The organism is Nocardia arizonensis (genome assembly GCF_001310275.1).
GTDB classification, from domain to species: Bacteria; Actinomycetota; Actinomycetes; order Mycobacteriales; family Mycobacteriaceae; genus Nocardia; species Nocardia arizonensis.
In genome coordinates this window covers 1-57,112 of the sequence record NZ_LGYZ01000036.1, presented here as the reverse complement: position 1 = coordinate 57,112, position 57,112 = coordinate 1, and the positions used below count along the sequence as shown (strand labels likewise).

Here is a 57,112-nt window from a genome sequence, read left to right as displayed (position 1 = left end):
ACGCCGAGGGCTATCGGTCCGCGATCGACCCCCACGGCATCGTCATCGAGATCGATGACCGGATGCGTCCGCGCTACCAGGTCGACGGGCACATCGACCCCCGCGCCATGGTCACCAGGATCACCGGCCAAACCATCGGTGATTGACCAACCCCGATGAACGTGAGGTTCGACACCGCCCGGTCTTTTGCGAGGTACCGAATCTCACGTTTGGGACTACGTTGGCCGATATGTGGGGGGAATGGCTGTTGATCGAATGCATGCGCGCCGAGCCGACCGTGATGGCCGTCGGCCGCAAACCCGCGAAACTACAACCACTGCGGCGAGCGCTGCGCGGTCCCGCGCTGCGGGTCGCGCGACGGCTCACCGCCCAGGTCCGCGCCAGCGGGCACGCCTGGGAACAACGCTGTCGCGACCGCGACGAGCACATGATCGCCGAACCCGTCCACAACCTCGCAGGACGAGTGCACGGGGTGCGGGTCTGGACCGGCGCCCACGACCAGGACCCACCGCCCGCCCCGCGCTCGGGTGCCTTCGACTGGAACCTCGACAAGACCACGGTGCTGCTGACCGAGGAGTCCTACGACATCCACGCCGTCGCCCCCGAACAGCGGCGTCCCGAGATCACCCGCATGCAGGCCATGCGGTGGCTGGTCCACGCCGAGGAGGAAGGCACCGCACTCGCGCTGGCGGCCGAATCCGACCAGAACACACTGCATCACGACACCTGGCAGATCATGCGCGACGACGGCATACCACGCGATCTGCACTTCTGTGCCCGCGGCGGGCAGGTGGACGGGCAGCGGTTCATCCACGGACTCATGCTCGACATCAGCGAAGGCCGCGACATCCCCGCCCCACCACCACCGTTGACGTTCTCCCGAGCCGTGCTGCACGCCGAACTGTCGGTACCCGGCATCTACCACGCCCTGGTCGACCCGGCCACACTCACCGCTCATCGCTGGCTCGGTGACCCGATGCCGGGTATCGCGTGGGAACTCGGCGACGACCCCGACCGCGCTCCGGGCCTGCACCCCGACGACATCCCCGCCGCGCGCGAGCTGATACGCCGTCTCGACAAAGGACCGGTCACCGGGTCGCTGCGGCTGCGGAACACCGACGGCGGGTGGACATCCATCCATGTCGAAGCCAAACGTATGCTGCTCACCCGTCACCCGGAGTCGGCGGCGGCGCTGGTGAGCGTGTCTCATGCCACAGCAAACGAATAACCGGACAGGGTACCGGGACAGTCGATCTCACGTTTAAGATCGTCTGTTCGGGGTCAGGCCCCCTTGCCTCACTGGCCGACCCCGCCTCCTCAGAACCGACCACCGAACCGGTGCCGCACGCAGCCACGAGTTGCCGACCACGCGCGCCGCGCGAACCCTGGCCGGCCACACCACCGGCCGGACACGGGTTCGCTGTGTCACCCAGGAGATACCGGTGTCACCAGTACTGAACCTCCCGCTAGCCCACGCCGTCCTACGCGCCCTCCATACCAAGCCGCACCTGCACCACGCATGGCTGTGGCGGCGCGAATGCCTCGACGACACCGCCTACAACATCGCAGGATGGACGGTCACCCTCGCGGGAGCGGAATGGACCGGACACGGCGAACTGGTCCGCTACAAGGGCCGAGTCCGCGCGGTGCCGATGCTCGCCCAAGAACTGCTCGGCCTGCCCCACACCCAGGCGCGGCGACTGTTCTACCACAGCGACGAGGACCAGGCCGTGCGCCTGCTCTCCGACCTCATCGCCCACGCCACCCGCACCCAACGCGACCGGCTCCGCACACTCGAGACGCTACCGGCCGCCGTCATCGGCTCGACGCCCCGACCGTAATCTCTACTGCTGCGCGCTACAGTAGAGATATGGTTTGCGTCGATCCGCCCACCGCGACCTCACAGCCATGACCGGCACCGTCGCACCACGCTCGGTATCGATCGAACTCGAAGACGCCGTGCACGCCCTCATCGGACACCGCCTGGCCTCCCACACCGACCGCGACGGGGAAACCCGTTCCGGTTACCGGGAATCGGTCTACGCCGAGATCCGCGCCGAGCTGGCGGCGCGCACCGGTGAGGGCGGCACCCTGCGGCCCCGCAGTCTGCCCCCGGCCTGGGTCGAGGGCCTGGACTGGATCACCACCGTGGACACCGCCGTCGCGCAATGGTGGCCCGACCCCGGCCCCGACAACGGCGAACCGGAAACGGTGCGCCGCCTCAATCTCCTCGCCGCCCACACCTGGGCACCCGAGGACCACGAAGCCATCACCTGGTGCATCGACGACCTCGAGCACTGGGCGATGGCCGGCAAAGCACTCCTCGAACCGGTACGACGGTGGGAACTGGTCGCGCCGTGCCCGGCGTGCGGGGAATCCACCGTGCACCGGCCCGACGCGAGCGGGGAGATCGTGCGCCAGGCCGCACTCCAGATCACCGCGGCGGGCTGCGTGTGCCTGTCCTGTCACACCGAATGGGCACCCACCCACTACCGGCTGCTCGCAGCCTCCCTCGGCTGCAAAATACCGGCCGGACTATTGGAATAGCGGAGGCGACCTCGTGTCGCTTCAGTTCCTGTTGCCGACAGCGCGGATCGATCGAGGAAAGCCGTATTGACAACGCTCCGAAGGGCTTATCGAGGACACCGATCTTCTCTACGATCGGGGAATGAGTGAGATCGAGCGCCAGATGGCTGCGCTTCGGGCCGCCGAGCAACAGGCCGCTTCCGAACTCTCGCAGGAAGAACAGCAACTCGCTGGTCTCATAGACGACTTCGTTCAAACCATGACGCGGCACGGCATCGAGTCACAGCCGTACTTCACCTTCGCCGCGACGGCGCGTGAGCGATTGAAATGGACCAAAACCGTTAGGGTGCATGAGCATCGATGGGGACCACCCAGAGGGCGGTATTGGCTCCTGCAACGTGGTGGAAAGGATCGGATGGGACTCGGGGTTACCTCCGACAGGCGACTGATTCCCATCACCTTTGAGTGCGTTCGACCGGCTGGATCCCGGCGAGGCTCATACGAGCACCGCTACGACATCCACATCTCACCCGAAGCCGCCCCGTACCTCAGGAACGTCGAGTACGCGGCCACCTCTACCGGCGAGTCAGTCACCGGGATGTTTGTCGACCTTCACCTGTTCGCTGCCGCTGCCAAGTCAGCGATAGACGGTTCGAGCGGACGGTCTCGAGGTTTCACCGCCTGACCGGGCTGCCGACGAACGCGGTGGCCCGAATACTGCAGGCACTGTTCGGGCCACCGACTGCACAGCGTCGCTACCTGTCTCGTTCCTCGACGGCGGCCAGCCACTGCCGGACCAGCTCGGCGAGCTGGTTGTCGATCGCGTCGAAGACCCGCCTCGGCGCGGGCGCGTTCGCGGCGCGCGGCGCGCGGTACTCGTCGGCGAGCACGGCCAGCGCCGCCGCCAGAGGGCGGCAATGCGGTGCACAGGTTTGATGCGCACCCAGGACCAGGACCGCGTCCTGGGCAGTGAGGTCGCCGGGATCGTCACCGCAGTCGATCTCGGCCACGGTCGGAGTCTCCACCACGACCAGGATCGGTCGACCCGTGATCCGGACGGGCTCGGCTCCTCGCCGGGTGCCGCGTCCGGGTAGGCCCTGCGGGTTCATCGGATACCTCCCCACGTGCCGACCGCCGCCCAGCAGCAACGCGGCCCGCTCACGGCCGGGACCGTGTCGTGGCCGGGCAGCCAGTCCCCGGCCACGACGAGGCCGGGCGCCAGAAGTTCGACCCCGGCCAGCAACGTGCCGATCTCGCCGCCCGTGCGCGGGCGCAGTGTCAGCCCGTGCTGGGTGTAGACAGTGGCCGCGGCCTTGCCCGTGGCGGCCTCCACATCGGCACGGATGTGAGACGCCACCATGTACCCGCTCGGGAGCGCGTCGACCAGCTCCGCGATCACCCGGCCCGGCTCGTCGAGTCGTTCGAGGACCAGTGACCCGAACACCAGTGCGATCGGTTCGGCGGTGTCGAGTCCGGTGTATCCGGTACGGCGGTGGTCGATCCCGGCCAGGATCGCGGCCGGGTCGTTCGGGTCGACCTCGATGAATCGTGCGTCGCCGTCGAGCAGGGCGCGCCCGTACGCGGCCACAAGCGCGCCGCTGTCGAGATATACCGTGCGTGCCTGCGGTGCGACCGCGCGAGTGACGTTGTGCACGTTGATCTCACGCGGATATCCACAACCGATGACCACGAACTGCGCGGCCCCGAGGGCGGAGAGTTCCCTCGCAGCCCGTAACAGGAAGGCGTGGCCCGCGCGGACCCCGGCCTTGAACATCGGTGCGCGCGTCTCGAGTTGGGCGGTCACTACCCGATCGACGGCGTAGCTGTCCTTGCCTTCCGGATACTCGTGCAGCAGGGCATCGAGCACGCGGGGATGAGTCGGTCCTGACAACTCCTGTCCGACGGCCGCCGAGCGCGCATCGGTCCCGGTCTCGGCATCGGCATCGGAATTGGGTGGTGTTCCGCCGCAGGCCGGGCACAGCCTCACCACGTCAGCGCCTCGTGGGTTGTGGTCGGCATCAGGGGTAGTCCTTCATCGAGGCGGGACGTGACATGCAGGATGGGGTGGGGGTGTGGGTTGCAGGGGGTGGTGAGGGTGACGGTCAGCGCCGATGTGCCGGAAACGTGGTAACGGATCACCGTGGCCCGTCCTCGGCAGAGATCGGGTGCGACGGCTGGATCGGTGGCAGGCCGTGGGAGCGTCGCCGCGGCTGGCGCCGATCACCGGCGAGCAATGCGGCGCGCAGCTGGTCGTAGCCTCGGCTGGTCTGCACGAACGCCAGAGCCTGTGGGCATTCACCGGAGTTGTCTTGGGTCCAGCGATCGAGCAGGATCGCCAGCACCGTGATCGCGATGATCAGCTCACCAACCGTGTGCTCGTCGGCGTCGTCGGCGATCATGTTCACCGACTCCGGTCGGTTGCCCAGCGCCCGAGTGAGTTCGTCATCGATAACTCGCGAGAGCCTCGCGGAGGTCGTGTCGGTATTGCGGAGGCGGTCGAAGGCGATGAACTCGGCTGCTGTCGTGGTCGCCATCTCGGCGATGTAGTCGTGCCAGAGAACGCGAAGGTCGAGCGCGGTCTGCTCGATCAGGGTGGCCGGGGTGTCGCGGTCCTCCCACAGCGCGAGCAGGCGTTCCATGTCCGGCAGCGAGATTCGGTCTTGCGGCGGGGCGGTATAAGGCATGGGTAGTGCTCCTTTCATCAGGGGTTTGCGGAGAATCGGTCCCGCTCGAGCGGGCCGAGATCGGGGTGTTCTGGCCGTGTCGTCGCCCGAGCGGCGGTTGGTCAGGGCTCGGTCGTGGTCACCGGTAACCGGCGCACCCCGGCCACCAGTTCCTCGGCCAGTTCCTCATAGCCGTGGGCCAGTTCCTCGACGTTGGCGGCGGCGTCGGCGAACACTTCGTCCGAGCTGCCCGCGAGCACGGTGTAGGTGTAGGAGGTCAACTGCGCGATCCGGTCGATGACCTGGCCCATCGTCTGGGTGTGCACACGCGCCGAGGACATCGGTTCAGGCAGGCTTACCAGCACCCAGGCGTCGATGGACTCCATCAACCGCACCCGGTGCGCGTCGATCACCGCCAGCGCGTAGTGCGGTGTGCGTTCACGTGTCTGGTGCAGGACCGCGAGTTCGGCCGCTGCGGTGAGTACCGGGTGGTCGACCTGTTGGGGAAAGCCTCGGCATGCGGCCAGCAGCGTGTCCTTGCTGGGCAACACCGGCCCCGTCACCAGCGGTCTCCCAGGGCAGGTAGCCGCAGCGCCCGCTGGGACAGGCCGATGTTGAGGTCGGTGTAGCTGTCGACGAGTTCGGCCAGCCGGTGCCAGGCCGCGTGCACCTGGGGGTCGGCGACGTTGTCCACAGTCATCAACAGGGTCCAGGCATGAACCTGGAGACGGGCCAGGCGGTCGATCACCGCGCCCACGGTCTCGGTATGTGCCCGAGCGTCGGGCCGGGGCACTGGGAGATGCGACGCCGCCCACGTATCGACAGCGAACACCATTTCGTCCCTGTCGCAACGCCTTGCACAGTCCAGATCCGGCGCGGTCCGCCGGTACAGCCGCCCGAAGTCGGCGGCAATGCGGGTCAGCGGGTGCGCGACCGTCGGGTCGCCGCGGATCGCCGCGCACAGTTCCTCAGCTGCCGGTAGGACCAGATCGACAAACCGCTGCGAGACCGCGCCCATTTTCAGACTCCCGCTGACTGTGAGCGCGTCTGTTCAAGATGATCACGAAACGCGGAGATCACCGTCGTTCGTGATGGCACCAACCTGGCGTTTTCCGGTTCGGTGATCCAGTACCAGGCCAGACGGTTGTCCGACATCGGAAGCCAAATACGCTCGCCAGCGGACAACACCCGCAGCCCGCGCGCCGCCAAGCTCGCCAAGGTGGTCGTCCCGTAGGCGCCGCCCCACTGCGGGCCGACGAGGAAAACCCAGTCTCGACCACGGCGCGCATAGCTCAATACCGGCACCGGATGGACCTGTCGCCGCTTGAGCAGCCGGTCACGGATACTGCGCCCCGACACCTCTGGCATCACCACTGCTCCCAAAGCGGGAGATGTGACCAGCGAGACCCGGTTGAACGTACACGACACCTGGGAGAACCCCAACCGCTGATACAGAGCGGCGACCTCGCTGACGCTGTGACAACTCTCGAACATCATGACACCGCCAGCTGGGCGTCCGACACAGCCTGCGTGAGCGCGGCCAACTCGGCATCGAGGTCCGCGAGCTCCGCAGCGGCGACTCGGTGCCCGCGAGCGGCTCCCTCGCCAAACGCCACTACCGCCGCAGCTGCGCCAGCGACATCCTCGGCGCTCACTACTTCAACCCAAATTGCGAGAACTGGTTCGTAATCGTCTGGAGAGCGGGAAATTGCCATGACGGAGGGTCCTTCGATGTCGATGAACGATTCACGTTCCAGAACACCGTTCCCGGTAGTTGGGAAGTACCCGCCATAACACCGCCGACGACCAGCCAGGACCCGGATGGTCTGGTGTCGCAGCCATACAACTGGCAGTGTCGTTTTCGGTGCTGATCCGATCGCATTCCGAGGGTGTGGGGCTTATGAGCACGGTTGGCAACAGGCGCTATCCGCCGAATAAGCGGTTGGCTTGGCAGCGGCTACAGAAGGGGTGGAGCAGAGAGGAGCTGGTTCGTCAGATTTCGTTGAGCATGAAGGCACACGGCGAAACTGACACCGGACTGACGGCGGATACCGCACGGCGATGGGAGTCAGGGGACCGTTGGCCGGAGCCGCGATTCCGTAAGCATCTCGTGTTGGTGTTCGGATTTCCGGCTGCCGATCTCGGGCTACTCACTCCGGACGAGCTAGCCATGCGCCCGGACGAAACCGACCGTCCAGGATCTGAGATGCTCGTTGAATTGAGGAGGTTGATGATGGCTGACAAAGGAGCAGGCTTCGGCCGACAGCAGTTCTTGACTGCGCTTCTGGCAGCGGGCATGTCGCCGGTCGCCGCGTCTGCGATGGTGGGCGAGGCGGACGCGGCCTGGCATCAGCCGGGTAGGCAACGCGATCCCCAAGCCGTCGCCGCATACCGAAAGATCACCGCTACTCAGCGCGAAATGTATTGGGCCAGCGAACCGGCCGTCTTGCTAGATGCGGTTCTCAGTCACCTCCGGCTCGGTACTCAATTGCTCGCTGCGTCACCGGAGTCGCTCAAGGATGGCAACGAGCTCGCAGCCGCGGTCGCGGAGTCGGCGCTCCTGTCTGCACGACTGGCCTTCTTCGATCTGGGCCATGCCTCGCTCGCTGAGCGGTGTATCACCTACGCCGAATCGGCCGTCGCGCAGTGCGGCGACCATTCCTTGGCGGCCATGATCGCTGCTCACCATGCATTCCTTCCGGGATTCGCGGGGAATGCTGTCGCCGCGAGGCAGCTTCTGGACGTGTCACAAGCGCATGCCCGATATGACAGCGGACCCCTCATGCGAGCATGGCTGCATTGCGTTTCGGCCGAGATTCACGCCAGAACTGGTGCGGCGACTTCGGCGAGCGAGCGGATTCGGCAAGCCGAGGACGCCTTGGGTACCGGTGGTGTGGACACTGAACGCCTGGACTTTTTCAACGAAACCCGTCTGGCTGGGTTCGCGGGGAACGTCGCGCTTCTTGCCGGACAGCATGACTCGGCCGTTCGTTGGCTCGACAAGGCGCTGCGTCAGCTCGATCGTCAGGCCGACAAGCAGCGCAGCGTCTTGCTGTTCGATCTGGCTGCGGCTCACGCGATCTCCGATGCTGACCACGCTGGGACTATCGCGCAGCAAGCTTGCGCTGAGCTGGAGTCCAACTTCTATCGGACTGCTTACGAGCGCATCCCGGCGGTTCAGCGCGCTCTCAACGGCACACGCGGTGGTGCCGAACTCGCCCAACGGGCGAACGAACTCGATCCGCCTGTCACCGGCTCCTGATCAGCCCTGGTGCTCGTTGTGTTTGCGCACCAATTCGGGCAGCTCGGCGAGGCTGTCCAGGTGGAACAGGCTGAGGTGATCGATGTCCACCCCCAATATGCTGTGCGCGGTCTCACCACGAAGAATGTGCCCCCACGGTCCTCGCCGGATCACCGCGGCGCTGATGCCGAGTTCGATCGCCGGTCGTAGATCGTTGTCGACACGATCTCCGACGTAGAGGATTTTCTCGGCCGGGACTGCCGCCTCGGTGATCAGTCGCTCGAAGAACGACAACGAGGGCTTGCTCGCACCCCAACTGTCCGAGGTGCCGAGTACATCGGTCGGCAGGTTCAGGTCCCGGAGGATGCCTTCTGCTCGAGTGGTCTGATTCCCCGCGATGCCGACCTTCAGGCCCTGGGCGCGAAGTTCGGACAGACACGGGCGAACATCTGGATACAGGTCCTCCTCGCCAAACCACTCGGGCTGGCCTGCCTCGGCGCGACGCTCCCTCTCGGTAGCAAGATCGAAGCCCGGTCGGAATAGCTGGAAGGTCTCGCGGTAGTCCTTACCTTGGGCAATGACGGCACCGAAGGCGGCTGAGAACGTGTGCCGGGGAACTCCTAGCCAGTCCGCCCACGTGCCATACTCTCTGGTTTCGTCAACCAGAACCTCGCCGACATCGAAAAACACAGCCTCAATCGTCATGCCGCCAGAATATGCGCGAGGTGTCTGCGGGCCGTCGCTGACGTGGCCTGGCTGTGCAGTGGCCGCTATGTCCCGAGGGGACCCGTTGCTGAAATCGATCCAGAAGCCCGACGCTCCAGACTGATTCGGACCGCAGCGACCAGCCGCGGAGGCCCGAGGACTGGCAGCGCCGGTCGTCCACCCCCGGTCTCGGCTGCCGACCAAGCGGCCATTGCATCGCCGCAACAGGTCGAAGCGCAGTCGATCTCGCCTCACATGAAGGACGCTGAGATGAGCAATCCCCGAGAGCCGATGAGCGCCGAGTCCGACGCTCGAGCATCCACACGACGGCCACTGCCAATCCTGTCGCCTGCCCAACTCATGGCGCTCGACCCGCGCCTGCAACGGGTGATCGACTACCGGAAGAGCGGTCTGAGCCTCAACTGGATCGTCGGTTGTCCACTCGATTGCACATACTGCGTGCGCCATACATTCGGCAACTACGAAATGAAGGTGCCCCGACGTATTATGGACGAGCCCACTGCGGCGCGAATGCTATTGCGCAACAAACATTTTCGACCGCACGTAACGCCGATTCAACTCCTCAATCGGGCGACGGACCCGATGCTGCCCGCCGTGAAGCCGCATACGCTCGATATGTTGCGGCTGCTCGATGACCAGGGAATCACCAACCATGTCCTGGTGATCACGCGCTGGCGGATCGAGCCGGAGGACTGCGCTGTCCTGAACAGCTTCAGCAATATTCGCTTGACCATCCTGGTCACCCACTCCGGAATAGACGATTCGCGGATCGAACCGGTCGACTCCGACATCGCGGCGACGTCCCTTCGGACCGCGTTCGAGTACGCCGAGAACTACCGAGTCATCCTGTACTGGCGGCCCATCGTTCCGGGACTCAACGACTCCGATAGCCACCTCGAGCGGGCTCGCGATCTGTCCCACCACGCTCACGCCACGGTATTCACCGGTCTGTTCTTCAAAGACCAGATCCGGGAGTACTACATCACCAATGGTCTACCGGAACTCTACGATGAGGGGCCTTCTCGCAAGATATTCCCTGAACGGCTTGAGCAACGGATTCTCGTGCACAGCAGCGGATTCGGGTCGCCGCTGTTCCGCAAGACCTCATGCGGCGTGACCTACGCGCACGGGGTCGCTGACTACAACGGTCACTACGGTGTCCGCGAGCTGTGTGATATCTGCCCGCTCGCGCAGGTTCAACGATGCGCCGTAGATTGGCGTCGCCCGGATCTGGAGCCGACCACGGCATGGGTCGAGCGTCTGGGTGGCCGCATGCTGGAGATCACCGACAGGGCGGTGATCGTGGAGGGGCTGCCCGAAGGGAGGCGCAACTTCCTCCAGCACAATCTCGGATATCAGGTCAACGACCGTCATCGCCCACACCATATCGGCCGTCACGGACGGGCCGATATCGGATGGACCGACCAGGAGGCAGCACGATGATTGTTCCGAATGTACTGCACGGCAGGGACTTCGCCGTTGTCGATGTCGAAGGCAACGGGCAGACTCCTCCCGAGATCATCGAGATCGCGGTCCTCGCGATCTCCGGCCAGACGGTCGATGTCGCAGATATCCGGTCCTGGTTGATACGACCTGAGCGACCGATCACCCCCATCGTGACCCGCAAGGTCCACGGCATCACCAACGCCGACGTCGCCGACTGCCCTAGGTGGGCGGAAGTCGCCGAACAAATCGCAGGTGCGCTGGAGGACCGAGTTCTCGTCGCGCACAACGCGAACCTCGAGCGACGCGTCGTTTCGGAACATCTTCCGGAGTGGACCCCACCACTCGTGCTCGACACGCTGCGGTTCGCCAAGGCGGTATGGCCCGGCCTGCCCGGCTACAGCCTGGACAAACTCGTCACACACGCGAGCCTGGACACCACAGCGGTCAACGAACAGGGACACCACCGCGCCGGATGGGATACCTGGGCGGCCTGGCAGCTCTTCGCCCGGCTCGTCACCGACAGCGGATACGAGTGGGACGAGATCGTGCAGGCAGCGGCCCCGGCCGAGTTCGTGGCACCGAGAGAAGCTCAGGAACGGCTGTGGTGAGCACCGACTTCGTGCGGCCGGTCACGATCGCGGTGACCGGCACGCACTCGACGGGCAAGAGCACCTTCCTTCAGCGCCTTGCCGATCGTCTGCACCGCGACCGGATCGACGTCGCCGTCGTCGCTGACCTCGGGGCAGAAGCGGCGGCGCAAGGACTGCCCATCCTCGACAGACACACCTGGGTGTCCACCCTGTGGATCATCTCCCGCGGCATGTCACTGGAAGCGCAAACCTGGACACAAGCCGACGTGGTCTTGGTCGACCGGCCGGTCTCCGATGCGCTGGGGTACTACGAAGCCGCGCTCGAATATCGTGGTGAGCAGCCGAATCCAGCCAACATCGGCCAGCTCGAAGCGATGGTCACGGGGCACATCCGCAACTACGACCTGGTGCTCCGTACGGTGCTCGACCCGACGATCCCGCTGGATCTCAGCAAGCCGCGCGGCACCGACCTGGCGTTTCGCGCGCTCGTTGACCGGCATATCGCCAAGGTCGGTGAACGACTCGGAATCACCCATGACACCTTGTCCGCCGACGATCACGATCGGGCGCTCGTGGAAGTGTCCGCTGTCATCGAAGGGCGCCTCGATGGAATCACCGAAGACCACGGCGCCTGAGTCGCAGGCCACCGAACCAACTGCCACGTCGATTCCCACCGAGGAAAGCGGACAGACCGCCGTCGTGGGTACCGCGCCCGCCACGACGAGTAGTCGCTTCACGATCGGTAGCGATATATCAGTCAACCGAATTGGCTACGGCACCATGCAACTCACTGGCCCCGGCCACTGGGGCGATCCCGGCGACATCGGTGGTGCGGTGCGAATCCTCCGGCGCGCTGTCGACCTCGGAATAAACCACCTCGATACGGCCGACGCCTACGGTCCGTACATCGCCGAGAACTTGATCCACACGGCGTTACATCCCTATCCGGACCACCTTCTGATCGCAACCAAGGGCGGTATGACGAGGCAGGGACCAAACCAGTGGAGCCCCGTCGGTCGGCCTGAATACCTACGCCAATGCGTGGAAATGAGCCTACGACGCCTCGACCTCGACTGTATCGACCTCTACTACCTGCACCGCATCGACCCACACGTGCCGCTGGAAGACCAGATCGGATGCCTCGATTCCCTACGCGAACAAGGCAAGATCCGCTACATCGGCCTGTCGAAGGTGACCGTGGAACAGATCGAAGCGGCGCGCAGAATCACCCCGATCGCAGCGGTGCAGAATCGGTTCAACCGCACCGAACCCGACCACGACGTGCTCCGTCACTGCACGAAAAACCGGATCGCGTTCGTGCCCTACGCTCCGCTTGCCGCTGGTGCGCAGGTGGCTCGACTCAAGGATGGGGAAACCGTGGCCATGTATCTGCAATGGTTGCTTGAGCAGTCGCCAGTGATCCTCCCGATACCCGGCACAGCGTCGCTCTCCCATCTTGAGCACAACGCGCGTCCGCCGCAGTGACGATCGGTTCAAAACACGATGTTGATTTGCCCAACCGACCGTCATCGATATAGCTAGAAGACCGACCGATTCCCCATCACCGCTGTGGGGGAGGTAACCCGTATTGCACCTGAGGCGATGAGCGTCGATCCCGGACTCACCCGTCAGGCCCGTCAGGAACTCGCTAACGTGGCCTACGCACATCTGCTGCGACCCTTGCGGACTTGGATTGTGGACAGCACCGTCGAGGGCTACTTGTCCCAATTCGGTGCCGACCCACGCGGAGCCGGACGCATGTTGACCAAACTCCGAATGGCCGATCTGCTGCGACGGCCCCGCCTCACCGGTTCCGGGCTCGAACCCGGCACAGTGGGCGAGAACCCGCCGACACCAGCTCATTCCGACACCTGATCCAGGAGCGCCGTGGACCCCACCCTTCCCGACCGTCCCTCGATACTTCGCCGACTGACCGCACACGGTCCGGTCACCGTGATCGTCGCCGGGGGCGGCACGGGCGGGCACACCTATCCCGCCGCATCCGCTGTCCGCGCGCTACGCACCCTCGCCATCGAAGCCGACACCGATATCGAGATTCTCTGGGTCGGCACCCCCGATTCGCTGGAAGAACGAGTCGCCACCGAACACGGGATCGAATTCGCCGCGGTGCGCGCGGGCAAGCTTCGCCGGGACCGCAACCCGCTCAAGATGCTCAACACCGCGAACCTGCGCGACGCGGTCCAGGTACCGCTGTCGGTCCTCGCCGCCCGCGCGTTGGTCACCGCACGACGACCCCATGCGGTCCTCACCACCGGAGGGTACGTCTCGGCGCCGATAGGCATGGCCGCGCGACTGCGCCGCCACCGGGTACCGCTGGTCATCCACGAACAGACCACCGGCCTCGGCGCGGCCAACGCGCTGCTGGCCCGCGTCGCGGACCGGATCGCGTTGAGTTCCTATGCATCGGTGCAGGTCGTACCCGCCAGGCTGCGCGCCCGCACCGTGGTCACGGGCAATCCCATCCGTCCGGAACTCGCCAACGGCGACCCGCAAGCGGCGATCAAGGCCCTTGAATGGAGCGGCCACGACCCGAGTCTGCCCACCGTCTACGTCACCGGCGGCGCACAGGGCGCGCGCCAGATCAACGACCTCATCGCCGCCCTCCTGCCCGAACTACTGCCCGTCGCCAATGTCATCCACCAGTGCGGCCGCAACTCCCACGACGAGGTAAGCCGCCACGCGGCCACCCTGCTCGGGGCGTTGGCAGCCCGCTACCAGGTTCGCGAATTCATCGGCACCGAGCTTCCCGACGTCCTGGCCCTCGCCGATGTCGTCGTATCTCGTTCCGGGGCCGGAACACTCGCCGAACTGACAACGCTCGGCAAGCCTTCGGTTCTGATCCCCTACCCGCACTCGGTCGGTGGCGAACAGCTCCGCAACGCCACCTACCTCGCCGAGCACGGCGCTGCCCGTTCGATCGGCATCACGCCAACCGCTCAAGACCTGCGCGACAACCTGTTCCCGCTGCTGGCCGCGCCCACCGAACGAGAGGCCATGTCAGGCAGAGCCCGAGCGATGGGACATCCCGACGCGGCCCAACACCTCGCGCTGACCGTCCTCGACCTCGCCCTGCCGTAGCCAGGCCGCTCACGGCACTCTCACCGAATCGGCTCTTGCGCGCTTGGATTGTGGACAGCTAGCGTCGGTTTCGCGCCAGTAGTGTGCCTACACCACGCCGACGCATCGTGACAGAACCCCCGGACGTCCCCATCCCCTCCAGGACGCCGGGGGTTCCGTCGTTTCCTACCCCTTTCCGCTACTGCTGTTTCGGAGGTTCGTCGTGAGTTACGGTGCCACCCTTCCCATCTGGCTGGAAGTGTTGACGTTCGTGGTCGAGACCATCGCGAAGATCATCGGGGCCGCGCCCCTGTGACCGAGACCGGCAACCGCACTCGCACCCACACGAGACACGCTTGCCGGGCAGCCAGCCGGTCGGCTCGTAGGAGCCGGGGCATTCGTCGTGCCGATTCAGCACGCAGTACACGCTGTGATCGGTCGGATGTGGTTGGTCGACGATGTCCAGGGCGATACCGCTGATGTCGGTTCCTCGGTCGAGGAAGTAGGACAGCTGCCATCCCTCGCGGGTGATCTGCTTGATGCCGAGCAGGCTGTAGGTGGCCCAGATCGGTGCGGCGTCTCGTTCGAGGTAGGCATCGAGGTAGGCGTCCTCGGGATACTCCAACGGTGTCTCGCTGACTCCGAGCCCGCCGACTCCACCGAACCGCTGTGAGTTCAGTAGTTCGACCAGGCCGAGTCCCGGCCACATCGGTAACGCCGCTGGTTGCGGTGGATACCAGCGTATTCCGTCGATCGCCGTGACCAGTTGGACGCGGAACCGGTCGGGCTCGCTGTAGCGGCGCATCATCTCGGTCCAGTACCGCCAGCCGTTGGGCAACCGGTCACGCCGCCACACCCCGAGCGGCAGCGGCGTCTCGGGGCCGGTCATGACCTGCTCCAGACCGACACGACGTGCGCGGTTTCGGGGGCGCCGGGGCGGGTGTCGTACCAGTGCACGTCTCCGCCGGCGGGGTCGATGAAGTACGCCCACCCGATCAACGGATGCTCGCGCGCGTCGGCGAGGGTGTAGAGGTTGAGCCGCGGGCCGAGGGTGTAGGCGAAGCCGTAGCCTTCGATCACCCGCCCTCGGTGGAAGGGCAGACCGAGGTTGGTCTCGACGTCGCCCTCATCGAGTTCGGGCCACAGATACGTCCAGCCGTAGTGCCGGGCGGCGAGGGTGTTCAAGGTGGTCTCGACACCGTCGCGCGTCATGATCAGGCCGAGCCGTTCCAAAATGGTCTCGGGTGCTCCGTCGACGTGGACGTAGACGCCGGTGGCCGTGTGGCCGCCGAGTCTGCCCACGATGCAGGGATCGCTCATCGTGTTTGTCTCCCGTAGTGATGTGTGCGGAGAGGGCCGCGCCCGGAATGTGGCTAAGGCATGCCGGACGCGGCCCGTGGTAACCGGATCTCGGTCACCGCTCCTGCTGCGGTGCAGCAGGGTCGAGAAACCCCGCCGAACCGGCGAGGTCGTGGTGGTGCTGGTCGGTCAGCGGCGCGCGGGTATCCGCGCCCATCCGGCGAGGCTCTGGGTGACCAGTCCAGCCAGCTCGAGTGCGGACTCGGCCCGGAACGCGCCACCCTGTATGCGTTGGAACCCGGTGGTGTTGGTGCCGGGCACCCAGCCTTCGGGGCGGCGTTCCCAGATCGCGGTGACGTCGCTCTTGGTCACGTCCATGCGCCCGTCACGGTCGACGGGAGTGCCCATCAGGATCACCCGCGGGTAATCACCGACCACGAGTTGATGCAGGTCGATGTCCCAGCCGGACAGGATCAACGCCGAGAGCAGTTGCCCGAACCCGAGTTCGGTGTGTTCGAGCAGTTCACGCAGGATGTAGTCGAAGCCTTCCCGTGGGCAGGACACGACCTGCCCACAGCGAGCGCAGCTCAGCTCCACACTCACACCGCAGCTTCGGATGTCGTTGTCGTTCATCAGGTGTTCCTCCTTCTTCTGTCCCGTGACCCGGATGGCCGCGGGCAGGTCCGAGTGGGCCGACATGACGCCAGGCCCGGTCACCGGGTGAATCCGGTGACCGGGCCTGGCGGTCGGCGGGTCAGGAGTCCAGGGCTTTGCGCCCTCCACCGACGCGGGTGTGCCCGACGTCGGCGGCGTTGCCGCTGCGCGCTCCGGCATCGAAACCGGCCCCGGAGTGGCGGTGGGCGAGTCCTTTGACGGCGTTGGGGAATTTGGCCTTGAAAGCGGCATCGACCCGGTTGAGCAGGTCACGTACCGCCAGGGCCGCGCCGCCGCCGGCGTCGTTGATCGCCGCGGACGCCGCATCGCGCAGCCGTTTGTAGACGGTGGCGGCGAACCCGGTCATGAACGACTGGCGTTCGCGGACCACCGCGGCGTGATCGAACGGGTCGTCGGGGACGTATCTGCTGGTCGCCGACAGCATCTGCGGTGTGAGCAGGCTGTAGAGGAAACGGGCCCGATCGATCTGGGCGCGCACCCCCAAACAGCGCACCACACCGTCACCGCAGTCGATGACCTTGCAGTAGAACGGATGCATCACCGCGTTCAGCAGCGTGATCCGCTGTTCGCGGTAGCGCGGCGGGATGTCGAAGCGCACCACGATGATCTGATTGTCACGTGCCGAAGCGGGCGATTGCTGCCCGGAGGCGCGGACTTTCATCTCGTCGAGGTTGTGTTTGGCGAGCAGTTCGTAGGCTTTGGCCCGGAACGTCTCGGCCTCGTGTTCGTTGTCGGTGCCTTCGGCCTTGGCGAACAGGCCCCGGACCCGTCGCATCACCTTCTCGGTCGGGGTTTCGACTTCAGATTCCATCGCTGGTGTTCCCTTTCAGTGGGTGGGTTGGTGGGTGGGATGAAGCGAGGCCCGGCCCGAACCAGGCAATGAGCTGGTTCGGGTCGGGCCGGTGTGAGTCGGCCGCAGCCGGTTGTCAGGCGGCTGCGCCTTCCTCGAGCACTTCTTCCTCCACTCCCGCGGCGGCGTTGTCCTGCTCGACCGAGGAGCCGTCGTCGCCGGGTTCGGGTTCCACCGCTTCCGGTTCCGGTTCCGGCTGGGGAGCCGGTTCGGGTTCGGTGGGCGCGGGGGTGCTGCCCTGGGGCAGGCCCTTGGATTCCGGGTCGACCGTGGCCTTGGGGGCCTCCGACTCGTCGGGTGCCTGCGGCTTGGGGTCGGGTTCCGGCGCGACCGGAGCTTTCGCTGCGGCCTTGCCGCCGCCGCTGCCGGTGGTCTTGCCCTTGCCCTTCGGCTTGGGCTCGGCCGCTTCGTCGATGGGTGCGAGCACCCATTCGGCGATGTTGCGGCCGACGTATTCCACCAGCTGCTCCGCGGTCCGGTTCTGGAATCCCTGGCCGTCGGAGCGGCTGTAGCCGCACACTTCGGCCATCTGCACCCATCCGATATCGGTGCGGTGATGCCACGTCGCGGTGACGATCTTCCTGTTGGGCAATGCCTTACCGTTCGCGTCGACGGGTGTACCGACGAGCGTGACGGCGGGTCGGCCGTCGACGACCTTCTGAATGGTCTGTGACTGCCAGCCACACAGGAACAGAGCACCGGAGAGGTTCGCGAATCCCGAATCGTCGTAGAGCAGAGGCGATCCCAGGAACGGATCGTTGTCCTCCGGTGCGAGCCGGGAACCACACGAGCCGCAGAAAGGCTTCTGCGGCTTGGCTTCCGGCTCCGCGCTCGACTGCTGAGTCCGGGGCTTGGCCTTCGGCGCGGCCTTGGCGGGCTCTGCCTTGGGGGTGGCCTTCGACGTCGCGGTCTTACGCGGTCCGGTCTTGCCGTTGCGTGTGCTGGTGCGAGTGGACATGAATTCTCCCAGTGAACGACCGCAACCAATGAGAATTGGTTGCGGGAACGGACAGACAGAATGGTTCTGTCTTGGCTTGGTTCACACTGTGGAGTTCTCAAACGACATGCGGGGGCCACGCGAGCGGGTAAAACTCGGTGCGACTTCCCCCGTGAAATCGGCATGGCTCCGCTGTCACCGGAATTGCCGAAATTTCACCCAGAAGACGATATGAGTGTCGCCGTACCAATAGGCGGAATTGTTGGGGCGACCCTGCCGTAAGTCAGGGGCAGGTACCCAATGGTGAATGGGAGGCTGTAAAGCACTTCCACAACCCACAAAACCACACTGGGAAATGGTGTGCAAGTGGGAGATCCATAATCCCTGCAAAATGGGCCTGAATTGAGCCTGTGAGCCTCAGAATGGCCCTGGGGTGGATTGGGGTAGCCCTGGAGTCTTCCAGGGCTTGAGAATGGCTCTCGAGCCCTGTTTGGGGGGTGGGGGAATGGTGTGAGCCTGCCCTCTAGCCTCCCTGGTGTGCCCTATCCCAGGGCATGACAGAAATGCACAAATCGAGGACTTCACCATGAAAACTCATGAAGGCCGGCCCAGTGCCGGCGGAATGTGCAGAACAGGAGGGATGCCGTGATCCGACTACCCGGATATCCCACCTCGACCCAGCTGCTGGACGGGATCGCCGAAACCGGTAAACCGGTGATCCTGAATTTCTCCCGCGGTAAGGACTCGATCGCGGTGTGGCTCGAGCTGGCCGATCGCGGGATCGAGGTCATCCCGATCCACAAGTCCATCGTGCCGGGCCTGCGGTTCGTGCGAGAGGACCTGGACCGCTACGAACAGCACTTCCAACGGCGGATCATCGACCTTCCGGCGGATGCGTTCTGGCGGATGCTGTCCAACCTGGTATTTCAGCCGCCGCAGCGGTGCGCGATCATCGAGGCCGCCGACCTGTGGGTACCCACCCGCGAGGAATGGGACGAGTTGATGCGTGAGGCGTTCGCCGCCCCGGACACCTGGATCCTCGACGGCGTGCGTGCCGCGGATTCGGCGACGCGGATGCTGGCGATCAAACGGTGGGGGCCGGTCAAACCCCGCACCCGGCGCCAATCCCCGCTGTGGGACTGGGAAACGAAAGAAGTGTGGGCGCGGATCAAACAGGCAGGTATCGAGGTCGGCCCCGACTATCGGCTGTTCAAACGGTCGTTGGATGGTATCCGCTACGACTACCTCGGCCAGATCCGCACCCATTACCCCGACGACTACCAGACCATCCTGTCGTGGTTCCCCCTGGCCGACCTCGAAATCTTCCGCGCGGAGGTGATGAATGCCGCTCCCCGATGACGTCCTCGCCATGCTGAAAGCGGGCAAGTCCAAAGTCAAAGCGTCCCGCGAAGACATCGCGTCCGCGTTGCGACGCCAACCCCACCCCGACCCCCTCGCCGACGTGCGAGGCAATTCCACCGGCGATCTCGAAGCCGACGTGAAAGCCGAACTCGACGCCCTCGGAAAAGGACTATCGGGGGCGAGCAAACAATGGGCCGAGAAATTCGCGGCCATGAACGACTCCGAATTCTGGGTCGCGATCTGCTTCCGCTCCCGCGAACAGAAAGACGAATTCCTCCGCAAGCTGGAACTGGTCGAACTCGGAGACAAATACCTCGACGGCGAGAAGGTAGCCGACATCCTCGGTATCGACCTCGAGGAGAAATAACACCCGACCGCCGTCGCGTGAACCCCGGCAGGACACCTCCCTGCCGGGGTTTTCTCATGCCCGAACACACATCGATACCCGGAAAGGAGGAGACACCGATGAACCGATTCGCCGCCGCAGGCCGACGCCTGGGCACCGTCCTACGGGCTGCCGGGCAGCGCGCCCGCAGCCGTATCGCCGGATCACGAGGCGGAGCCTCGACCTCCGGCTCCTGACCCCCGCCCACGATGCCAGCGACACACCCACCACTCGGTGTCGCTGGCACACCAACCCCTGTGAATCGAGGTGAACTGTGACCGCCGCGGACTATCCGGTCATCCCGCTACGGCCTACCCCGCCGGTGTCGCTGCTCGCGTGGAAGGCCGAACCGCCCGAGTGGCTGACGGCCGAGGCCCGCGCCATGTGGGAGCGGCTGGCCCCGCACACCGAACTCACCCCGGCCAACCTCTTCGAGTTCGCCGCCTACTGCGAAGCACTTGCCGAATTCCAGGAGGCCACAGTGATCCTCGCCGAAACCGGGCTGCTGGTGATCGACGCCGCCTCGGGTGCCCCGGTCCCGAACCCCATCAGTGCGGTCCGGGACCGCGCGGACCGCAAGATCGCCGCGTGGGCCGCACGGTTCCGCAGCTGACCCGGTGACCGACATCGAAGGCCAGGTCCCCGATCCCGCCGAGGTTCGGCGTGCGGCGGGGCGGCGGCCGGGCAAGCTCACCGAGGCCGACCGCGACCGCATCGCCGAGCTGCACGCCCAGGGCAAGGGCCGCAACGAGATCGCCGCCATGTTGGGTGTCGATCCGTCGACCATCACCTACTGGGCTCGACGGCTCGGGATACGGTTCGACCAATCCCAGACCGCCGAGGCCAGCGCCGCCCGCCTCGAACAACTCAAACGGCGACGGCTGGATTTCGCCGAAATGCTCGAAGCCCAGATTCCCGCCCTGCACGAACGGCTGTGGAGCCCGGTCACCACTTACGAACGCGGCCTGGACACCCTCATCCCCGTCACCCTTCCGTTGCCGCCGCTGCGCGATGTCCGCGACGGCTATACCGCCCTGTCGCTCGCTCTGCGGAGCCTGTCGGAGCTGATCGCCAACCAGAGCAACGAAACCGTCGCCTCGGACCGCAGCATGTTGGGCGACTTGTTCGGCAAGCTCAAGGCCGCGGTCGAGCAGGACCAGGCCCCGCCCGAGCAACCCCTCGAGACCGACCTGTCCGACGACGACGCCGACGGTGACGGCGCAGTGTCGTGAGCGTGCTGGACGAGTTGCCGATCTCGCGTAAGCAGGCTGTCTCGATCGTGGAAGCGGTCGTGCGCTGCAATATCTGGGAAGGCGCGATCCGCTCCGGCAAGACCATCGCCTCCATCCTGTGCTGGCTGATCTTCCTCGCCGACCCGCCCTCGGGCGGGCAGTTCGTCATGGTCGGCCGCACCCGAGAGTCGCTGGCCCGCAACGTCATCGAACCCATGCGCGACCCCGCCCTGTTCGGGCATCTCGCAGGGAGGGTCTCCTACACCCTCGGCGCACCCACCGCCACGGTGCTCGGGCGGCGGGTCTACATGCTCGGCGCGTCCGACGCCAAAGCCGAAATGTCGTTGCGCGGGTTGACAGTCGCCGGGGCGTATGTGGACGAGATCACCGTCATCCGCCCCGACTTCTTCCGCCAACTCCTGGGCCGCATGTCTTTGGACGACGCGCGCCTGTTCGGTTCCACCAACCCTGACAACCCGGTGCACTGGCTCAAACGCGAATTCCTGGACCGCATCGGCAAAACCGACGCCGAGGGAGAACCGTTGCTGCCGGACTGGCGGACCTGGCATTTCGAGCTCGACGACAACCCGGCCCTGTCGCAGAAGCGGAAACTCCAGTACAAGCGCGAGTACTCCGGCCTGTGGTACCGGCGCTTCATCTTGGGCCACTGGGTCGCCGCGGACGGGTCGGTGTTCGACTCGTGGGACGACGACCACGTGATCGACTGGTCGGCGCTGCCGTTGATGTCGCAGTTGATCGCGGTCGGTATCGACTACGGCACCACCAACCCCACCCACGCCGTCCTGCTCGGCCTCGGCATCGACGGAATCCTCTACGCCGTGGACGAATACCGCTACGAACCGTCCACGATGAGCCGCCGCAAAACCGACGCCGAACTCTCGACCGAGATCCGGGCCTGGCTCGCCCAAGGCCACCTGCCCGACCTGCGCCAAGCCCGGATGCGTCCGGAGTTCGTGATCGCCGACCCGTCGGCGGCCTCGCTGCGCGTGCAGCTCGACACCGACGGCCTCGAAACCTCCGTCGCCGACAACGACGTCCTCTACGGGCTGCGGGTGATGGCGATGCTGTTCGCCCGCGGCCTCCTACGGATCTCGTCACGGTGTCCGGCGCTGCTGCTCGAGCTACCCGCCTACTCCTGGTCGACCACCGCCACCGAAGAGGGAGAGGACCAACCGATCAAGGTCAACGACCACGGCATCGACGCCCTCCGATACGCACTGATCACCACCGAACGGATCTGGCGGCCGATCATCGGCTTCGACGAGGTCCCCGATGCTGCCTGACACCGACATCCCCTGGCCTCCACCGCCGTTCGACCAGGCGCAGAAGGCGATGCGGGTGTGGGATGCCTGGTACGCGGGCGACACCGACCGCCTCGCCGAGCACTACCAGCGGTACCCGGCCTTCCGGCCGTCCCAGTTCGCGGGCGGCCTGGTGGGGCGGATCGCGCGGTTCTTCTGGGGCCGCCCGAACCCCCAGGCGACCAAACGCCTGCACGTCCCCCTCGCCGCCGACCTGGCTCGCGGGTCCTCGGCACTGTTGTTCTCCCAGGCCCCGCGGTTCGTGATCGGCGAGACCGACGCACGCGGTGACCGCAAAACCGCCCAAACCCGCCTCGAACTGTTGCTCGGCGGCGCGGACACCGCCTCCACCCTCCTGGAAGCAGGCGAACTCGCCTCGGTGCTGGGCGGGGTGTACCTGCGCGCGTGGTGGGACCATTCGATCAGCGACCGCGTGAACCTCGCCACCATGCCTGCCGACGCCGCGGTACCGGTATGGCGCTACGACCGGCTCGCGGCGGTGACGTTCTGGCAGGCCGTCACCGACGACGGCGGTGTCGTGTGGCGACACCTCGAACACCACGCGCCCGGCCGCATCCACCACGGCCTGTACCGAGGCAGCCGCGACCGGCTCGGGCAACGCCGCAACCTCCTCGAGCATCCCGCCACCGCGTGGGCCGCGCCCCTGGTCGACAGTGACGCGGCTATCGCGACCGGCGTGAACACGCTCACCGCCCGGTATGTCCCGAACGTGCGCCCGAACCGGTCCTGGCGCCACACACCAGGACTCGCCCAACTCGGGCGCTCCGACCTCGAAGGCCAGGAACCGCTGCTGGATGCCCTGGATGAGACGTGGTCGGCGTGGCTACGCGATATCGACCTCGGCCGCGCGCGACTGTTCGTCGACAAAACGGTCACCCAGGCCCGCGGCCCCGGCTCGGGCGCGGTGTTCGACTCCGAGCAGGCCATCTACACCACCCTGCCCGGCGCCGGATTGGGCAGCCTGAAGGATGGTCAGCCGCCGATCATCCCGCAGCAGTTCACGATTCGGTGGGAAGAACACCAGCAGACCGCGGCCGAGATCACCGAACTCATCCTCCGCAGCGCCGGACTCTCCCCCTCCGCATTCGGCGACGACCGCGCCGCCGGGATGGTCACCGCCACCGGCGTGAATTCCCGCGACAAGCTGTCGGAAGCCACCCGCGACCAGAAGATCAACTACTGGAGAGCCGAACTCGCCCCCTTCGCCCGCACCCTCACCGAACTCGACCGCGTCCAATTCCGGTCCCGCATCGAGTTGAAGGCCGACCCCGAAGTCCGCTGGCCCGTCCGCGCCCAATCACCACCCCTCGAGACCGCGACCCGGTTGGCGACGTTGAAGGGCTCGGACCTGATCTCGACCGAACAGGCTGTGCGCGAACGCAACCCGAACTGGTCCGGCGACGACGTCAACGACGAAGTCACCCGCATCCGCACCGACGCCGAACAACGCGCCCGCACCGCCGCAGCGCGCCCACAACCCTTCGCCGACCCCACCGCGACCAGGCAATGACCCCGCGGCGGCCGGTAGATCGCTCCATCTCTTCACACATCCATCGAGGAGGACCTTCGTCGTGTCCGCAGAACCCACACCGCCCACCAAACCCACACCCCCGCCACCCGCGCCCGGACCTGCGGCCGAACCCCCTGCGGTACCCGAGGTCATCACCCCAGCACCGGCACCACCCGCTGCGGTCCCAGCGCCCGCGCCTGACCACGACCCGGTCGCCCTGGCGACCCTGGTCGCCGACCTGCGCCGCGAACTCGACCAAGCCCGCACCGGCGCCGACACCGCACGCGACCGCGCCGCCCAGCAGGCCCGCGAGGACCTGGTCCAAGAGATCGGGCGCGCCATCGGACTGGTCCCCGAAGACAGCACCGACCCGGAGCAGGTCATCGCCGAACTCACCGACCGCGCCACCGCCGCCGACCGCAAACTCCGCGACTACCGCATCAAAGACGCCCTGCTCACCGCGGCCACCACACAGAAGGCCGACCACGCCCTGCTCATGCCCTACCTACGCGGCACCGGAGCCCTCGACGACCTCGACCCCGAGACCGCCGACTTCACCACCCGCCTCGACACCCTCGTCACCGACGCCCTCACCACCAACCCGAAACTCGCCGCCACCCCGACCGTCCCGCGCTCGGGTGGGGAGTTCACCGCGGGCAACGCCACACCACCCGCACCCGAGCAGGAGGAGGACATCGACGCCATCCGCCGCAAGGTCCGCGCCTCCATCGCCGACACCCGCACCTAACCACCCACTGACTCACCGTGAAAGACGCTTGTGCCCAACGTATTTCTCACCCCCGACGTCCTCGCCCGCCGCAGTCTCGCCAACCTCTACGAGCTGACGGTCATGCTGCCGTTGGTCTACCGCGACATCTCCAGCGACTTCGGTCCCCAGAAGGTCGGCAACACCGTCAACGTCAAACGCCCCCCTCGCTTCGAGGCCACCACCTTCGACCGCGAGCGCGGCATCGTCATCCAGGACACCACCGAATCCAAAATCCCCGTCGTCCTCGACACCATCGCCGACGTGAGCGTCGAAGTCACCTCAGAGGAACTCACCCTCGACATCGAAGACTTCGACGAACAAATCCTGCGCCCCGCCATGGAAGCCATCTCCCAGAAAGTCGACCGCGACCTCCTCTCACTGCGCGCCGCGATCACCCAACAGGCCGGCACCGACCCCTACGGCACCGGCACCGACCTGTTGTGGGAGAACCCCGAAAACCTCATCGAGGCCGGACGGCTGCTCGATATCCAGTCCGTGCCCGCGCCCGGCCGGCGCGCGGTGATCGGGCCGACCACCAAGGCACGCTGGCTGGGTAAGCCGCTGCTGCTGCACGCGGACAAGAGCGATTCCACCGCCGCGCTACGCCAGGGCAGCATCGGGCAGCAGATCGTCGGGTTCGACACCTTCTGGTCCCAGAACGTCGGCCAACCCAACCCCGCCCCGCGCCCCGGCGATCCGACCACCGAAGTAGGCGTCGCGTTCCACTCCACCGCGTTCGCGTTCGCCTCCGCGCCGATGGAACTCCCGCCCGGCGCCGAGGTCTACACCGTGCAGTACAAGGGCCTGTCGATGCGGGTCGCGATGGACTACGACATCCGCCACAAGACCACCGTCATCTCCGTGGACACCCTCTACGGCGTCACCTGCCTCGACCCCGACCGCGCCGTCCTGCTCCAAGGCCCCCACGCGGGCGCACCCGCCCCGATCAGTGCCCCGGCACCCACCGGCGACAACCCCGAAGGCGGCAATCCCGAGGGCGGCAATCCCGAGGGCGCGAAGCCGCCCGCCGCCAAGCGCACGACGAAGGACACCGCCGCGTGATGCTCGTCTACGCCACACCCGCCGACCTGACCGGCCGACTCGACCCGATCCCCGCCGACGCGGCGGCGCTGATCGAGTCGGCCTCGACCCTGGTCCGCGACTACACCGTCAACGACCTCTACGCCATCACCCCCGCCGGACTCCCGTCCGATCCCGACCAGCGCGAGGCCCTGCGCGAGGCGACCTGCCTCCAGGTCATCGCCTGGACCAAAGCGCGGATCACCCCGGCAGCGGGGGCGCTGCGCGCCGAGGTCGCCAGCCAAACCGTGGACGGCGGGTCGGTCGCCTACCAGCTACCCGACCCCGCCACCGTGCAGCAGGCCGCCGAACGTCTCTGCCACGAATCGGTTCTCGTGCTCCGCAACACGGGATTGGCTTCCGGACGCCCGCTCATCTGCTGATGACCAAACCGCCCGAGTACCCGTTGGGGGTGATGGTCGAGGTCTACCGCGAAGGCGAAGCCGACGCCTACGGCGACCTGCGCGACGAAGACGGACAACTCCTGGACCGCTACGCCCACCCCAGCCACACCATCGGCCCCTGCCCGATCTCCTGGACCACCGGAGAGGAATACGTCGACGGCGAAATCATCACCGTCGCCGCGCAACTCACCGCACCACTCGGCTCGGACCTCCTCGCGACCGACCGAGTGAAGGTCGACGGCCAGCCGTTCCGGATCGTCGGCGCGATCCTCACCCCGACCAATCCGCTCACCGGCTGGTCACCCGGCCACCGCTTCCGCATCGCCCGCGGATTCTGACAACCCCCCGCCCGAGGAGGACCACCGTGGACTACGACCCGACCGGCAACACCCTCGACCTCGCGGTCGGCACCGGCAGCGACACCCGCCAACTCCTGCAACACATCGTCGCCCTCGGCGCGGACTACTGGCGCACCCACTCCCACCGTCGCACCGGCCACAATGCAACCGCGGTGGTCGGCTACGTCGATCCCGGCGGCGGGCATCAGTACGGCGTGGTCTACGCCTACGCCGGCTACGCCCGCTACCGCGAGGAAGGCACCCGCAACGACCCGGCCGAGCACGTGATGGCCGACTTCCTCCACAGTCTCGACGGGATGTGGTGATGTCGAGCTACCCGAACGTGCACGAAGTCCTCATCACCCTGCTCACACCGATCGTGACCACGGTCAAGAGCCGCCGACCCGGACTACGCCCGCCCTACACCGTGGTGCGCCGAGTCGGCGGTGCCGAGGACGGGATCACCGACCGGCCGATCGTGCGCGTGGACACCTACGCCGACACCGACGAACAGGCCGAACAGCTCAAGCAAGCCTGCCGCCAAGCGATCACCGAATCAGGCGGCACGCTCGCCGGGGACGTCCTGATCGACACCGCTCGCGAAATCACCGGAGGTCAGGAATCCACTGCCGCCGACCTTCACGATATTCGGCAAAGCGCGATATATCAGCTGAGTTTTCGAGCTTCGCGGTGATTGGGAGGTCCCTTGGCTACTGATCCTCGTCTTGGCTTAATGAACGTACGATCCGAAGGCGCCGTTCAGTCGCCTCCTCATCGGAGATCGGGCGCACCTGTAGGTTTCGGACGTCGTCCGCGGAAAGCTCGAGGATAGCGTCCCGGACTCTACGCGCGACGGTTATCTCATTTGCTGTATGGATGACGTCTAGCAAGGCTTCGTTCCTGTGTTTTGTTGCCTGCGCCTCCAGCTCTGCAAGCTGAACTTCTCGAATCCCGCGAATCAGGGTGAGTTGCACTATATTGTCTATTATCTCGGGCATGTGCTGAAATGCTTTCTTGATCGCCGCGATGGCCGCAGTGCCACCTGCACCCCATAGGACGGTCGGGGCGACAGCTTGAACGATCTCCTGCCACGGGTTTACCGTTACGCTGCTCGAAATTGATACTGGCACAGCCTCATCCGTAGGAACCCTCATCGCCAGCCCGGCAACGAGGAACGCCACACCTTCCGAGTCGTGCGATAACGCCAATATTTCGCGGACCAGGTCGCCAAGCTCGCTGTTCTCTTCGGCGACTTCATCAATTAGTGGAACAAGTCTTCGCAGAACGCCTCGGTCTGGTGGCGTGCGACGCTCTGGGAGCTTCGAAATCTCGTAGTCAATCAGCGCGATCAAGAGGGTTCTGACTTTGTGTTGCGTTGATGAAACCCGGCGAAGCTCTGGAAATTCTCCGAAGTCGGCTTCAATCAACAGGGCTTCGCTTTGTGCAGCACTAGTCATCAAATTCGCCACGAGTGCGCTCTTTCCGACGCCCCCTACGCCTACCACGCCAATGCTGAGATTGTCGCTACCACCAATGCGTACGTTTGTGGCTTGGAACTGCGAAGGATCAGGCGAAGATCCAGTCTCTGGTTGCTCCCGGTGGGTCACAGATGCATGTTAGTGCCTCTCACCGGGCCGGGTTCAACCACAAGCTCTCCCGCTTCTCACGGGCTGAGCGACCTGGCCTCGGTGCACGTACCGACAAGGCATGACCATCAGGACAGTTTCACTCAGTGGGCACGCTCAAGGGGCATCGTCCGGAAGATTCTGGTGCGCAAAATGTCCGAGCCCGCTTGTGCCGCTCACGCGGGTCAACTCCAGCACTGAAAGGACGAACATGGCGGTAGCGACATTCGAGCAGATCGTAAACGCGAACAAGGACCTGCTACTCAAACCGCTCAAGGGCGCGGTGCTGATCGCGCCGATGACCGTCGAGATCCCGATCGCGTTCACCGCGGGCGCCGAAGCCAAATTCCAGTCACTACAGGGGTTCTCGTCGCTGGGGTTGATCGACAAGTCCGGTGGCCCACAGTTCCGGCCCGAGCAGCAGCTCTCCGAAACCGAGAGCTGGGGATGGCTGGAACCGACCCGTTCCGACATCGTCAAACGCGACATGTCCGCGGCGTTCACCGCCCAGGAGTTCAAACGCGCTGTGCTGGAGCTGGTGTCGGGTCGCAGTCTCGCCGATGTGCAGGCCGATCCGGTGACCAAGGAACTGTCGTGGAACGAGCCGACCTCACCCGACACCATCCACTACCGGGTGATCTTCTTGTTCGTCGACGGTGTCGGCGCGCGGGAGAAGTGGGTGTTGCGGGTGATGCCGCGCGCGTCGGTGTCCGAGGTCGGTCAGCAGCAGTGGAACGCCGAGAACATCGCCTCCTGGCCCATCACCGTCAAGGCCACCGTGGACGACAAGCTCGGCTACTCGATGCGCAACGTCCTGTGCGGCCCCGGCATCGGAGACCTGGTCGTGCCGATGGGCTTCACCATCGCCGAGAAAGCAAAGGCAGCCTGACATGCCCAACTCACGACGGCGCAAGAACCGCCGCAAGAACCACACCACCACCACGACCACCACGGCGTCTGCGGGGTCGACGTGGATGCAGATGCGCGACGAGGCCCGCGCCACCCGAGACCGCAAACGCAAGCCCCCGTACATGTTCGACGGCACCACCCCACCGACGCCGATCAACGAACCCGACAGCGTCTGGCAGGTCCTCACCCTCGCCGCCGTCCTCGACGGCCAGGACGTGGAAGTAGGCCGGATCAAGGAGCTGTTCGAGGCGATGTGCGGCGACGGGTTCGAGCGGGTGTGGGCGGTGGTAAAAGACGAGTACATCGAGGTCCTGTGGCCGCTGTTCGACGCCATCAACCGCCATTTCAACGCGCTCCCGGCCCCGGATCAGGCCGGTGAGTTGCCGGGGGGCTGACCGGCCTCGTGCTCCTCATCGACCGCCACGGTGAGGACATCGAGGCCGACCTATTCCACCGCGGCTGGGACCTCCTGGACTACATGCGAGGCGAGCGCCCCTGGACCCAGCTGATCCGGTTGACGCGGCGGTTGCCGATGTGGTCGCACTACCAAGCCGCGCTGCTCATGGACCCCGAACTCGGGGAACTACGCGCGCAAGAGGAGATCGATGAGAACGCGCCGCCCGCGCCGATCTCGCCGCTCTACTACGACCTGCCGACCCTGTTGATGTTGCGCCACATCGACGTCACCAAGGAGTTGATCCGGGTCGTGGCGTCGCTGTTCTCCGACACTCCGGCCGCGCCGATCCCGCCCGAACCGCGCCCGATGACCGCCGAAGCCGCCGCCCGCGCCCGCGCCGACCGAGACCAGGTCCTCGATGTGCTGCACCGGTTGGGGGTCGACACCTAGCTGACGGTTCAGGGGGTGAGCCGTGGCGCAGGCGTATTCGGCGGGCTCGTCGCGGCTCACCGTCAATCCGGAGTTGGCGCGCAACTTCGTCAACCAGATCCGCATCCAGCTCCAGCGCGTAGCAATCACCCACGGCCTGCGGATCGTGCCGGACCTGAGCGAGTTCAACGAGCTGCTGCGCACCCGGTTGGCGTGGCGGCGGGATCTGTCGCTGGGGGTGAAGATCCGCCCGGACATGTCCGGGTTCGGGTCGGCCCTGTTCACCGCGCTCGCGCCCTACCGCAACATCTCCATCCACATCCGGATCACCTTCGACCACGCCCAACTCCTACTCCTACTCGCATTGTTGGCGCAGTTGCGCAATCAGTTCGGGTCCATCGGCCCCAACATCGGCGGATTCAACATCGCGATGAGCCTCGCCTCCACAGCCGCGACCGCGCTCAAAGTCGCGGTGATGGCGCTGGTGGCGGGTTCGCTGTTCCCGCTGATCTCCGTGGCGGCCCAGGCCGCGGGCACCCTGGCCCTTCTCCCCGCGGCTGCCGCGACCGCGGCGGCGGGAATCGCGACCCTGGTCGTCGGTGTCTCCGGGGTGAGTGCGGCGTTCACCGCCGCCAAGGCGATGTCGGAATCGGCCAGCCGCGACGCCACCAGCCAGGCCCGTGCCATCGCCGCCGCCCAGCGCAGTGAGCAGCAGGCCGTCGCCTCTCTGACCCAGGCCCGCAAAGACCTCAACACCGCCTACAGCGAAGCGTCGAAGAAGCTACGCGATCTGGCGTTGCAGGCGCGCGGGGCGGCGCTGTCGGAGGCCGACGCGGTGATCTCCCTCGCTGAGGCCCGCCGCGACCTCGCCGCCCTGAAATCGACCGACCCCCTCGATTACGTGCGGGCGAACAAGCGCATCGCCGACGCCGAACAGTCCCTGGCCGAGGCCAGGGCGCGGCGGACCGATGTCGATGAGGCCGCCGCTGACGCCGCGGCCAAGGGGATCGAGAACGCCGACGAGGTGGTCGCGGCCCGCGAGCGTATCGCTGATGCCGAACAGGCCATGGCCGACGCCCGCACCGCCCTGTCCGAGGCGGCGTCGCAGCAGTCCAGTGCCGTTGAGGCTTTCGAGCGGGCGATGGCGAAGCTCTCGCCCTCGGCGCGGGAGTTCGTCAACACCCTGCGCGGGATGGGTGACCGTTGGAGCGCCTTCCGCATGGCCGTCCAAGAGCCGTTGTTCACCGGACTCGGGGACTCGGTCGTCGGCCTGGCCGACGCCCAAATGGACCGGGTCCGTGACGGGCTGGCGGGGATTGCCGAGGTCATCAACACCGGGGTCCGCGACATCCTCGCCGACCTGTCGACCCCGGAGACCGGCGCGAAGCTCGAGAAGATCTTCGTCAACGCCAAGGCCGCCATCGGGCCCCTGCTCGCTGGCGTGAACGACCTGTTGCAGGGCCTGCTCTCGCTGGCTGGTGTCGGGTCGGACTTCCTGCCCGATGCCTCCCAGAATTTCGCCGACACGATGGCGAATTTCCGGACCTGGGCCGAAAGCCCGGACGGGCAGAACAAGTTCCGCGACTTCCTCCGGAACTCCCTGGACGCGTTGGGCAAGATATGGGATCTGGCGAAGGCGGTCGGCACAGCCCTGGCCGGGTTGGTGGTCTCGGCCGAACCCACCGGCGAATCGATGCTCGAGTCGCTGACGCGGAATGTGGAGCGGTTCTCGGCGTGGTTGAACTCGCCCGAGGGCCGGCAGGCGCTCAAAGATTTCTGGGAAGACGTCCGCACCACCGTCACCAACCTCGGCGAACTCGCGGTCTGGATCGGCCAAGCTGCCGTCAAACTCTACGAACTGTTCGACGCCTTCCGAGACCTCACCAGCCTCAACATCTTCCAAGGCGCGTTGTTCACCCTGCGTGACGCGATCGGGCTCATCCCCGAAGCCTTCGACCGCATCCGCCAATGGGTCGCCGAACGACTACCCGGCGCGCTGGCGGGCGGCATCATCGACCTGACCGGGTTCGGGAACGCCCTCGACACCCTGTCCACGCGGGTCTCGGAGATCGTGTTCGCAATCGGCACCACCTGGGACGGGCTACGCGACAAAATGGCGACCCCGATCAACTGGGTGATCGAGTCCGTCGTCAACGGCGGATTCCGCAACATCTGGAACTCCATCCGCTCCGTCCTGCCCGTGCTGCCGGAATGGAGCGGAGAGGTCTCGCTCATCCCGACCACCCGCCGCGCCGACGGCGGCCCCGCGGCCCCCGCAATAGCCGAGGGCCGGGTCACCGGCCCCGGCTCGAGAGTCTCCGACTTCGTGCCCGCCCTGCTGTCCCGTGACGAGCACGTGTGGACCGGCGCCGAAGTGGACGGCGCGGGCGGACACGGCGCGGTCGCGCGGCTGCGTCGCGCCGCTCGCGCCGGACACCTGCCCAGGTTCCGCGAGGGCGGTGGACTGTTCGGGTCGGTGACCGACTGGGTGGAAGAGAAGTTCCGGGCCGTGACCGGTGGTTTGCGTGGCCGGATCGCGGAGCTGTTCCTGAAACCGGTGCAGGTGTTGGCCGATCAGATCCCCGACTTCGGTGGCGGTATCGGCGCTGTGCCCGCGGCCGTGCTCAAGCAGGTGAGCGAGTCGGCCGCGCAGGTGATCTCGGGGCAAGCCGTGGCCCGCTCCGCGATGCTGCCTGCGGGGGAGGCGGTACAGCGGTGGCGCGACCTCGCGATCGAAGCCCTCAAGCGCGAGGGATTCGACCCCGCGCAGGTCGACATCATGTTGTCGCAGATCCAGTCCGAGTCCGGCGGCAACCCCGACATCGCCCAACAGATCGTCGACGCCAACGGCACCGGCGAAGCCGCCGGGGTCGGCCTGTTGCAGATCATCCCGGGCACCTTCGCCGCCCACCGCGACCCCACCCTCCCCAACGACCGCCGCGACCCCCTCGCCAACATGGTCGCCGCCCTGCGCTACTACAAGTCCCGCTACGGCCTGGACCTCTCGCAGATGTGGGGCAAGGGCCACGGCTACGACCAGGGCGGGGTGTGGGAGCCCGGCACGCTGGGCTGGAACACCTCGGGCAAGCCCGAAGCCGTCCTCACCAGCGAAGAATTCCGATGGCTACGCGACCTCGTGGACGCCATCGCCGTACCGGTCCCCGGCCAAGACAAACCCGGTTTGGCCGACCCGGCGCGCAAGGGCTTGGGCCTGGACACATGGGAAACCCTCGGGAAATCGTTCTCCGACCGGATTACCAGCGTGGGCAAGGACTTCGCGACCGGGCAACTCGATGACGCGCTGTCCGTGGTCGGTGCACCGAACCTGTCGAACTCCGAGCGCGTCCAGCAGATCCAGGACTACGGCAAAGCCCTCCAGGTGTTCGAGGCGACCAAGGCCGCCCGCACCGCGGGCAACGCTGACTACCAGTCGCTGATGAACCAGATCGCACCCCCACTGCTATCGACACAGACGGCTCCGGGTGGGCCTGTGACGACTGTGGATAACTCGACACACATCACTGTGCAGACCAGGGATGTGGACGAGGGGTATCGGCGTGCGCTCCAGATCGCGGATCTGCGGGCGTTGCAGTTCACCGCGCGGAAGAGGTGACCGTCCTGGTGTATGTGAACCCCGAGTCGGTCACCATCGAGGTCTTCGGCGTCGACGAGTCCTACTGGATCATCAACGGCCCCAACGCAGACCGGGACGTCATCACCCTCGCCACGTCCCCGAAGGGGATCGGGGACGCGCCGGTCACCACCATCTACAAATCCTCGGTCTACCAACGCGGCGCCACCTATCAGGGCAAACGGTATCTCAAGCGGGATATCACCTTCGGGGTCAACATCCACGGCCGCGACGAAGAGGAATGGGAGAAACGCGACTCGGACTGGCGCAACGCCTGGGACTACGAACTCGACGCCTGGGACCCCGACGCCACCCTCACCAAACTCCAGATCAGCACCGACCGCTCCACCCGCTGGCTGTGGCTCGCTCTCGACAAGAGCGTGGAATTCGAGTCCGAACGCGACCCCCACCTGCTGCGCAAGTCCCTCGTCCCGATGGCCGTCACCGCCGCGCAACCGATGTGGGAAGAACCCACGAAAACCACGTTCTGGGAAACCGGAGCCGGGTCGAGTGAAGGGTTCATCGAGGTCTCCAACCCGACCGATCTCGAGATGGCACAGAAGTGGCTGCTCACCCGCGGCAAATGGCGCGTCCCTGACGTGTCCTGGACGGGCAAGAAGTACCGGCGCACCCCCGGCGGACGCTACGGCAATCGGATGATCGAGCTGCCGATGCTCGGCGACCGCGAAGGCGGCGCGCGCATCAGCCTCGACCCCGACCGGCTCTACGTCCGCGATCTCAACGACACCAACCTCATCGGACGCCTTGGCGGACTGCACTTCATGCACCGCATCCCACCCCGCACCCCACCGACACTGTTGCCGATCAGCGTCACCGACGCCCCCGCCGGGGGCGCACGGGCCGAGCTGCGGCAGCCGCGATTGTGGTCCAGAGCCTGGGGGTTGCGATGACGGCCCCTCTCGACCTGGACTCGATGTCCCTCGCAGAGCAGTGCGAGGCGATCTGGGACGCGACCCTGGCCGCCGATCTCGCCGACGATATGGACCGCCGCGCCGAACCCCTCGTCCGGCTGTGGGACGGGCATTGGCGACTCGCCGGATTGGTGTGCTCGGAGTACCGCGCGGAATTCACCTGGATCGACAACGACACCGGCACCGCCCTGGTCGAACTCCCGCTGGATGATCCGCTGGCGAAGTGGGTGTGGCAGACCCGCGCCCGCATCCACGCTGGTGAAGCCGCAACATCCACATCACCTGCGACAAGCAGCCCGGCTCACGCTGGTCCGGACGGCTGATCGACCACTCCATCGAGCGCCGCGCCGACGGCACCCAAGTCCTGACACTGCGGTTCGTCGACGACTTCCAACACTGCAAGTCGTACCTGATCTGGTCGAACCCATTCTTCGACGCCTCGGTCCAGATCCCGCGCACCTTCGGACCCGTCCCCGGCCCCGCGCGGTGGGCGCTGAAACTGCCACTGTTCCTCAACGTCATGCGCGAGCAGTCCCAAGCCCACGGCTGGCAGCTGCCCGACGACCCCCTCGACCCCGCCTCCTGGCTCGGCACGGTCGGGCTCGATATGTCGCAGTGGTCGGTGGTCGTCGCACCGACCAGCTTCGCCGAAGACCTCGCCGCCGGAACACTCTGGGCCACAACGCATTCACGGTTCAAATACTGGTACGACATGGCCCGCGACATCCTCGAAGACGCGGAACTCTCGGTCCGGTGCCGACGCTGGCTCGAAGGCGACCCGCCACCGTGGCCGGGTGCCCCGAAGCTTCGGCACGGCACGCTGGTCATCGACATCGTCAACACCTCCGGCTACTACAGCGACACCAGCAACGGCGGCAACCCCTTCGACGGCCTCGCCCGCACAGTCGCCCGGTTCTCCGAGGACTTCATCGACAGCGTCGAAGAAGCCATCCTCGACCCGATCACTCCCGCGGAGTACCTGGAGGTCGGGCAGCGTCGCACGCAGGTGTCGACACCGTTCGCGGTGTACTTCGACAGCCCGACGTCCGGGGTGGAGACCTCGAAGTTCACCGAGACCGCCTCCGCCGCGGTGCAGATCGTCACCGGAGGGTCCTCGATGCCGGGGGTCGCGGATGCCCCACTCGTTCACTCGGGTGGGGCATCCGCGACCCGACCCCGCCGACGAAAGCCTCTCCGCCGGTGTCCAGATGGCCGGCGACCTCGCCGCCGCCATCGTGGGCGTCCCGCCCCTGGGCGGGGTCGCCGACGCCCTCATCCGCCCCCTCTACCAGGGAACGCTACTGGCCTGGCACGCCATCAAATCACAAGCCCGCGAACACAACTCCGGCTGGTCACGCCTGTTCGAGTACTTCGCCGACTCACCCGGACGCGCCTACACCATCTCGGCGATGATGGCCCTGCGCAAAGGCTTCCACGACACCAGGTCCTGGTTCACCCACACCCTCACCGTCCGCGACGGCGCACCCTTCGTCATCGGCGAGGACGGACACTGGTGGCTCGGAGACCGCATCGGCGCCACCGCACCCGGCGATGACACCTACACCATCCGCATCGACCGCGTTCGTGAACTCACCCTTGCCTGGGACCGCGACCAATTCCCGGAATGGCAACCGGTCATAGGCGATCCGACCAGCAACCGCGACCGCGCACAGCACACCCTGGACATGGTCTCCGACCTCGTGTCCGGGGTGCAGGAACTGGGTGTTCTCGCTTGACCGCAACTACAGGTTTCTGCGGCAGCGCGATGCGAGCGCCCGGATCACCGCCGGGCGTCGATCCGGTGGCACGCCTCTCATCGCGTACACGAAGATCGCGATTCTTTCGACCGACGCTATTCCGGCCACGATCACGACGGTTGAAGTGATGACGTCCATGCGGAGGCTCAACTGCCTTTTCCTTCCAAGGGATGTGAACGCCAAAAGGCTACCGCTTCACAGGAAGCAGAACTCGCCGATAAGGACCCGGGTCTGCGTATGCATCCGACAGAAACTCGGTGGTGAAAATAGGAGCGAAGTAGGTGACGTTGGCAGGGGTCGGCGGACGCCTTCGCTCAGCCGAAATGCCTGCACTCGGCACATTTCTATCAGCTCAAGCGGCGTGGAACTCGTAGCCTGGCGAAAATTCTGGAGCGAAAGTGAGGGGAATGCCAGGCGAATGTGAAGCGAAAGTAAGAGCGAAATAGGATCGGCATCTGTTATTGGATTGTTATTCGCATGTTCCGGGGGTGTAGTTGTGTCCGACGGACAGTTCCCAACCCGCGAGAACTGTGATCCCACCGATCCGGAGGAAGCGTTCCTGTGGATGCTGGTCGGCCTTCCCAGCCTCAAGGGCGCGCCGCTGTTGCTGCCGGTCCAGCACCTGCGGGCGGTGTCGCGTCGGTTGTGGGACTGCGGTGCGCGTCCGGTCGAGGAGCCGGTCATCAAGTACCGGCCCCCGCGCGCGGGTGACCCGCACTGGCTGCTCTCGCCCGGAACCTGGTCCGACGTCGATGAACCCGAGCCCGAGGAAGTCTTCGACGTCCGCAAGTTCGTCGCCGAACTCCCACTCCGGCAGCGTCAGCAGTTGGCGGCAGCGCTCGGCCTGACCGGCACCGTCCCCGACGAGCCCGCCGAGCCCCCGCCGCCGATGCTGCCGGTCACGGCCCCGGTCAGCGTCGAAGCCCACGCCACCAACGACCCGCCCCCGCAGTTCGACCCGACCCGGCGCGGCGTGAAAGCCGTTCTGGCGTATCTGCGTCGCGCCGATCCGGCCGAACGCGAACGGGTCCTGGCCGTCGAGCGCCACTTCGGCAAGGCGCGACCGGCGATCCTGTTGCGCTACGAGGACGCCCAGTCCTGAAAACCTCTATTGGAAAGGAGAGTTCGTCATGTCTGCACGTTTCTGGCCGGTGGCGGCCGGGTTCTGGATCACCTCGTCGTTCGGGCCGCGTGAGGGCGGTTGGCATTTCGGTGTGGACTTCGGCTTCCCCGGCGGCGCGGGCGACCGGCCGGTGTTCGCCTGTCAGGGCGGCACCGTCACCCGCGCCGGACCCGCCCACGGGTTCGGCTCATGGATCGTGATCGATCACCCCGACGCCGAGGGCGGCGGCACCACCGTCTACGGCCACATCCGGCCCGAGGTTGGCGAGGGCCAATGGGTGGCCGCGGGCCAACGGATCGCGGTCATCGAACCCGACCGCTCCCGCAACGCCGGGGTGGCCCCGCATCTGCACCTGGAGTGGCACCGCGGCGTCTACAGCCCGCCCGGCCCCGATCGTCTCGACCCGCTGCCGCTCCTGGACGGCGCGGCCTTCCCGGAAGGAGGACTAGCGATGCCTGAATATGGCATCGACGTCAGCAATCACCAGGGCAAATTCGACTTCGCCCGTGCCGCCGCCGAGGGCATGTCGTTCGTGACTCACAAGGTAAGTCAGGGGACGTGGCAGGACCCGCAGTGGCCACGGGCCCGCGAGCAGATGGGCGAGTTCTTCGAGTTCTGGGGCGGCTACCTCTACTGCGACCTGCACACCCACCCCGACATCGAAGCCGACGCCCTCGCACGGTTCGCCGACACCAGCATCCCGATCCAGATCGACTACGAAGACTTGCGCGGCTTTCCTTCGATCGGGGATCTGTGGGCGCGGGTGAACGCGATCACCGCACGCGGTTTCTCGCTGTTGCCGATCTATCTGCCGCGCTGGTACTGGCGCGACCTCATGGGCTCCCCGGACCTCTCGGGGTTCCCAGTACCCCTGTGGAACAGCTCCTACGTCCCCGGCCTTGGCACACCGGACCGGCTCTACCCAGGTGACGGCCATCGGGGCTGGGAACCGTTCGGCGGCAAAGAGGTCGCGATTCTCCAGTTCTCGGATCGGGCCGCGATCGGCGGCCAGCTCATCGACGTCAACGCCATCCGCGGCGGCCGAGACACGGTCGCCGCCCTGTTCGGAAGGAACGACATGCAGCTCACCGACATCGTCATCAACAAAGACGGCAACCCCGTCACCCTCGCCGACCTCCTGGCATCCATCGACATGCACGCCTCCTGGGTAGTCGACCAACTCGCCGGACCCGACTCCCGCCACCAACCCGGCCCCGCCCTCGACCCCACCGGCTGGCCCCAACTCGACGACAAGTCCGTGGTCGACTCGGTGGCATCAGCACACACGAAGATCGACGCGGTGACCGCGACCCTGGCCGAGGTTCAGGACAAGATCCAGGTCATCCTGGAGCACCTGGTCAAGGACGCCTCCGTGGGTCGGCACCGCGCGCCGGAGGTCGGCCAGTGAACCTCGGGTGGCTCAACGCCGACATCGTCCAAGCCTTCGGAGTCGCCCTGGCCACGGTGATCGGCGCGATCACCGCGCGCCAGGCCGGGCAGGTCCGCCAACTCCAAGCACGGGTCACCGAGTTGGAGGGCCAGGACCTCACCGACGCCGACCGCTACCGCACCCTGGTGCGCCTCGTCAGGCAGTTCCAGCGCCAGCGCGACGACCTCGCCGTGGTCGTGGGGCGCACTGACCCGACCGCGAAAGTCCCCGAAGCCCCCGAGATCCCGGAATGGCTCGCCGGTGAGCTGTGACCACCCCGAACCGGGAAACCCCGGACGGGTCCTGGAACCTGGGAGCGTTCCGGCACTTCCAGAACCAGTCGGTCGAAGACGCCAAAGCCGCCATCCGCGCCGGGGTCATCGGCGCCTACACGGGAGCGCAGAACGCGCACCGCCGCGAAGTCCGCCAACCCATCTACCAACGGCCGACCTACGAACAGGTGCCCACCGACATCCCGTTGTGGGCCAACCTCACCGCCACCGACGACACCACCTTCCCCCTCGCCCTGCTCGCGCGCCAACCCGACGCGAACGGGTCGCTCACCCAGGCCCCGTTCTACCAACCCGCCTCCGGCGCCGTGGAAATCGGCATGATCCGCACCCTGCGCGACCGCGAATACCGCCAAGTCGGACTGCTGATCGGACCGGCGGGGTGGTCGATGGTCAACAACGCCTACGTCATGGTGTACCGGTTCGAGGAAGCGACCGGGGACCTGCACCTGATCTGGGACACCGGCGACATCCGGCCCGTCCTCACCAACGCGAGCACCCAGTACCGGTTCGACCTACCGACCATCGACGCCCGCCAAGGCGACGTCTACGGGGTCGGATTCTTGTCGAACTACTTCGGCATCGGCTACAAACTCGCCACCGTGCCCCGCTGGGTGATCGAACAACCCGGCGGCACCCAACCCCGGCAACCGTATTACTGGAGCCGCGGTGGCGACGGGGGCGGTATAGGCCCCGGATTCCCCACGCCGCCCGCGTTCCTGCGCGCCGATCACGTCGGCACCAACCACTGGTGGCCCTGGTTCCTCCTCGGCTGACACCGCTCCTTACCGCCGCGCCCCGCGTCGGCACTCATTCACCCGTATCCCGAAAGGCCCTGATTCGTCATGCCCGCATCACCGGCGACTCTCAGCGAGCGTCTACGTACCCCGCCCCGGCTGCGCACCATCCGGTTCGGGCGCTTCCGCCTCACCTACATCCCCGACGGCTACATCGGCCTCAAACCCCGCGGCTGGGTACCCGAGGCCACCGAAGCCGACTGGGCCACCCACGCCGAATACTTCGACGCCTACGGCTGCCTGGTCGCCGGACTCGGCGCCCTGCTCGTGCAGCGCGGCCGACGCGCTATGCTCATCGACGCCGGAGCCGGACCCGTCGTCCTCCCGGACGTGCTCGAGAACCCCATGACAGGCGAAATGCGCTCGGGTGCGCTGCTGGACAGCCTCGCCCAGATCGACGGCCTCGACCGCATCGAAGCCATCGCGATCACACATCTGCACTTCGACCACCTGGGCTGGACCCTCGCCCAGGTACCGGCCCGCACGCCGTTCGCCACCGCGCCTATCTACCTCGGCGAAGTCGAATGGGCCTGGTGGCGATCCCTGACCCCCGCCATGATCGACACCCTGCCCGCCTGGGCCAAACCCAGCGTCCTGACCCGCCCGATCCTGGACACCATTGCCTCGCGGGTGAAAACGGTGCACCACGGCACCCGCATCTTCCCCGGCGTCCGAGCCGTCACCATCCCTGGCCACACCACCGGACACACCGGCTACGAACTGCGAACCTGCGGCAAACGGATGCTGGTGTTCGGGGACGTGTTCCACTCTCCGATCCAGATCACGCACCCCGAATGGGCGGTAGGGGCCGACTACGACCAAGCCGAGGCCATCGCGCACCGCCAGCAGCTTGTAGGTGACCTCGCCAGCAGCGGAGACCTGGCCTTCGGCATCCACTTCGCAGACGTCCCCTTCGGCCGTGTTCACCGCGACATCACCACCGGCCGAACCACCTGGATTCCCTATAACTGACCGCCGACCTGGGCCGGGCATCTCGAACGGGAGCCCGGCCCTGTACACACCACATGGCTGACTACCTCGGATACCGACCCCACCGCTACACGATCGTGCTCACCCGTGGTGCCGCGTTCGTCCAACGATTCGAAATCACCGACTCTCCACTGCCGGACGGCACGACATCGTGGATCGATATCTACGACACCGAGGACGAACTACTGACCACCTGGCCCGCCACATCCGTCACCCCACTCGCCGTCGAATATTTGATCGAACCCAGCAAGACCGACGGAATCGGGCACCGCACCCGTGCCGCATACAATCTCTACCTCAATTACCCCGAAAGCCGTCTACCCTACTGCTGGTTCCGCGGACCGGTCATCCGAGACGACTGAGACCGTCCAACAACCACGCCGTTGGCTTACGCCAGGGCACGGCCGCGTAATGGCGGTCATTACCTGGGGTCGGGAGACCGCGGTTACGGGCGCGGTCCCATCTGCCGAAGACGTCTGTTCGAGCATGGCTCAAGCTGATAGTTCAGCCGCGTTTCGAGGAGCGCCGACCGTTGAGCGCACGTTGCGCAGGGACGACGCTGCCAGTGCCCAGCGTATTTCTTGGCAGCTTCCTGTCGGCAGACCGGTTGCCAACCCTCGCAAGGCGATGAGGACCGGCCGAAGCCGCCGACCCGCTCAGCGGTCCGACCTGTTGCCAACCCTCGCAGGGGCGATGAGGACACGAGGCCGCCAACTACCGCAAGCACACTCGCTTCGCGTTGCCAACCCTCGCAGGGGCGATGAGGACGTGACGCAGCTCTCGGTCATCCACCTCACCGAGCCAGTTGCCAACCCTCGCAGGGGCGATGAGGACCTGCGCCAGTCCGACCAGGCCATCGACTGCTGGACGGGTTGCCAACCCTCGCAGGGGCGATGAGGACAAGGCTCTCAGGGAACCTGTCCAGGGCTACTCGTCGTTGCCAACCCTCGCAGGGGCGATGAGGACGCGTCGGCCGCGAATTGCAGAGGCTTGCCGGACGCGTTGCCAACCCTCGCAGGGGCGATGAGGACAACAGTAGTCGGGGGTCCTCGCCGCGCCCCCACGCCGGTTGCCAACCCTCGCAGGGGCGATGAGGACCCGTGGCTGTCCGGCCACATCCTGCCCGGCATCAGGTTGCCAACCCTCGCAGGGGCGATGAGGACATGCCCGACCGTCTGTCCCTCCAAGACCTGCGGTACTTCAGGTTGCCAACCCTCGCAGGGGCGATGAGGACGGGGCCTGCCGATCGGCGGCGTAGACCGGGGTGATCCTGTTGCCAACCCTCGCAGGGGCGATGAGGACCCGGGTATGAACGGTGCCCCACTGATGCTGCCCACGTTGCCAACCCTCGCAGGGGCGATGAGGACGCGTCGAGTGTTGAGCGTCATTGGGGATGACGATTACGGGGGCTGAGTCGTCGTTGGTGTTGCCGATGTGATGTTCGGCGTCGGGTTCGAGTTGATCGTGGTGGTCTCCACCGTCAGGGTGACGAGCATTGCAGGGTGCACGGCACCCCGGCTTGGTCTTGGCGGATCCTGTGGCGGGGTGCCGTGCGTAGTGCTCGGAGGCACTGGTGGTCACGGTAGAGGTCGATCTGGTTCGCGTCGAGACACGGCTGGTGGCGGGTGAGATCCGGTGCCCGGCATGTGTTGTCGGGGTGTTGGCCCGGTGGGGGTGGGCACGACCGCGGCGGGTCGGGCCGGTCGGTGAGCGGGTGCGGCCTCGGCGCGCTCGTTGCCGGGGCTGTGGGGTGACGCATGTGTTGTTGCCGGTGACTTTGCTGCTGCGCAGGGCATATGGGGCGGCGGTGATCTGGGCCGTGCTCGCCGCCCGTGCGGGCGGGCTCGGTCATCGCCGGATCGCGGTCCGGCTCGGGCTGGTCGCCGCGACGGTGCGGGGTTGGCTGCGGCGGACGGCGGGTCGGTTGGAGGCGGTGCGGGCGGAGTTCGTCGGGCTGGGGGTGTCGGCGGGGGTGGATGTGAGGGTCCCGAAAGCCACCGGATCTGTGTGGGCCGACGTGGTGACCGCGATCGAGTGGGCTGCGTCGGTGATCGGTGATCGGTTCGTCGACCTCGGCGTGGTGACGCCGGCCGGGGTGGCGGTGGCCGCTACTGGTGGTCGGCTTCTGGCTCCGGGCCGGCCGCCGGGATCGGGCCGGGCCGGTCGCAACACGAGTTGCCCCTGACGCTACCGGGGTCTCACGGGTGATCCTCACCGGAGTTATTGCCCGGCAACGGTGTTGATGCCGGGCAGCGCCGAATTGTGAGGAGGACACTGGTATTGAGTGCCGACCAGGAAGAAGTTCGTCGCCGGGAAAGAGCCCAAGCGCTCGCGTTGTTCCGGTATCAGCTGATCTGCCCGGCCCTGGACCAGAGTCTGGGGCCGAAGGCGCGAGGAAAGATCGTGCGGGAGATCGCCTCGCGCACGCATGCCGATCCGTTCGGGAATCGGGTCACCTATTCCCGCGACACCCTCGATCGCTGGATTCGCCGGTGGCGGCACGGGGGCTTCGAGGAATTGGTGCCCTCGGTGCGGCAGTCGAGCATCCGCACCGATACCGGTGTGCTGGAGATGGCGGCGGCGTTGAAGCGGGAGAACCCGGCCCGCACCGTCGCGCAGGTGCAGCGGATCCTGCGCGCCTGGACCGGGTGGGCGCCGTCGGAATCGACGCTGCTGCGGCATTTCCACCGCCTGGACCTGATAGGCCCGGCCGCCGGGCCGAATCCGGTCGTGTTCGGCCGGTTCGAGGCCGACCACCCGAACGAACTCTGGGTGGGCGATGCTCTGCACGGCCCGAGAGTGGGTGGCAGGAAAACCTACCTGTTCGCTTTTCTCGACGACCACAGCCGGTTGATGCCGGGTTACCGGTTCGGGTTCGCCGAGGACACCGTCCGGTTGGCGGCGGCGCTGGAGCCCGCGCTGGCCGCGCGCGGGGTTCCGGAGTCGGTTTATGTTGACAACGGCAGCGCGTTCGTCGATGCCTGGCTGCTGCGGGCCTGCGCGAAACTCGGTGTCCGCCTGATTCATTCGACACCCGGCCGCCCGCAGGGCCGAGGGAAGATCGAGAGGGTGTTCCGCACCGTCCGCGATCAGTTCCTGGTCGAGGTTCCCGACACCACCGCCGAACAGATCGCCGAATCGGGGATGGACCACCGGGCCGCGTTGTTCGAGTTGAACGGCCTGTTCGCGGCCTGGGTCGAGATCGAATACCACCGGCGTGTCCATTCGGAAACCGGGCAGAGTCCGCTGGCCCGCTGGGACACCAGCTGGGAACGCCTGGGCCGGGCCCCGGCGATCCCGACCGCGCCGGATCTGACCGAGGCGTTCCTCTGGAGCGAGTACCGCACCGTCACCAAGACCGGCACCGTCTCGCTGCATTCCAACACCTACCTCGTCGAACCCGCCCTGGCCGGACGGCGGGTCGAGTTGGTGTTCTCCCCGTTCGACATGGAAACCATCGACGTCCGATACCGCGAGAAGAGTTACGGAAAAGCGGTGCCCCACACCATCACCCGCCACGCACACCCCAAAGCCCGACCCGAGATCAGCTCACCGGAGCCGGCGGCGTCGACCGGGATCGACTATCTGAAGCTCACCGCGCAGGCCCATCACGAGCAACTGCGCCGCGACCAGCGCATCGGCTACGACGCCCTCTACCAGGCCGAAACCACGCGAAACGAGGCCGGACAGTGAGTATTCAACGCCTGCAATCGCATTACGGTTTCACGACAATGCCCTTCGGCCGGAATCTCGCGCCCGGCATGCTGCACCGCCACCCCGGCCACGGCGAAGCCGTCGCCCGCATCACCTGGTGCGTCGACCAGCACGCCATCGGCGTCATCACCGGCGAGGTCGGCGCCGGCAAAACCGTCGCCGTCCGCGCCGCCACCGCTGCCCTGGACGCCTCCCGCCACATCGTGATCTATCTGCCGAACCCCTCGATCGGGGTCCGCGGCATGCTCCACCACATCGTCAGCGCGCTCGGGCACAGCCCGAGCTTCTACACCGCCACCCTGGCCCCGCAGGCCGCCGACGCCCTCGCCGCCGAACACGCCGAACGCGGGCGCACACCAGTCGTGGTGATCGACGAAGCCCACCTGCTCGACAATCACCAATTGGAGGCCATCCGTATGCTCACCAACCACGACATGGACTCCGGCAGCCCGTTCGCCGCTCTGCTCGTCGGCCAGCCCACCCTGCGCCAACGCCTCCGCCTGGGAATCCTGGCCGCGCTCGACCAGCGCATCTCCATGCGCTACACCCTCACCGGCATGGCACCCGAGGACACCGCCGACTACATCCGCCACCACTGCCGCATAGCCGGCCGCCAAGACACCCTGTTCAGCGACGACGCAATCGGGTTGATCCACAACGCATCCCGCGGACACCCCCGCGCGGTCAACAACCTCGCCGTCCACGCTCTCACCGCCGCGTTCGCCGCCGGCAACGCCATCGTCGACGAGAAATCCGCCCGCATCGCCATCACCGAAACCGGCAACGACTGACCCACACCACCACCAGGTCGACGACCCACACCGTCACCACACCGACCACGGCCTCGCTCACCCAGCCGAGCGAGGCCGTTCCCATCCCCTCATCATCGGCACCACCAATGACGCCAACATCGGCAAACTCAGCGGCGGCCAACAGTCGAGCACGTACGCGCCTTTCTGGCCGATCCTGTGTTGCCAACCCTCGCAGGGGCGATGAGGACTCCACTCGATGTTGAGGTCGCCGTGCACGTACCCCTGTTGCCAACCCTCGCAGGGGCGATGAGGACTTCGGCGGGGTCGTCTGTGGCGATCCGGCATTACATGTTGCCAACCCTCGCAGGGGCGATGAGGACGCGGCAACCGATTGCGGATCGCGCGCATCGACCACGACGAGTTGCCAACCCTCGCAGGGGCGATGAGGACCAGACCGACCGACCAGAATCCAGGAGCGACCAGATGCCGTTGCCAACCCTCGCAGGGGCGATGAGGACACAAGCCCGGCAGAGGGCGTTTCCCCAGACCAGACGGCAGTTGCCAACCCTCGCAGGGGCGATGAGGACGGGATGCCGGACGATTGCGTATCTGCGTCTTCACCCCGTTGCCAACCCTCGCAGGGGCGATGAGGACGTGCTTGCCCCCTGCCGCTGCACTCGTATACCGGGAGTAGACGTTGCCAACCCTCGCAGGGGCGATGAGGACACCTCCCGCCACTCGGTGACGTAGCGGCGCATCAACCGAGTTGCCAACCCTCGCAGGGGCGATGAGGACCCGACCTCCCCGCCACCGCCCACACGCCCGCCTCGGAGTTGCCAACCCTCGCAGGGGCGATGAGGACCCGGGGGGGTGGAGACTGCCCGGTATCGGTGCTGCATGTTGCCAACCCTCGCAGGGGCGATGAGGACAGGACCGGACCCATGTTCGTGCAAACCAAATCCCCGTTGCCAACCCTCGCAGGGGCGATGAGGACCCGCCGCCGTCATCCAGGGTGCTGCGGTGCTCAAACTGTTGCCAACCCTCGCAGGGGCGATGAGGACGGACAGGCCGATCCATCCGAGGACACCGGCGTAGCGTTGCCAACCCTCGCAGGGGCGATGAGGACACTGGTTGCAGACGAGTCGATCGGCGCGCCCGCGTTCGGTTGCCAACCCTCGCAGGGGCGATGAGGACTCATGAAGCACCTGCGGGAGTAGCTGGCCCAACTCGTGTTGCCAACCCTCGCAGGGGCGATGAGGACCACGGCGCGATCTCTGGCGAACTACCTCCAGAACCGTTGCCAACCCTCGCAGGGGCGATGAGGACGTACTTGCTGGCACTGCCGCGCTCGGTGTCGATGACGCGTTGCCAACCCTCGCAGGGGCGATGAGGACCGGGTGCGCTCATGCCGCACCGTCCTCGGTCAGGACCTGTTGCCAACCCTCGCAGGGGCGATGAGGACCTTCCTCGGACATCCGGTAGGCACGAGCCACCCCGGGTTGCCAACTCTCGCAGGGGCGATGAGGACGCGGGACCGGGAACCCCTCGTCGTCCACGACGAACTGTTGCCAACCCTCGCAGGGGCGATGAGGACGGGTGCCCGGTGAACTTCGCCGAGTCCCGCGTCATGGCGTTGCCAACCCTCGCAGGGGCGATGAGGACCTGGCCGAGTGGCGGCGCGGCCAGCTGCGCGACGCGTTGCCAACCCTCGCAGGGGCGATGAGGACTTCATTGTCTCGCAACCTATCTCGTCTCGCCTCCCTGTTGCCAACCCTCGCAGGGGCGATGAGGACCGGGGGCTATCGGCGGTACCGGAGTGGTCATCTTCGGCTGTTGCCAACCCTCGCAGGGGCGATGAGGACTCGCCACGGTGCGGTTCGCGATCGAACGGTGCTTCGCGTTGCCAACCCTCGCAGGGGCGATGAGGACGTCCTCGCCGAACTGGACGGCCGCGCCGACCGCGACCGGTTGCCAACCCTCGCAGGGGCGATGAGGACGAGACCGTGAATTCTCTGGTGGTGTGGTCGCGCCAGATGTTGCCAACCCTCGCAGGGGCGATGAGGACCCCACAGTAAAGCTGCTGGTTGCAGCATCGCGGGATGGGTATTTTGGTTGTATTTTGCAGCAGACTGTCGGTAGTGCAGTGGTGTTCGGCGTGTCGCTGCAATGATCTTGCCGTCAGATGATGGTGGATGGGGCGGATTGGGTTGTTCCCCAGGATTCGCGGCGGGGTGTTGTTCCGGGTGGGTAGGTGTAGACGAGGACACTGTCGTAGCTGGGGTCGATCGCGGTTTCGATGGCGGTTCGGAAGCGTCGGTATTGGGCAGGGCTGAGCGAACCTTCGAACACGCTGCGTTGGACGTGGTGCAAATATTGGCGGCAGGTTCTGAGTACCACGGGGTTTCGTTCGACTGCGGTGTCGTAGACGACGATGACGTACATGGTCCTACCACCAGATCCGGAATGGTGTGTAGGAAGTTTGTTCGAGTGAGGTGCGGGTGAGTTTGAGTGCTTCGAGGTAGAGCAGTTCTTCGTAGGCGACTTTGCGCTTGAGGCTGCGGTGTTGGACGGTCGTTGCGAGTTCGTCGCGCACGGCCGCGACGACGAATTTGCGCCCGGCTTCGCTCAGCGCCGCGTGGTCGACTTTGCGGTCGAAATGTTGTGTGGTGAGTTGGTTTCTGTGGGCCAGGCGCAACAGCAGTCGCTCGGCAAACAATGGTTTGAATACTTCGGCGAGGTCCAGGACCAGGGAATGGCGTTGGCGTTGCATGCTGGCGTGCAGGAACGCGATGCCGCTGTGTAGTGGTGTGAGTCGGATGGCGGTGAGTGCGCGGGTGTAGGTGATGCCGTTGACGTAGCTGATGAAGGCGTTGCCGGCGTTGCGCGGTGGACGGCGGCTGCGCCCGTGGAGTTGGAGCCAATCCGGGAGTCGGGTATCGATCACTTCCCATGCGCTGCGCCGGAATGTGCCTTCGGCGCCCATCAGTTGTTCGCGGGTATCCGCCTGCTGTACCGAGGATTCCAGCACCTTCAAGGGATGGGTGAGGAGTTCGCGATCGATGACACGGCGGACGTTGAACGCAGTGGCGCGGACTATCTGCCGGGCGATGTCTAGACCGGCGATGGTGTCGGCGGCCAGTCGTGCTTGCGCGAGGACGGTGTGGCCGGAGGTGCTCGATTCCGCGGTGAGCAGGGATCCGGTGTAGTCGCCGTAGTGGCCGAGCAGGTGTAGGTCGATGTCGTGGGTGTTGAGCAGACTGATCACAGCGGTATTGATGTCGACCGGTTCGCAGGCGACAATATCGGCGACGTCGGTGACCGGGATGTGGACCGGTGTTCCGTCGGCACGTTCGATGACCAATGATTGGTCTTTGCGCTGTATTCGGCAGGCGGTGGTGAGCCAGTAGGTGCGTGTGGCTGCGGGCATTCAGTCCGTCCAACAGTATTCGAGGTAGCTGCAGCCGTGGCAGGCGCGTTGTGTCAGTCGGGGTGGCGATGTGTCGGCGGTGATGGTTTCGAGCGCGGTGGTGATCATCGTTGCGGTGGTGGTGTCCTCGGTCGGTGTGTAGGGAATGCGTATGGTGCGGCGGGTTCTCGGGTATTTGAGGATGGCGCCTTCGACGTCGACTCCGAGGTGGTGGAGCCGGAAGCAGTAGTGCATCGCTTGAGCGCGATCGGCTGCGGTCGGGTGGGCCGAGGATTTCACTTCGTGTACCCAGCGTTGGCCATCGAAGTGGTCGAGTTTGGCCGCGCCCAGATCGACGGCGTGCTCGCGTCGGTAGCTGGTGTCGTGCACGGCTTCGCCGAGTTGCACTCGTTCACTGAGTGATTCAGGGCGAAGACCGCGTGCGTAGAGCCATAATTGTCGTGGGCAGTGGTTGAGGTATTTGATGTGGACTCCGCCGATATCGTCTGTGGTGAGCACTGCCTCAGATGACCTGTCCTGGTTGGTAGGAGCTGCGGGTGTCGCGGTAGATCTTCGCGAGGCCACCGGCGGTGCTGTAGTCGCCGTCGATTATCAGGACATCCAGTGTCCGGTCGTAGACGCCGAGGGATCTGCCATAGTGGGGGAGCGGGATGAGGAACTGGCTACCGAGCAACCTCCCGGCACGGGGATCGGTGGCCGAGTTCAGAGCAGCGGCATAGTCGTCGCGGTCTTCGGTGAGGATCGCCTCGACTCCGTCGAACAATTCCTCGAATGTTTCGGTGAGTTGCTGGCGAGCATCATCGAAAGGTGCCTCGAACCGTAGGAGGTCGTCGAAGGATCGTTGGTGGTAGCAGACGTCCTCGGTCCATTGCTCGCCCCAGGGGGAGGCGTAGAGTTTGTTGAGCCAGTCGCCGAGCAGTTGTTCGTCCAAGACGGTGCCGGTGTGGGATTCGAGCAGATCCATGGTGAATTCGGTGGGTTCACGTTCGTAGACGCCGTCGGCGTATTCATCACCACTGCCAGCGCGGCGTTGATATTCGGGAGTGTGCACGACGACGTCGGCGGGTGGACGGTCGGCGGTGCGATTGACCCGCCCGAAGCGCTGGACCAATGCCTCCAGCGGTGCTCCGCTGGTGTGCAGCGCGTCGAAAGACACGTCGAGAGAGACTTCCACGACCTGGGTGGCCACCAGCAGCCCTGGCTGGTGGGTGTGTCCGCTGCCGAACCGTTGCCGGATCTCCTGCTCGATGGATGCGCGGTCCTTGGCCTTGAAACGTGAGTGCAGCAGCAACGCGGAGTCCTCGCCGTACAGATGGCGGGAGATCGGTGCCAGTTCGGTGTGGATGGATCGTGCGTCGGCGACGTTGTTGGCGACGACGAGCACCGATTGCCCTGCCCGCAAACGGGTTTCGATCAGCGCCAATGACCGGGGACCGGTGAGGTGGCTGTCCTCGATGTGGAGCCGGTGACGTTGGGGCCATTGCCCCCCTTCGGCGTGGATCTGCTGGAACCGATCCGATACCGCGCATTCATCGAGTAGCTCGACCAGTGCCTGCGGCATGGTCGCGGTCACCACGCCGATGCGTCCGCCGAGCCGGACCCAGAACCGGATCATGGCCAAGATCATCCCCAGTCGCTGCGGCTCGTAGGAATGCAGTTCATCCAGGATGAACACCGAATTGGCCGCGTCGATGACGATCGATGAGCACGCAGGCCCAGCCATAGCGCCCCGCAACAGTTGATACGGGGTGCCGACCCGCACGAGCTCGCGAAACAACCGGGTTGCCGCCGCCCGGGACACCGCCTGCCGTGCCGCGTCCACGAAATCGTCGCTGCCACACAGGGAACGGTGCAGGTGGAACGCTGCCGCCTTGGAATGCACCACTCCCACCACGTCGGGGTCGCCGATCATAGTGCCGATCCGGTCGACCATCGCGTTGATCGACGCCAGATAGGGCAACAGATAGAACACCCGCGGCTGCCCAGCACCACGCTCACGTAGCCCGGTGACCTGCTGTGCAGCCCAGAGCAGGGCCGCTTCGGTCTTTCCCGAACCTGTCGGTGTCCGCAGCAGCAGATGCCCGTCGAGCTTCGCCACCTCGCGCTGGTGACCGCGCAAGGTCTTGCCGATCGAGATCATGTCGGATCTCAGCCGGTCGGCGAAGACCGAATCCACAGGCTGGGTGTCGAGTAGCTGGCCGTGAGCAGAGGACACGTGATCGGCGAAGGTGACCGCGCCTTGCAGCAGCATGGCGGTGAGATTGTCTGCGGGGACGACGTCCTCGGGTTGTCCCCATCGTGCGCGTAGCAGTTCGAGCAACCGGTATCCGGCCTCGGCGATATCACCGGCTACCTCGGGAATGTCCTGGGCCAGCGCTTCCTCGGCCAGCACACCGGCCAACCATTGCCGCAACCGAGTCTGTGCTGTCGGGTCGACGTGCCCGAAGCGGGCGCCGAAGACACCCGGATCCGGGTCGCGGTGGCTGGGCAGGATCGCGCGCCCAGCCGGACCTGTCAGGGGGCGATGATGGGTCAATACCCCCAAACCCACCCATGCCTGCTCGTCGGTCGGCCATCGGGACAGCAGGTCGGCGACGAACCCGAGGGAATACACCTCGTGGCGCTGCCCCCATATCGGGCCGCGTGGTGTGGCGACCATCGCCTGAAACCCCTCGGGCACTTTCCCGGCGTCATGGGTCAGTGCCGCTACCAGCACCCATCGCCAGAAGCCCTCGGGCACCGCCGCTATGCGCCCGACCCGCTGCTGCAGTCGTCGGGCACCGATCAAGGTCGCCGTCAGGTGATCGGTCAGCGACTCACCCTGCCGGAATCCAGGGCGCGGGCTCTTGGCCCGCAACCGATCCAGCTCATCTACCACGGCCGCCCACCGACTCGAATTGGGCCGGATGGACCTCACCGATCAACGCAATCGCTTGCCCGGACAATTCGGCCTCACCCGGCGCGACACTGCAACCGGTATCGATCACCCTGTCGCTCCCGCTGACCGCGTACCGGTAACCGTCCCACCGGTTGCGTGCCCGATCCGTACTCAACACTGTCGGCAACCGCAGCAGCGTCCCCGCGGAACTCAGTTTCTCCGGCACGAGCGCATGCCCTTGCCGCCCCGGCGCAGCGACCAGTTCGACGCGTTCGGTGCGTGCGGCGGCCAAGTCCTGGCTACGACCCAGCCGCAGCGGCCACACCGGTCGCCGCAGCGCGTCGGCCCAGAAATCGAGATCCTCGACCAGCCACACCCTCAGCGCCACATCGGCGAGGAACTCCCGGTCTTTCGGCGTCGCGGAGGTGGCCCGTCCCCGCCCATCCAACGGATGGTAGGTCTCCAGGTCGATGCCGGATCCAGCCGCGGTGAACACCGCACCGAAGCGCAACCCGACCGGCACCCGCTCCCAGGCACCGGCCGCACCAGCCAGCAGCCCCGCGATCGTCGACGGCGGTGGACACGGCAAACCGACCTGCACTCCCGCATACAGCGGGTTCCGAAACGACGCGACGGCGGCAGTGACGGTGACCTGCAACGCCTCGGTCACCGCCGCGATTCCTCGAACCAGTCGTCGTGCTCGCCTGCCTCGGCCTGCTTGGCCAACCCACGCAACACCACACGCGGATGATCGATGACCAGGGTGCCGTCGCTGATCAAATCTTCGAGTTCCGCACGGGCCTGGTCACGTTGAGCACCCAGGAAGCCCGGAGCCCACCCCACCTGCACAGGTCCGGCGAGCACATCACTCCACGCGGTGATCTCCTCGCGCAACACAGCGGCATCGAACACCGTCTCCAGATGCGGGTAGCCCTGGTCCTCACGCACCGCCCGAGCAGCCAACACTCGCGTGAACGGATTATTGCCACCGGACACCGGCGCGAGCACAACCAGCGCTGGGGAACGCTCCCCGTAATGCAACGCCCGCTTCGCACCGCCACACACCTCGGCGAGGGTGTTCAACAGCACCGCCAAACGGCGTCGACGTTCCTCGATCGGCAAGCGAACACTGTCCAGCCCACGGAAATTCACTCGCTCGGCACCGCTGGCCTCGGCTTCCTTGGTCGCGGCGTCGGTAAGGTTTCGACGCAACCCGCTGCCCTGAACTTGGAAAACCCCGACCCGCGCGACATCGACCAGGACATCGCCGGCCAATTCCGCCGAGTAATGCTCGTGCTCGTGGATCACCGGGTTCTCATCAGGACCGAATCCGCGACTCATCGTCCCGAAATCACGAGTCGGCCGACGCGGCGCGACCGACACCAACGTCCCGGTCGCCAACACCGTGTCACGTTGGTAACTACCGTCTTTCAACGCGACCATGTACCCGAACAGATCATCATCGAGGTAAAGATCCGGGCGACCGGCGGTGTATGCCTGCTGATTGGCCTTCGAACCCGAACGCGTGACCGGCGACACCGCGACATCCGGCGGGAAACTGTCACGCACCCACCTCCGGAACGCCTGCGCCGACACATACGGATGAATGTTGCGGCCGATCATCATCCGCTTCACCTCACCGACATTGCTCTCTCCACGGGCGTTGTTCGGCGCACCCGCGGTGATGTCCAAGGCAATCTTGCCCACGAGATAGGTCACTGCTCGTCCTCCGTCAGAATGGTGTCGTCATGGTCGTCTCGGGCCTCGGGGGTGCCCGCGAGCCAGTCGTGGCGCGCCAAGTGCTCCAGGACCGCGACGAACAGCAGATCGCGGTTGAGCCGAATCCGGTCACCGGGCTCGAACAACAACCGCCACTGCTCGGTGGTGACCAACGGCTCACCGATCTTCTGCTGCAGCGTCCACGCAGTCGCCTGGCGTTTGAGCCACCCTTGTAGCTTCAACGGATCCGAATGCACATGCTCGAACTCTTTGAGGGTGCCCCGCTGCGGCTTTTCCCGCAGCAGCGCACCAATCGCGTCCCCGAGCCGGACAATCTGATCGACGTCACGCTGTGCCACGCCGAAAACCTCCTTGATGAATGAGCGATACACCTGCGCGAGCGCGTCTGTCTCCGGTGGCGGAGCCTCCAGCTCACTGGTCAACCGGGCAAGATAGGAAGCGATGGTCATCGGAATGCGATACGGATATCGGAAGGCGTTGTAGGCCAACCGAACCGATCCCGCAGACTTGGGGCTGTAGTGCGCGCGGATCAAGTACCGGAAGCCGGTAACCAGGTCGAGGGAGTGCAAGGTGGAACGCAACCACTCCGCCAACGGTTGCTCGATCCCATGCACATCGAGGGTCTGCTGCTTGTTGGAGTTGCTGAACACAAACAACTCCACACCGTCGCGCATCTCGTCCTCGTAGGTACGCAACGCGCGTAACGCTTCCACCTCACGCGAATACGGCGACGGCGCCGCCTCGGTCGAGGACCTGCCGACCTGCCACCGCGTCCGTCGCACCTGTCGCCGAGTCATCGCCGCCAGGACATGATCATCCCAACTGTGTAGCGCAGCCGCCTTACCACCACGGATCGAACACCCATACGGCATCGCATAGAAGCAGGTCAGGCAGCCCGAACACAACGCCATACCGTCATGACCAGGAACCGTCGTATTGCGGTGCTCGACACTGGCCGCCAACGGAATATCCACCTTGCCGTAGAAACCGCACGCCGCCTGACCACAGAGCACACACGGCACGCCCGACAACGCCTCGGGGACCTCCCTGGGGATCTCGCGCCAACGCTGAATCTGTTCACGTCGCTGTGGCACCGACAGTGATTTCCGGTTGGTCGGATTCATCTTCGAGTTCGGCCAGAACAGGTAGCTTGCTGACAACCAGAACGATCCAGGCGCCTTGGTGTCTGCGAGTCGTGCGGTCGCCACCACATCATCGGTCATTACTTTCCGCGCCACGTCGATCTCCGCGACAGTCAGTGTCTGCGGACTGCGCTGTACCCCATCTACTTTTGCGAGACTGGCAAGCGCGAACGCGCCTACCCGCTGCAACGGATGCGGCGTCAACCGCACCCCCGTCTCAGTTCCCGCCGCAGTCGCGTTCACGCCGCGATCCACCCGAACCCAGCAGCGTTCGCCTGCCCGAGTCCCCAGTCACGAACCGCATTTAGGACAAGTGGGTTTCCACGGAGGACAACCTCCACAGGTGCACCTGGTTTGAGACCGTCACCTGTCGTGAACGACCGCTTCGGCCCTACCCACTCGACCTGCTCGAGCGCTACTTCCGGTGCCATACCCAATGTCTCGGCCTTGCGACGCAAGTTGTTCTCGAAATAGTGATGAAACTCCGGCTCGGTCGGTAGCACCCACGCCTGCCGCGTCGTACGCACCCCGCTGTCATCGCGGCCCGACCCCTTCATCACCACCGGCGTCCGGGTGCGCAACCGCGCGGTCTCCGACTCCGCGGCCGTCTCCACCAGGGTGATATCCCGAATGCGCAAAGCGACACCACCCCAATCGATCAACTCGCGGCCAGATAACGCCACCGACCACGCCGCGACCACTTCCGGCACCGGGCTGCCTAACTCCAGATAGCCCACCCCGCCCGCTGAATAGACCCCGCGCCGCTTCTTCGCCTGTGGGAATACCGGTCCCGAATACCCGAACGGCACCATCCCGTGCCGCCCCCAACCCTGTTCATGCAAACGCTTGGCCAACCCTGGTGCGGACTGGCTCAGCAACCGATAACAAACCGCACGGCCGGGTTCAAGAACGCTGTCCCACGGCACTTCTCGCGCCGAAGTCGACACCCCAATTCTGAGCCGCACGCTACCTCCGATCCCTGATATGACACAGCTCGGGCAACCTTAACGGCACCCACCGACAGTTCGCACCGAACTGGTCGGACTGCTGAACGCGGGCAATCAAAATAGGTAGGTGCCAACCGGTCTCCTCGATTCCGGTGTCGATCACCTGCGGCGAATATTGAGGAAGCAAAGGTGGCGTGTCGGCTAGAGCGTGTAATGTAAGCCGCACTCCGCCTTGTGCATTCGAGCGCTACGCTGTAGCTTCATGAGGCGTTGGATCGTAGTTGTCGACATTCTCGTCAGCGATACATCCCAGCAAGGTTTGAAACGCTAGTGCGTGAAGGTATGGCGCCCTCATGCCGGAAGACATCATCGCCCCTCGGAGGGAACGTGCACCGAAGCGCTGGAAACGGTGCACGAGCCTGATCGAAGGCATCCTTGTTCCCTTCTGCCGCCCAAAGGAAAAGGGTCGAGATGCGATCAGGAGTTCAGCGACGTCAGGCGCGAGAAGCGCAAGGTTCTCGCGTCGCTCCTCGTATGAAAGGAAGGAATGGGGAAGCAACGTAATAGGAGAAGCTCGGCGACCGGCCGAATCGCCGCCGAGATTACACTTGGGTGCCCAGCATGTGTGCTGGCACTTCTCGTCGTGTTCCTGCACTCTCGATAGCGCACAACGAGAAGCTGGCTGTTGTTCGCGCAACAGCCAGCGTTCCAACCCGTAACAATTCCTGGCGCGGCGCTGGACACCTAATTATACAGCCGCCTAGCGGGGTTCTTGGTAGCGCCCGGGCACCGCGGGGGCACGGAGAAGGGTTTCTATGGCTTGTGTGGGTTTGCCAACCCTCGCAGGGGGCGATGAGGATGCGGTCCCGGATCCAGTCGAACTCACCCTCGCCACCGCGTTGCCAACCCTCGCACAGGGGCGATGAGGACGCGACACCTCGGTTCCGGTGCGACGTTCTGCTAGTTGCCAACCCTCGCAGGGGCGATGAGGACCGTGGGCTCGCCCGCATCGCCGGGGTACGCCTGTGAGGTTGCCAACCCTCGCAGGGGCGATGAGGACACGGCGCGCCCTGTCGTGGTCAGTACCCACGCCGAGCGGGTTGCCAACCCTCGCAGGGGCGACGAGGACTCCACGATCATTGGGATGCCACCCGGGCGGATATTTGTGTTGCCAACCCTCGCAGGGGCGATGAGGACAAGTTGCTCCCCCGGAGGCCGTGGTGGACATCAATCTGTTGCCAACCCTCGCAGGGGCGATGAGGACGTATCACCGTGCCCGAAGTCGCGTCCGTCCTCGACGAGTTGCCAACCCTCGCAGGGGCGATGAGGACCGCGATCACGGTGGACGAGGCGGGCGTCGGGTTCATGTTGCCAACCCTCGCAGGGGCGATGAGGACCTTGAGCCGCCGACCGATCCCGCGCCGCGCGATCTGTTGCCAACCCTCGCAGGGGCGATGAGGACCGCGATCACGGTGGACGAGGCGGGCGTCGGGTTCATGTTGCCAACCCTCGCAGGGGCGATGAGGACCGCGTCCGGCGCGCCGACAGGAGTCGGGGTTGATGGTCGTTGCCAACCCTCGCAGGGGCGATGAGGACGCCGGCGGTCAGACGTTCGGTCTCGGCTACGGCGTCGGGTTGCCAACCCTCGCAGGGGCGATGAGGACACATCGGACTCGATCCTCGCCGCAGTGAGTAACGGGTTGCCAACCCTCGCAGGGGCGATGAGGACGTATCACCGTGCCCGAAGTC

The 57,112-nt window shown here is 65.8% G+C and carries 62 protein-coding genes, 1 pseudogene and 3 CRISPR repeat arrays (1 of these 66 cut by a window edge); of the genes and pseudogenes, 41 read left to right on the top strand and 22 right to left on the bottom strand.

All coding sequences use genetic code 11. From position 1 onward, the window contains the following. The 5 genes from APZ21_RS05960 to APZ21_RS05940 form a co-directional block, all read left to right on the top strand. On the top strand, positions 1-146 hold the 3' portion of the coding sequence (locus APZ21_RS05960) for a hypothetical protein (RefSeq protein WP_054812212.1). 643 nt of this gene lie to the left of the window's left edge; only the last 146 of its 789 coding nucleotides appear in the window; the start codon falls outside the window, past its left edge; its stop codon occupies positions 144-146. An 83-nt stretch (positions 147-229) separates the two neighbouring features. Beyond that, the gene (locus APZ21_RS05955; RefSeq protein WP_054812211.1) at positions 230-1,228 is read left to right on the top strand and encodes a GAF domain-containing protein; all 999 of its coding nucleotides are present in this window, start codon (positions 230-232) and stop codon (positions 1,226-1,228) included. Positions 1,229-1,442: 214 nt separating this feature from the next. Continuing rightward, positions 1,443-1,841, top strand: a complete 399-nt coding sequence (locus tag APZ21_RS05950) for a hypothetical protein (RefSeq protein ID WP_156370738.1) — start codon at positions 1,443-1,445, stop codon at positions 1,839-1,841. A gap of 67 nt (positions 1,842-1,908) precedes the next feature. After that, the gene (locus tag APZ21_RS05945; protein ID WP_054812209.1) at positions 1,909-2,547 is read left to right on the top strand and encodes a DUF7341 domain-containing protein; all 639 of its coding nucleotides are present in this window, start codon (positions 1,909-1,911) and stop codon (positions 2,545-2,547) included. A gap of 121 nt (positions 2,548-2,668) precedes the next feature. Then, positions 2,669-3,211, top strand: coding sequence for a hypothetical protein (locus APZ21_RS05940; protein ID WP_054812208.1), 543 nt, complete (start codon positions 2,669-2,671; stop codon positions 3,209-3,211). A gap of 70 nt (positions 3,212-3,281) precedes the next feature. On the opposite strand, the gene APZ21_RS05935 is transcribed toward APZ21_RS05940, so the two are convergent. From APZ21_RS05935 to APZ21_RS05910, 7 genes are all read right to left on the bottom strand, one after another. Beyond that, positions 3,282-3,551 (bottom strand): hypothetical protein, encoded by a 270-nt coding sequence (locus APZ21_RS05935; RefSeq protein WP_156370736.1) that lies wholly within the window; start codon positions 3,549-3,551, stop codon positions 3,282-3,284. 80 nt (positions 3,552-3,631) lie between these two features. Beyond that, a complete protein-coding gene (locus tag APZ21_RS05930; RefSeq protein WP_054812206.1) occupies positions 3,632-4,516 on the bottom strand; it encodes an SAM-dependent methyltransferase in 885 nt (294 codons plus the stop codon). Next, the gene (locus APZ21_RS33745) at positions 4,510-4,665 is read right to left on the bottom strand and encodes a hypothetical protein (protein ID WP_156370734.1); all 156 of its coding nucleotides are present in this window, start codon (positions 4,663-4,665) and stop codon (positions 4,510-4,512) included. Before APZ21_RS33745 ends, APZ21_RS05930 begins: the two co-directional genes overlap by 7 nt. After that, a complete protein-coding gene (locus tag APZ21_RS05925; RefSeq protein WP_156370732.1) occupies positions 4,662-5,210 on the bottom strand; it encodes a hypothetical protein in 549 nt (182 codons plus the stop codon). The genes APZ21_RS33745 and APZ21_RS05925 overlap by 4 nt, the downstream gene beginning before the upstream one ends. A 101-nt stretch (positions 5,211-5,311) precedes the next feature. Continuing rightward, entirely contained in the window at positions 5,312-5,752 is a 441-nt protein-coding gene (locus APZ21_RS05920; protein ID WP_054812204.1) for a DUF4254 domain-containing protein, read from the bottom strand. Beyond that, positions 5,749-6,207, bottom strand: a complete 459-nt coding sequence (locus APZ21_RS05915) for a DUF4254 domain-containing protein (RefSeq protein WP_054812203.1) — start codon at positions 6,205-6,207, stop codon at positions 5,749-5,751. The genes APZ21_RS05920 and APZ21_RS05915 overlap by 4 nt, the downstream gene beginning before the upstream one ends. A gap of 2 nt (positions 6,208-6,209) precedes the next feature. Beyond that, positions 6,210-6,686, bottom strand: a complete 477-nt coding sequence (locus tag APZ21_RS05910; protein WP_054812202.1) for a hypothetical protein — start codon at positions 6,684-6,686, stop codon at positions 6,210-6,212. Positions 6,687-7,089: 403 nt separating this feature from the next. Between APZ21_RS05910 and APZ21_RS05905 the strand changes: the two genes are divergently transcribed. Beyond that, a complete protein-coding gene (locus tag APZ21_RS05905) occupies positions 7,090-8,451 on the top strand; it encodes an NsdA family TPR-like regulatory protein (RefSeq protein ID WP_204249045.1) in 1,362 nt (453 codons plus the stop codon). Here the strand turns inward: APZ21_RS05905 and APZ21_RS05900 are convergent, their stop codons facing one another. Next, complete coding sequence (locus tag APZ21_RS05900) at positions 8,452-9,135, bottom strand: HAD family hydrolase (protein ID WP_054812200.1); 684 nt, start codon at positions 9,133-9,135, stop codon at positions 8,452-8,454. A 270-nt stretch (positions 9,136-9,405) separates the two neighbouring features. Here APZ21_RS05900 and APZ21_RS05895 point away from each other — a divergent pair, with 270 nt between their 5' ends. From APZ21_RS05895 to APZ21_RS05870, 6 genes are all read left to right on the top strand, one after another. After that, complete coding sequence (locus APZ21_RS05895; RefSeq protein WP_082392877.1) at positions 9,406-10,599, top strand: radical SAM protein; 1,194 nt, start codon at positions 9,406-9,408, stop codon at positions 10,597-10,599. Continuing rightward, positions 10,596-11,210, top strand: coding sequence for a 3'-5' exonuclease (locus APZ21_RS05890; RefSeq protein ID WP_054812198.1), 615 nt, complete (start codon positions 10,596-10,598; stop codon positions 11,208-11,210). Before APZ21_RS05895 ends, APZ21_RS05890 begins: the two co-directional genes overlap by 4 nt. Then, positions 11,207-11,827, top strand: coding sequence for an AAA family ATPase (locus tag APZ21_RS05885; protein ID WP_162240305.1), 621 nt, complete (start codon positions 11,207-11,209; stop codon positions 11,825-11,827). Before APZ21_RS05890 ends, APZ21_RS05885 begins: the two co-directional genes overlap by 4 nt. Continuing rightward, positions 11,799-12,677 carry an aldo/keto reductase gene (locus APZ21_RS05880; RefSeq protein ID WP_156370728.1) on the top strand — a complete coding sequence of 293 codons (879 nt, stop codon included), beginning with the start codon at positions 11,799-11,801 and terminating at the stop codon, positions 12,675-12,677. Before APZ21_RS05885 ends, APZ21_RS05880 begins: the two co-directional genes overlap by 29 nt. 117 nt (positions 12,678-12,794) lie before the next feature. Continuing rightward, positions 12,795-13,067 (top strand): hypothetical protein, encoded by a 273-nt coding sequence (locus tag APZ21_RS05875; RefSeq protein ID WP_054812196.1) that lies wholly within the window; start codon positions 12,795-12,797, stop codon positions 13,065-13,067. A gap of 12 nt (positions 13,068-13,079) precedes the next feature. Next, positions 13,080-14,291, top strand: coding sequence for a UDP-N-acetylglucosamine--N-acetylmuramyl-(pentapeptide) pyrophosphoryl-undecaprenol N-acetylglucosamine transferase (locus tag APZ21_RS05870; RefSeq protein ID WP_239476501.1), 1,212 nt, complete (start codon positions 13,080-13,082; stop codon positions 14,289-14,291). A gap of 178 nt (positions 14,292-14,469) precedes the next feature. Here the strand turns inward: APZ21_RS05870 and APZ21_RS05865 are convergent, their stop codons facing one another. From APZ21_RS05865 to APZ21_RS05845, 5 genes are all read right to left on the bottom strand, one after another. Continuing rightward, a complete protein-coding gene (locus APZ21_RS05865) occupies positions 14,470-15,159 on the bottom strand; it encodes a hypothetical protein (protein WP_054812195.1) in 690 nt (229 codons plus the stop codon). Further along, positions 15,156-15,590: a hypothetical protein gene (locus tag APZ21_RS05860; RefSeq protein WP_054812194.1), complete on the bottom strand. Its 435-nt coding sequence runs from the start codon at positions 15,588-15,590 to the stop codon at positions 15,156-15,158. Before APZ21_RS05860 ends, APZ21_RS05865 begins: the two co-directional genes overlap by 4 nt. 168 nt (positions 15,591-15,758) lie before the next feature. Continuing rightward, positions 15,759-16,268, bottom strand: a complete 510-nt coding sequence (locus tag APZ21_RS05855; RefSeq protein WP_054812193.1) for a hypothetical protein — start codon at positions 16,266-16,268, stop codon at positions 15,759-15,761. A gap of 55 nt (positions 16,269-16,323) precedes the next feature. Then, positions 16,324-17,055, bottom strand: coding sequence for a DUF2786 domain-containing protein (locus tag APZ21_RS05850; RefSeq protein ID WP_054812192.1), 732 nt, complete (start codon positions 17,053-17,055; stop codon positions 16,324-16,326). Positions 17,056-17,170: 115 nt separating this feature from the next. Next, the gene (locus APZ21_RS05845; protein WP_054812191.1) at positions 17,171-18,052 is read right to left on the bottom strand and encodes a hypothetical protein; all 882 of its coding nucleotides are present in this window, start codon (positions 18,050-18,052) and stop codon (positions 17,171-17,173) included. Between the two features lie 624 nt (positions 18,053-18,676). On the opposite strand from APZ21_RS05845, the gene APZ21_RS05840 reads away from it, so the two are divergent. The 12 genes from APZ21_RS05840 to APZ21_RS05785 all read left to right on the top strand — a co-directional run bounded on the left by APZ21_RS05840 (position 18,677) and on the right by APZ21_RS05785 (position 27,148). Next, the gene (locus APZ21_RS05840; protein ID WP_054812190.1) at positions 18,677-19,390 is read left to right on the top strand and encodes an adenine nucleotide alpha hydrolase family protein; all 714 of its coding nucleotides are present in this window, start codon (positions 18,677-18,679) and stop codon (positions 19,388-19,390) included. Beyond that, positions 19,374-19,760: a hypothetical protein gene (locus APZ21_RS05835; RefSeq protein WP_054812189.1), complete on the top strand. Its 387-nt coding sequence runs from the start codon at positions 19,374-19,376 to the stop codon at positions 19,758-19,760. Before APZ21_RS05840 ends, APZ21_RS05835 begins: the two co-directional genes overlap by 17 nt. A 292-nt stretch (positions 19,761-20,052) precedes the next feature. Further along, a complete protein-coding gene (locus APZ21_RS05830) occupies positions 20,053-20,391 on the top strand; it encodes a P27 family phage terminase small subunit (RefSeq protein WP_054812188.1) in 339 nt (112 codons plus the stop codon). A gap of 4 nt (positions 20,392-20,395) precedes the next feature. Beyond that, a complete protein-coding gene (locus APZ21_RS05825) occupies positions 20,396-21,010 on the top strand; it encodes a helix-turn-helix domain-containing protein (RefSeq protein WP_054812187.1) in 615 nt (204 codons plus the stop codon). Then, the gene (locus tag APZ21_RS05820) at positions 21,007-22,314 is read left to right on the top strand and encodes a PBSX family phage terminase large subunit (protein ID WP_204249044.1); all 1,308 of its coding nucleotides are present in this window, start codon (positions 21,007-21,009) and stop codon (positions 22,312-22,314) included. Before APZ21_RS05825 ends, APZ21_RS05820 begins: the two co-directional genes overlap by 4 nt. Then, positions 22,304-23,863, top strand: a complete 1,560-nt coding sequence (locus APZ21_RS05815; protein WP_054812186.1) for a phage portal protein — start codon at positions 22,304-22,306, stop codon at positions 23,861-23,863. The genes APZ21_RS05820 and APZ21_RS05815 overlap by 11 nt, the downstream gene beginning before the upstream one ends. 61 nt (positions 23,864-23,924) lie before the next feature. Beyond that, positions 23,925-24,611 carry a hypothetical protein gene (locus APZ21_RS05810; RefSeq protein ID WP_054812185.1) on the top strand — a complete coding sequence of 229 codons (687 nt, stop codon included), beginning with the start codon at positions 23,925-23,927 and terminating at the stop codon, positions 24,609-24,611. A gap of 30 nt (positions 24,612-24,641) precedes the next feature. Continuing rightward, entirely contained in the window at positions 24,642-25,694 is a 1,053-nt protein-coding gene (locus tag APZ21_RS05805) for a major capsid protein (protein ID WP_054812184.1), read from the top strand. Continuing rightward, positions 25,691-26,095 (top strand): hypothetical protein, encoded by a 405-nt coding sequence (locus APZ21_RS05800; RefSeq protein WP_063125215.1) that lies wholly within the window; start codon positions 25,691-25,693, stop codon positions 26,093-26,095. The genes APZ21_RS05805 and APZ21_RS05800 overlap by 4 nt, the downstream gene beginning before the upstream one ends. After that, positions 26,095-26,454: a hypothetical protein gene (locus APZ21_RS05795; RefSeq protein ID WP_054812182.1), complete on the top strand. Its 360-nt coding sequence runs from the start codon at positions 26,095-26,097 to the stop codon at positions 26,452-26,454. Before APZ21_RS05800 ends, APZ21_RS05795 begins: the two co-directional genes overlap by 1 nt. A gap of 26 nt (positions 26,455-26,480) precedes the next feature. Next, a complete protein-coding gene (locus tag APZ21_RS05790) occupies positions 26,481-26,780 on the top strand; it encodes a hypothetical protein (protein ID WP_054812181.1) in 300 nt (99 codons plus the stop codon). After that, on the top strand, positions 26,780-27,148 hold the full coding sequence (locus APZ21_RS05785; RefSeq protein ID WP_054812180.1) for a hypothetical protein: 369 nt from the start codon (positions 26,780-26,782) through the stop codon (positions 27,146-27,148). Before APZ21_RS05790 ends, APZ21_RS05785 begins: the two co-directional genes overlap by 1 nt. 16 nt (positions 27,149-27,164) lie before the next feature. On the opposite strand, the gene APZ21_RS33740 is transcribed toward APZ21_RS05785, so the two are convergent. Beyond that, positions 27,165-28,061, bottom strand: coding sequence for a hypothetical protein (locus APZ21_RS33740; protein ID WP_156370726.1), 897 nt, complete (start codon positions 28,059-28,061; stop codon positions 27,165-27,167). A gap of 229 nt (positions 28,062-28,290) precedes the next feature. Between APZ21_RS33740 and APZ21_RS05775 the strand changes: the two genes are divergently transcribed. From APZ21_RS05775 to APZ21_RS05695, 17 genes and pseudogenes are all read left to right on the top strand, one after another. Continuing rightward, positions 28,291-28,968, top strand: a complete 678-nt coding sequence (locus APZ21_RS05775) for a phage tail tube protein (protein ID WP_054812178.1) — start codon at positions 28,291-28,293, stop codon at positions 28,966-28,968. Position 28,969: 1 nt separating this feature from the next. Next, a complete protein-coding gene (locus tag APZ21_RS05770; RefSeq protein ID WP_054812177.1) occupies positions 28,970-29,383 on the top strand; it encodes a hypothetical protein in 414 nt (137 codons plus the stop codon). 8 nt (positions 29,384-29,391) lie between these two features. Beyond that, positions 29,392-29,835 carry a hypothetical protein gene (locus tag APZ21_RS05765; RefSeq protein WP_054812176.1) on the top strand — a complete coding sequence of 148 codons (444 nt, stop codon included), beginning with the start codon at positions 29,392-29,394 and terminating at the stop codon, positions 29,833-29,835. 22 nt (positions 29,836-29,857) lie between these two features. After that, positions 29,858-33,427, top strand: a complete 3,570-nt coding sequence (locus tag APZ21_RS34990; protein ID WP_054812175.1) for a transglycosylase SLT domain-containing protein — start codon at positions 29,858-29,860, stop codon at positions 33,425-33,427. After that, positions 33,424-34,356: a phage tail family protein gene (locus tag APZ21_RS05755; protein ID WP_054812174.1), complete on the top strand. Its 933-nt coding sequence runs from the start codon at positions 33,424-33,426 to the stop codon at positions 34,354-34,356. Before APZ21_RS34990 ends, APZ21_RS05755 begins: the two co-directional genes overlap by 4 nt. After that, the gene (locus APZ21_RS05750) at positions 34,353-34,700 is read left to right on the top strand and encodes a Gp37-like protein (protein ID WP_156370722.1); all 348 of its coding nucleotides are present in this window, start codon (positions 34,353-34,355) and stop codon (positions 34,698-34,700) included. The genes APZ21_RS05755 and APZ21_RS05750 overlap by 4 nt, the downstream gene beginning before the upstream one ends. Then, positions 34,649-35,452: pseudogene (locus APZ21_RS36540) on the top strand (Gp37-like protein); the annotation flags it as partial. The gene APZ21_RS05750 and the pseudogene APZ21_RS36540, both read left to right, overlap by 52 nt. Positions 35,453-35,510: 58 nt before the next feature. Beyond that, positions 35,511-36,113, top strand: coding sequence for a Gp37-like protein (locus APZ21_RS05740; RefSeq protein ID WP_054812171.1), 603 nt, complete (start codon positions 35,511-35,513; stop codon positions 36,111-36,113). A gap of 517 nt (positions 36,114-36,630) precedes the next feature. Further along, positions 36,631-37,236, top strand: a complete 606-nt coding sequence (locus APZ21_RS32770; RefSeq protein WP_156370718.1) for a phage gene 29 protein family protein — start codon at positions 36,631-36,633, stop codon at positions 37,234-37,236. Between the two features lie 28 nt (positions 37,237-37,264). After that, the gene (locus APZ21_RS35440; protein WP_239476500.1) at positions 37,265-38,665 is read left to right on the top strand and encodes a peptidoglycan DD-metalloendopeptidase family protein; all 1,401 of its coding nucleotides are present in this window, start codon (positions 37,265-37,267) and stop codon (positions 38,663-38,665) included. Beyond that, on the top strand, positions 38,662-38,958 hold the full coding sequence (locus tag APZ21_RS05725) for a hypothetical protein (RefSeq protein WP_054812169.1): 297 nt from the start codon (positions 38,662-38,664) through the stop codon (positions 38,956-38,958). Before APZ21_RS35440 ends, APZ21_RS05725 begins: the two co-directional genes overlap by 4 nt. Beyond that, complete coding sequence (locus tag APZ21_RS05720; protein ID WP_054812168.1) at positions 38,955-39,752, top strand: hypothetical protein; 798 nt, start codon at positions 38,955-38,957, stop codon at positions 39,750-39,752. Before APZ21_RS05725 ends, APZ21_RS05720 begins: the two co-directional genes overlap by 4 nt. A gap of 69 nt (positions 39,753-39,821) precedes the next feature. Continuing rightward, entirely contained in the window at positions 39,822-40,745 is a 924-nt protein-coding gene (locus APZ21_RS05715) for an MBL fold metallo-hydrolase (RefSeq protein WP_082392870.1), read from the top strand. Positions 40,746-40,798: 53 nt separating this feature from the next. Beyond that, positions 40,799-41,125 (top strand): LtfC-like domain-containing protein, encoded by a 327-nt coding sequence (locus tag APZ21_RS05710; RefSeq protein ID WP_054812167.1) that lies wholly within the window; start codon positions 40,799-40,801, stop codon positions 41,123-41,125. Positions 41,126-41,434: 309 nt separating this feature from the next. Further along, positions 41,435-42,130: direct repeats of the CRISPR family, unit length 30 nt; unit sequence GTTGCCAACCCTCGCAGGGGCGATGAGGAC. A gap of 206 nt (positions 42,131-42,336) precedes the next feature. After that, the gene (locus APZ21_RS05705; RefSeq protein WP_054812166.1) at positions 42,337-42,948 is read left to right on the top strand and encodes a hypothetical protein; all 612 of its coding nucleotides are present in this window, start codon (positions 42,337-42,339) and stop codon (positions 42,946-42,948) included. Positions 42,949-43,043: 95 nt separating this feature from the next. Beyond that, positions 43,044-44,456, top strand: a complete 1,413-nt coding sequence (locus APZ21_RS05700; protein WP_082392869.1) for a DDE-type integrase/transposase/recombinase — start codon at positions 43,044-43,046, stop codon at positions 44,454-44,456. Positions 44,457-44,494: 38 nt separating this feature from the next. Continuing rightward, positions 44,495-45,268, top strand: coding sequence for an ExeA family protein (locus tag APZ21_RS05695; protein WP_239476502.1), 774 nt, complete (start codon positions 44,495-44,497; stop codon positions 45,266-45,268). 179 nt (positions 45,269-45,447) lie between these two features. Beyond that, a CRISPR array of direct repeats spans positions 45,448-47,294; the repeat unit is 30 nt; unit sequence GTTGCCAACCCTCGCAGGGGCGATGAGGAC. Positions 47,295-47,407: 113 nt separating this feature from the next. Here the strand turns inward: APZ21_RS05695 and cas2 are convergent. The 8 genes from cas2 to APZ21_RS05655 are packed head-to-tail and all read right to left on the bottom strand — an operon-like array spanning position 47,408 to position 55,294. Next, on the bottom strand, positions 47,408-47,671 hold the full coding sequence (cas2, locus tag APZ21_RS05690) for a CRISPR-associated endonuclease Cas2 (protein WP_054812163.1): 264 nt from the start codon (positions 47,669-47,671) through the stop codon (positions 47,408-47,410). Positions 47,672-47,675: 4 nt separating this feature from the next. After that, positions 47,676-48,656, bottom strand: coding sequence for a type I-B CRISPR-associated endonuclease Cas1b (gene cas1b / locus APZ21_RS05685; protein WP_054812162.1), 981 nt, complete (start codon positions 48,654-48,656; stop codon positions 47,676-47,678). Then, on the bottom strand, positions 48,657-49,154 hold the full coding sequence (locus APZ21_RS05680; protein WP_054812161.1) for a CRISPR-associated protein Cas4: 498 nt from the start codon (positions 49,152-49,154) through the stop codon (positions 48,657-48,659). 4 nt (positions 49,155-49,158) lie between these two features. Then, positions 49,159-51,534: a CRISPR-associated helicase/endonuclease Cas3 gene (locus APZ21_RS05675; RefSeq protein WP_054812160.1), complete on the bottom strand. Its 2,376-nt coding sequence runs from the start codon at positions 51,532-51,534 to the stop codon at positions 49,159-49,161. Then, positions 51,524-52,204, bottom strand: coding sequence for a CRISPR-associated protein Cas5 (gene cas5 / locus APZ21_RS05670; protein ID WP_204249043.1), 681 nt, complete (start codon positions 52,202-52,204; stop codon positions 51,524-51,526). The genes APZ21_RS05675 and cas5 overlap by 11 nt, the downstream gene beginning before the upstream one ends. Beyond that, positions 52,201-53,253 carry a type I-B CRISPR-associated protein Cas7/Cst2/DevR gene (gene cas7i, locus APZ21_RS05665; protein ID WP_054812158.1) on the bottom strand — a complete coding sequence of 351 codons (1,053 nt, stop codon included), beginning with the start codon at positions 53,251-53,253 and terminating at the stop codon, positions 52,201-52,203. The genes cas5 and cas7i overlap by 4 nt, the downstream gene beginning before the upstream one ends. Next, a complete protein-coding gene (locus APZ21_RS05660) occupies positions 53,250-54,659 on the bottom strand; it encodes a hypothetical protein (protein WP_156370716.1) in 1,410 nt (469 codons plus the stop codon). The genes cas7i and APZ21_RS05660 overlap by 4 nt, the downstream gene beginning before the upstream one ends. After that, positions 54,656-55,294 carry a CRISPR-associated endoribonuclease Cas6 gene (locus tag APZ21_RS05655; protein ID WP_204249042.1) on the bottom strand — a complete coding sequence of 213 codons (639 nt, stop codon included), beginning with the start codon at positions 55,292-55,294 and terminating at the stop codon, positions 54,656-54,658. Before APZ21_RS05655 ends, APZ21_RS05660 begins: the two co-directional genes overlap by 4 nt. Before the next feature lie 1,032 nt (positions 55,295-56,326). Continuing rightward, positions 56,327-57,092: a CRISPR direct-repeat array (repeat unit 30 nt; unit sequence GTTGCCAACCCTCGCAGGGGCGATGAGGAC). Positions 57,093-57,112 lie beyond the last annotated feature (20 nt).

Bases quoted from the DNA above. Each gene is read 5' to 3' on its own strand.
- APZ21_RS05955 (WP_054812211.1), top strand. From the start codon at position 230: ATGTGGGGGGAATGGCTGTTGATCGAATGCATGCGCGCCGAGCCGACC.
- APZ21_RS05945 (WP_054812209.1), top strand. From the start codon at position 1,909: ATGACCGGCACCGTCGCACCACGCTCGGTATCGATCGAACTCGAAGAC.
- APZ21_RS05940 (WP_054812208.1), top strand. From the start codon at position 2,669: ATGAGTGAGATCGAGCGCCAGATGGCTGCGCTTCGGGCCGCCGAGCAA.
- APZ21_RS05925 (WP_156370732.1), bottom strand. From the start codon at position 5,210: ATGCCTTATACCGCCCCGCCGCAAGACCGAATCTCGCTGCCGGACATG.
- APZ21_RS05915 (WP_054812203.1), bottom strand. From the start codon at position 6,207: ATGGGCGCGGTCTCGCAGCGGTTTGTCGATCTGGTCCTACCGGCAGCT.
- APZ21_RS05910 (WP_054812202.1), bottom strand. From the start codon at position 6,686: ATGATGTTCGAGAGTTGTCACAGCGTCAGCGAGGTCGCCGCTCTGTAT.
- APZ21_RS05905 (WP_204249045.1), top strand. From the start codon at position 7,090: ATGAGCACGGTTGGCAACAGGCGCTATCCGCCGAATAAGCGGTTGGCT.
- APZ21_RS05900 (WP_054812200.1), bottom strand. From the start codon at position 9,135: ATGACGATTGAGGCTGTGTTTTTCGATGTCGGCGAGGTTCTGGTTGAC.
- APZ21_RS05895 (WP_082392877.1), top strand. From the start codon at position 9,406: ATGAGCAATCCCCGAGAGCCGATGAGCGCCGAGTCCGACGCTCGAGCA.
- APZ21_RS05890 (WP_054812198.1), top strand. From the start codon at position 10,596: ATGATTGTTCCGAATGTACTGCACGGCAGGGACTTCGCCGTTGTCGAT.
- APZ21_RS05880 (WP_156370728.1), top strand. From the start codon at position 11,799: ATGGAATCACCGAAGACCACGGCGCCTGAGTCGCAGGCCACCGAACCA.
- APZ21_RS05875 (WP_054812196.1), top strand. From the start codon at position 12,795: ATGAGCGTCGATCCCGGACTCACCCGTCAGGCCCGTCAGGAACTCGCT.
- APZ21_RS05865 (WP_054812195.1), bottom strand. From the start codon at position 15,159: ATGACCGGCCCCGAGACGCCGCTGCCGCTCGGGGTGTGGCGGCGTGAC.
- APZ21_RS05860 (WP_054812194.1), bottom strand. From the start codon at position 15,590: ATGAGCGATCCCTGCATCGTGGGCAGACTCGGCGGCCACACGGCCACC.
- APZ21_RS05855 (WP_054812193.1), bottom strand. From the start codon at position 16,268: ATGTCGGCCCACTCGGACCTGCCCGCGGCCATCCGGGTCACGGGACAG.
- APZ21_RS05850 (WP_054812192.1), bottom strand. From the start codon at position 17,055: ATGGAATCTGAAGTCGAAACCCCGACCGAGAAGGTGATGCGACGGGTC.
- APZ21_RS05845 (WP_054812191.1), bottom strand. From the start codon at position 18,052: ATGTCCACTCGCACCAGCACACGCAACGGCAAGACCGGACCGCGTAAG.
- APZ21_RS05835 (WP_054812189.1), top strand. From the start codon at position 19,374: ATGCCGCTCCCCGATGACGTCCTCGCCATGCTGAAAGCGGGCAAGTCC.
- APZ21_RS05815 (WP_054812186.1), top strand. From the start codon at position 22,304: ATGCTGCCTGACACCGACATCCCCTGGCCTCCACCGCCGTTCGACCAG.
- APZ21_RS05795 (WP_054812182.1), top strand. From the start codon at position 26,095: ATGACCAAACCGCCCGAGTACCCGTTGGGGGTGATGGTCGAGGTCTAC.
- APZ21_RS05785 (WP_054812180.1), top strand. From the start codon at position 26,780: ATGTCGAGCTACCCGAACGTGCACGAAGTCCTCATCACCCTGCTCACA.
- APZ21_RS05775 (WP_054812178.1), top strand. From the start codon at position 28,291: ATGGCGGTAGCGACATTCGAGCAGATCGTAAACGCGAACAAGGACCTG.
- APZ21_RS05770 (WP_054812177.1), top strand. From the start codon at position 28,970: ATGCCCAACTCACGACGGCGCAAGAACCGCCGCAAGAACCACACCACC.
- APZ21_RS05750 (WP_156370722.1), top strand. From the start codon at position 34,353: ATGACGGCCCCTCTCGACCTGGACTCGATGTCCCTCGCAGAGCAGTGC.
- APZ21_RS05740 (WP_054812171.1), top strand. From the start codon at position 35,511: ATGCCCCACTCGTTCACTCGGGTGGGGCATCCGCGACCCGACCCCGCC.
- APZ21_RS35440 (WP_239476500.1), top strand. From the start codon at position 37,265: ATGTCTGCACGTTTCTGGCCGGTGGCGGCCGGGTTCTGGATCACCTCG.
- APZ21_RS05715 (WP_082392870.1), top strand. From the start codon at position 39,822: ATGCCCGCATCACCGGCGACTCTCAGCGAGCGTCTACGTACCCCGCCC.
- APZ21_RS05710 (WP_054812167.1), top strand. From the start codon at position 40,799: ATGGCTGACTACCTCGGATACCGACCCCACCGCTACACGATCGTGCTC.
- APZ21_RS05695 (WP_239476502.1), top strand. From the start codon at position 44,495: ATGCCCTTCGGCCGGAATCTCGCGCCCGGCATGCTGCACCGCCACCCC.
- cas2 (WP_054812163.1), bottom strand. From the start codon at position 47,671: ATGTACGTCATCGTCGTCTACGACACCGCAGTCGAACGAAACCCCGTG.
- cas1b (WP_054812162.1), bottom strand. From the start codon at position 48,656: ATGCCCGCAGCCACACGCACCTACTGGCTCACCACCGCCTGCCGAATA.